The sequence below is a fragment of the Pseudomonas sp. GZJR-8 genome (assembly GCF_002916705.1).
In the GTDB taxonomy this organism is placed as follows: Bacteria; Pseudomonadota; Gammaproteobacteria; order Pseudomonadales; family Pseudomonadaceae; genus Aquipseudomonas; species Aquipseudomonas synxantha_A.
On the sequence record NZ_JXSI01000003.1, the window covers coordinates 115343 to 173013 of the forward strand.

General features: G+C 59.9%; 45 protein-coding genes and 2 tRNA genes (2 of these 47 running past the window's edge). 16 read left to right on the forward strand and 31 right to left on the reverse strand.

The window, feature by feature from the left end; genetic code table 11:
* On the reverse strand, positions 1 to 1544 hold the 5' portion of the coding sequence (locus tag TK42_RS06860; protein WP_103733895.1) for an AsmA family protein. The gene continues 526 nt to the left of window position 1, outside the view; only the first 1544 of its 2070 coding nucleotides appear in the window; its start codon is at positions 1542 to 1544; its stop codon lies beyond the left edge, outside the window.
* Between the two features lie 357 nt (positions 1545 to 1901).
* Here TK42_RS06860 and TK42_RS06865 point away from each other — a divergent pair, with 357 nt between their 5' ends.
* Positions 1902 to 2222, forward strand: a complete 321-nt coding sequence (locus tag TK42_RS06865; protein WP_005784302.1) for a hypothetical protein — start codon at positions 1902 to 1904, stop codon at positions 2220 to 2222.
* 152 nt (positions 2223 to 2374) lie between these two features.
* The gene (locus TK42_RS06870; protein WP_005784300.1) at positions 2375 to 3007 is read left to right on the forward strand and encodes a TetR family transcriptional regulator; all 633 of its coding nucleotides are present in this window, start codon (positions 2375 to 2377) and stop codon (positions 3005 to 3007) included.
* Between the two features lie 4 nt (positions 3008 to 3011).
* Here TK42_RS06870 and TK42_RS06875 read toward each other — a convergent pair whose 3' ends face one another.
* Entirely contained in the window at positions 3012 to 3509 is a 498-nt protein-coding gene (locus tag TK42_RS06875) for a C40 family peptidase (protein WP_005784298.1), read from the reverse strand.
* Positions 3510 to 3846: 337 nt separating this feature from the next.
* Here TK42_RS06875 and ureE point away from each other — a divergent pair, with 337 nt between their 5' ends.
* The 5 genes from ureE (at position 3847) to TK42_RS06900 (ending at position 7535) form a co-directional block, all read left to right on the forward strand.
* Positions 3847 to 4347, forward strand: a complete 501-nt coding sequence (gene ureE / locus TK42_RS06880; protein WP_078820157.1) for an urease accessory protein UreE — start codon at positions 3847 to 3849, stop codon at positions 4345 to 4347.
* A complete protein-coding gene (locus TK42_RS06885; RefSeq protein WP_032878161.1) occupies positions 4344 to 5018 on the forward strand; it encodes an urease accessory protein UreF in 675 nt (224 codons plus the stop codon). Before ureE ends, TK42_RS06885 begins: the two co-directional genes overlap by 4 nt.
* A gap of 24 nt (positions 5019 to 5042) precedes the next feature.
* Positions 5043 to 5657 (forward strand): urease accessory protein UreG, encoded by a 615-nt coding sequence (ureG, locus tag TK42_RS06890; RefSeq protein ID WP_005784294.1) that lies wholly within the window; start codon positions 5043 to 5045, stop codon positions 5655 to 5657.
* 22 nt (positions 5658 to 5679) lie between these two features.
* Positions 5680 to 6252, forward strand: a complete 573-nt coding sequence (locus tag TK42_RS06895) for a HupE/UreJ family protein (protein ID WP_032878162.1) — start codon at positions 5680 to 5682, stop codon at positions 6250 to 6252.
* Positions 6253 to 6425: 173 nt separating this feature from the next.
* Positions 6426 to 7535, forward strand: coding sequence for an AGE family epimerase/isomerase (locus TK42_RS06900; RefSeq protein ID WP_103733896.1), 1110 nt, complete (start codon positions 6426 to 6428; stop codon positions 7533 to 7535).
* A 108-nt stretch (positions 7536 to 7643) separates the two neighbouring features.
* On the opposite strand, the gene TK42_RS06905 is transcribed toward TK42_RS06900, so the two are convergent.
* The 9 genes from TK42_RS06905 to TK42_RS06950 all read right to left on the reverse strand — a co-directional run bounded on the left by TK42_RS06905 (position 7644) and on the right by TK42_RS06950 (position 18759).
* A complete protein-coding gene (locus TK42_RS06905; protein ID WP_005784289.1) occupies positions 7644 to 8549 on the reverse strand; it encodes a cation diffusion facilitator family transporter in 906 nt (301 codons plus the stop codon).
* A 184-nt stretch (positions 8550 to 8733) separates the two neighbouring features.
* A complete protein-coding gene (locus TK42_RS06910) occupies positions 8734 to 9498 on the reverse strand; it encodes an SDR family oxidoreductase (RefSeq protein ID WP_032878165.1) in 765 nt (254 codons plus the stop codon).
* A gap of 824 nt (positions 9499 to 10322) precedes the next feature.
* Positions 10323 to 11039 carry an ABC transporter ATP-binding protein gene (locus TK42_RS06920; protein ID WP_005784287.1) on the reverse strand — a complete coding sequence of 239 codons (717 nt, stop codon included), beginning with the start codon at positions 11037 to 11039 and terminating at the stop codon, positions 10323 to 10325.
* Positions 11036 to 11911 (reverse strand): ABC transporter ATP-binding protein, encoded by an 876-nt coding sequence (locus tag TK42_RS06925; protein ID WP_005784285.1) that lies wholly within the window; start codon positions 11909 to 11911, stop codon positions 11036 to 11038. Before TK42_RS06925 ends, TK42_RS06920 begins: the two co-directional genes overlap by 4 nt.
* Positions 11908 to 13185, reverse strand: coding sequence for a high-affinity branched-chain amino acid ABC transporter permease LivM (gene livM, locus TK42_RS06930; protein WP_005784284.1), 1278 nt, complete (start codon positions 13183 to 13185; stop codon positions 11908 to 11910). The genes TK42_RS06925 and livM overlap by 4 nt, the downstream gene beginning before the upstream one ends.
* Positions 13186 to 13187: 2 nt before the next feature.
* Complete coding sequence (locus TK42_RS06935; RefSeq protein ID WP_003188099.1) at positions 13188 to 14102, reverse strand: branched-chain amino acid ABC transporter permease; 915 nt, start codon at positions 14100 to 14102, stop codon at positions 13188 to 13190.
* A 201-nt stretch (positions 14103 to 14303) separates the two neighbouring features.
* Positions 14304 to 15440: a branched-chain amino acid ABC transporter substrate-binding protein gene (locus tag TK42_RS06940; RefSeq protein WP_032878167.1), complete on the reverse strand. Its 1137-nt coding sequence runs from the start codon at positions 15438 to 15440 to the stop codon at positions 14304 to 14306.
* Positions 15441 to 15814: 374 nt separating this feature from the next.
* On the reverse strand, positions 15815 to 17098 hold the full coding sequence (locus tag TK42_RS06945) for an FAD-binding oxidoreductase (protein WP_103733898.1): 1284 nt from the start codon (positions 17096 to 17098) through the stop codon (positions 15815 to 15817).
* Between the two features lie 170 nt (positions 17099 to 17268).
* On the reverse strand, positions 17269 to 18759 hold the full coding sequence (locus TK42_RS06950) for an aldehyde dehydrogenase family protein (protein ID WP_032878171.1): 1491 nt from the start codon (positions 18757 to 18759) through the stop codon (positions 17269 to 17271).
* 153 nt (positions 18760 to 18912) lie between these two features.
* On the opposite strand from TK42_RS06950, the gene TK42_RS06955 reads away from it, so the two are divergent.
* The 3 genes from TK42_RS06955 (at position 18913) to nadE (ending at position 22056) form a co-directional block, all read left to right on the forward strand.
* On the forward strand, positions 18913 to 19803 hold the full coding sequence (locus TK42_RS06955) for a LysR family transcriptional regulator (protein WP_103733899.1): 891 nt from the start codon (positions 18913 to 18915) through the stop codon (positions 19801 to 19803).
* Positions 19804 to 20010: 207 nt separating this feature from the next.
* Positions 20011 to 21225, forward strand: coding sequence for a nicotinate phosphoribosyltransferase (pncB, locus tag TK42_RS06960; protein WP_005784275.1), 1215 nt, complete (start codon positions 20011 to 20013; stop codon positions 21223 to 21225).
* Between the two features lie 3 nt (positions 21226 to 21228).
* On the forward strand, positions 21229 to 22056 hold the full coding sequence (nadE, locus tag TK42_RS06965) for an ammonia-dependent NAD(+) synthetase (protein WP_078820150.1): 828 nt from the start codon (positions 21229 to 21231) through the stop codon (positions 22054 to 22056).
* Between the two features lie 109 nt (positions 22057 to 22165).
* Here the strand turns inward: nadE and azu are convergent, their stop codons facing one another.
* A complete protein-coding gene (gene azu / locus TK42_RS06970; protein ID WP_032878176.1) occupies positions 22166 to 22612 on the reverse strand; it encodes an azurin in 447 nt (148 codons plus the stop codon).
* A gap of 332 nt (positions 22613 to 22944) precedes the next feature.
* Here azu and TK42_RS06975 point away from each other — a divergent pair, with 332 nt between their 5' ends.
* Complete coding sequence (locus TK42_RS06975; RefSeq protein WP_005784271.1) at positions 22945 to 23127, forward strand: hypothetical protein; 183 nt, start codon at positions 22945 to 22947, stop codon at positions 23125 to 23127.
* Positions 23128 to 23173: 46 nt separating this feature from the next.
* Here the strand turns inward: TK42_RS06975 and TK42_RS06980 are convergent, their stop codons facing one another.
* The 8 genes from TK42_RS06980 to TK42_RS07015 form a co-directional block, all read right to left on the reverse strand.
* A complete protein-coding gene (locus tag TK42_RS06980; RefSeq protein ID WP_103733900.1) occupies positions 23174 to 24064 on the reverse strand; it encodes a transglutaminase family protein in 891 nt (296 codons plus the stop codon).
* Positions 24064 to 26550 carry a circularly permuted type 2 ATP-grasp protein gene (locus TK42_RS06985; protein WP_103733901.1) on the reverse strand — a complete coding sequence of 829 codons (2487 nt, stop codon included), beginning with the start codon at positions 26548 to 26550 and terminating at the stop codon, positions 24064 to 24066. The genes TK42_RS06980 and TK42_RS06985 overlap by 1 nt, the downstream gene beginning before the upstream one ends.
* Before the next feature lie 158 nt (positions 26551 to 26708).
* A complete protein-coding gene (locus TK42_RS06990) occupies positions 26709 to 29999 on the reverse strand; it encodes a DUF2126 domain-containing protein (RefSeq protein WP_103733902.1) in 3291 nt (1096 codons plus the stop codon).
* 201 nt (positions 30000 to 30200) lie between these two features.
* Positions 30201 to 30692: a hypothetical protein gene (locus tag TK42_RS06995; protein ID WP_103733903.1), complete on the reverse strand. Its 492-nt coding sequence runs from the start codon at positions 30690 to 30692 to the stop codon at positions 30201 to 30203.
* Positions 30689 to 31129 carry a hypothetical protein gene (locus tag TK42_RS07000; protein ID WP_103733904.1) on the reverse strand — a complete coding sequence of 147 codons (441 nt, stop codon included), beginning with the start codon at positions 31127 to 31129 and terminating at the stop codon, positions 30689 to 30691. Before TK42_RS07000 ends, TK42_RS06995 begins: the two co-directional genes overlap by 4 nt.
* Before the next feature lie 206 nt (positions 31130 to 31335).
* Positions 31336 to 31785: a hypothetical protein gene (locus tag TK42_RS07005; protein WP_103733905.1), complete on the reverse strand. Its 450-nt coding sequence runs from the start codon at positions 31783 to 31785 to the stop codon at positions 31336 to 31338.
* On the reverse strand, positions 31782 to 32714 hold the full coding sequence (locus TK42_RS07010) for an NAD synthetase (RefSeq protein WP_103733906.1): 933 nt from the start codon (positions 32712 to 32714) through the stop codon (positions 31782 to 31784). Before TK42_RS07010 ends, TK42_RS07005 begins: the two co-directional genes overlap by 4 nt.
* A gap of 203 nt (positions 32715 to 32917) precedes the next feature.
* Complete coding sequence (locus tag TK42_RS07015; protein WP_005784258.1) at positions 32918 to 35221, reverse strand: YgiQ family radical SAM protein; 2304 nt, start codon at positions 35219 to 35221, stop codon at positions 32918 to 32920.
* A gap of 314 nt (positions 35222 to 35535) precedes the next feature.
* Here TK42_RS07015 and TK42_RS07020 point away from each other — a divergent pair, with 314 nt between their 5' ends.
* Positions 35536 to 41838 carry an NEL-type E3 ubiquitin ligase domain-containing protein gene (locus TK42_RS07020; RefSeq protein ID WP_158254341.1) on the forward strand — a complete coding sequence of 2101 codons (6303 nt, stop codon included), beginning with the start codon at positions 35536 to 35538 and terminating at the stop codon, positions 41836 to 41838.
* Positions 41839 to 41850: 12 nt separating this feature from the next.
* Here TK42_RS07020 and dnaB read toward each other — a convergent pair whose 3' ends face one another.
* The 7 genes from dnaB to rnr all read right to left on the reverse strand — a co-directional run bounded on the left by dnaB (position 41851) and on the right by rnr (position 49125).
* Entirely contained in the window at positions 41851 to 43248 is a 1398-nt protein-coding gene (dnaB, locus tag TK42_RS07025) for a replicative DNA helicase (RefSeq protein WP_003188079.1), read from the reverse strand.
* Positions 43249 to 43359: 111 nt separating this feature from the next.
* On the reverse strand, positions 43360 to 43806 hold the full coding sequence (rplI, locus tag TK42_RS07030) for a 50S ribosomal protein L9 (RefSeq protein WP_003171376.1): 447 nt from the start codon (positions 43804 to 43806) through the stop codon (positions 43360 to 43362).
* An 18-nt stretch (positions 43807 to 43824) separates the two neighbouring features.
* Positions 43825 to 44718, reverse strand: coding sequence for a hypothetical protein (locus TK42_RS07035; protein WP_005784252.1), 894 nt, complete (start codon positions 44716 to 44718; stop codon positions 43825 to 43827).
* A 36-nt stretch (positions 44719 to 44754) separates the two neighbouring features.
* A complete protein-coding gene (gene rpsR / locus TK42_RS07040) occupies positions 44755 to 44985 on the reverse strand; it encodes a 30S ribosomal protein S18 (RefSeq protein ID WP_002551829.1) in 231 nt (76 codons plus the stop codon).
* A 29-nt stretch (positions 44986 to 45014) separates the two neighbouring features.
* Positions 45015 to 45431 (reverse strand): 30S ribosomal protein S6, encoded by a 417-nt coding sequence (gene rpsF / locus TK42_RS07045; protein ID WP_005784250.1) that lies wholly within the window; start codon positions 45429 to 45431, stop codon positions 45015 to 45017.
* Positions 45432 to 45742: 311 nt separating this feature from the next.
* A complete protein-coding gene (rlmB, locus tag TK42_RS07050; RefSeq protein ID WP_024073089.1) occupies positions 45743 to 46498 on the reverse strand; it encodes a 23S rRNA (guanosine(2251)-2'-O)-methyltransferase RlmB in 756 nt (251 codons plus the stop codon).
* Entirely contained in the window at positions 46495 to 49125 is a 2631-nt protein-coding gene (gene rnr, locus TK42_RS07055) for a ribonuclease R (protein ID WP_032878192.1), read from the reverse strand. Before rnr ends, rlmB begins: the two co-directional genes overlap by 4 nt.
* Before the next feature lie 226 nt (positions 49126 to 49351).
* Here rnr and TK42_RS07060 point away from each other — a divergent pair.
* The 4 genes from TK42_RS07060 to TK42_RS07075 all read left to right on the forward strand — a co-directional run bounded on the left by TK42_RS07060 (position 49352) and on the right by TK42_RS07075 (position 52403).
* Positions 49352 to 49438: transfer RNA gene (locus TK42_RS07060), tRNA-Leu, on the forward strand.
* Positions 49439 to 49592: 154 nt separating this feature from the next.
* Positions 49593 to 49679: transfer RNA gene (locus tag TK42_RS07065), tRNA-Leu, on the forward strand.
* Between the two features lie 145 nt (positions 49680 to 49824).
* A complete protein-coding gene (locus TK42_RS07070; protein ID WP_032878194.1) occupies positions 49825 to 50850 on the forward strand; it encodes an iron ABC transporter substrate-binding protein in 1026 nt (341 codons plus the stop codon).
* Positions 50850 to 52403 (forward strand): iron ABC transporter permease, encoded by a 1554-nt coding sequence (locus TK42_RS07075; RefSeq protein WP_103733908.1) that lies wholly within the window; start codon positions 50850 to 50852, stop codon positions 52401 to 52403. The genes TK42_RS07070 and TK42_RS07075 overlap by 1 nt, the downstream gene beginning before the upstream one ends.
* A gap of 112 nt (positions 52404 to 52515) precedes the next feature.
* On the opposite strand, the gene TK42_RS07080 is transcribed toward TK42_RS07075, so the two are convergent.
* The 4 genes from TK42_RS07080 to hflC form a co-directional block, all read right to left on the reverse strand.
* Complete coding sequence (locus TK42_RS07080) at positions 52516 to 54450, reverse strand: methyl-accepting chemotaxis protein (protein ID WP_103733909.1); 1935 nt, start codon at positions 54448 to 54450, stop codon at positions 52516 to 52518.
* Between the two features lie 139 nt (positions 54451 to 54589).
* On the reverse strand, positions 54590 to 55879 hold the full coding sequence (locus TK42_RS07085; RefSeq protein ID WP_005784238.1) for an adenylosuccinate synthase: 1290 nt from the start codon (positions 55877 to 55879) through the stop codon (positions 54590 to 54592).
* Positions 55880 to 55933: 54 nt separating this feature from the next.
* Positions 55934 to 57121, reverse strand: coding sequence for an ATP phosphoribosyltransferase regulatory subunit (locus TK42_RS07090; RefSeq protein ID WP_032878199.1), 1188 nt, complete (start codon positions 57119 to 57121; stop codon positions 55934 to 55936).
* Positions 57122 to 57414: 293 nt separating this feature from the next.
* Positions 57415 to 57671, reverse strand: the 3' portion of a protein-coding gene (gene hflC / locus TK42_RS07095; RefSeq protein ID WP_003188064.1) for a protease modulator HflC. The gene runs 610 nt beyond the window's last position; the window shows 257 of its 867 coding nt (coding positions 611-867); the start codon falls outside the window, past its right edge; the stop codon is at positions 57415 to 57417.

Here is a 57671-nt window from a genome sequence, read left to right on the forward strand (position 1 = left end):
CCCAGCAGTGCCGCCACCGAGTTGCCGCGCCCGGAAATATCGGCATCGCCGTTGAGTTCGCCGAAGCTGGTTTTCATCGGCTCAAAGGTCGGGAACAGTTGCTTGAGCTTGAAGTTGCGTGCCGTCAGCTTGGCGCTGCCTTCCATCGGCGTAATGCGGCCATTCAAGCGAATCTGCGCATCGAGCTTGCCGCCGGCCACGCCGAAGCGCAGGGGTTCGAGACTAAGTTGGCCGTCGTTGAGCACCAGGTGCGTATACAGATCGGTGAAGGGCAAGTCGGCACTGTGCACGATGCGCTTGCCGGTGAATTCCACGTCGGCATCCATCTCGCGCCAGCGTTCGGTGCGGAACTCTTCAACCGGCAGCACTTTGGTCGCCGGTTGTTTGCTTTCACCGCCACGAGCTTTTTGCTCGGCGTTGGAATCCGCGCCAATCAGAGGCGCCAGGTCATCCATCAGCAGTTGGTTGGACACCAGCGCGCCGCTGAGCTTGGGCCGTGGCTGGCTGGCGACATAGGCCAGGTCGCCATGGATGTCGCTGTTGCCGATCTTGCCGTTGAAGTTCTCGTAGCGGAATGAGGCGCCGCTGGTTTCATGCAGCTTGGCGATCAAATGGCCGTCGGTTGAATAGGCCGGCGAATCCGGCAAGGTCACACCAGTCAACGGGTAAAGGTTACCCAGGCTGCTGCCCGAGAGTTTCAGGCGCAGGTCCAGGGCACCGAGGTTAAGCGGGTCGGTCAAGGTGCCGGCCAGGGCGATGCTGGTGTCGGCGACTTTCACCTGGGCTTGCAGCGGGAACGGCTTGGCCGCGTCCTGCAAGGCCAGCAGACCGCCGATCTTGCCGGTGCCGGCGAGCTTCTGGCCGTGATATTGGCCTTTGACCTTGAGGCCGAACGCGTAGTCCTGAGGCGCCGAGCCTTTTTCCAGCGCCTTCTTGGCATCGGCGTCCCCGACAATTTCACCAAACGGGATGGGTTTGCCCAAGGGGTCGATGATCACATCCAACTGAGTCTTGAGGGTTTGATCGTCGAGGGTCACATGGCCCTTGTCAAAGCCGATGGCGCCGATATCCACCACCCAGTTGGAGGGCTCGGCGTCGGGGTCCTTGGGATCGAACTTGAACGTCCAGTTGGCGCGGCCGTCGGCCAGGCGCTGCAACTGGGCACTGGGTTCGGTGAGGTCAATGCGCGGGATCACCACGCGCTGCACCAGCAAAGCCAGGGGTGAAATACGCAGCTCGACCTTCTTGAGCGTGACCATCTGCGGTTGTTTCGACCAATCCGGGTTGCCCAGGGTCAGGTCTTCGGCGATCACATGGGGCCACGGCACCCAGGCACGCCAGCCGCCCTCATCGGGCTCGCGCTGCCACACCACCGCGAGGTTGCCGTTGATGGCGAACGGGCGATGCAGTTCCTCGGAGACCTTGGCATTGAGGGGCGGCTTGATGCGGTTCCAGTCGAAGAACACCAACACCAGTACCACGATGGCCATTAACAGAACGAAGCTGGCGCAGCTCCAAGCGAGAATTTTACGAGTGCGCGTCATTGCACAGGACTCCTGAATACGACTGGCTGGGCAACAGCCTTTTAAACAGCTTATAGGACTACGACTGGCAAAGTGCCTGGGGGTTTAACGCAACGGCGGATTTAGCCGAAAAAAGCAATTTTCCTGATCAACCAGACAATTTCCCCCATCGAAGACGCACCATTGTTACCCAGGTTCGTGTCGAAAATACCCACATCGGTGCAAAGCCGCGGGCTTGAGAGGCTCGATCTAGAGCCTCCGGCGAGAACAATCAATTCTGTTGATTATTACCATTGTGTTTATGAACTTTTATATCGACTTATCAAGAGTAGCATTAGCCCTGTACCCACTTTATCGCCCTCCCAAGGAGCAACCATCATGAAACGCCAATTACTCGCTACCGTCCTGTTATCTGTCCTGGCTTCCAGCGCTTTCGCCCTGCCAGCCGCCGAACAGGCCACCCCACAGAACAAAGCTCAAGCCATGCAGACTAGCCAAACCGTGGCGCGCAGCGGTTCGCAAGAAGACGAAAACCGTGACTACGCCAAAGGTGCTGTAGCTGAAAATGGCTACAATCGCTTGCAAGAGAAAGGTCTGGTAGAAGGCGGTGCTGAACAAGCCAACAAACGCGCCTACACCGAAGGCGTTGCTGAAGGTGGTGCCGACCGTCTGCAAGAACTGCATCAAGCACAGAGCTAAGCCCGTGGTGGCCCAGAAAAAAGCCCGATCAGCCGATCGGGCTTTTGCTTTTATATAGACCGCGTCACGCCTCGCCCCCGCCAAGTTCGACGCCGGCAAAGCGCTTTTGCTAGAGTGCGTCGCTGTACTTGCCGACAAAAGCCCATCCGCTCATGCTGCCCCGCGCCGAACAGAAGCAACAGACACGCCTTGCCTTGATGGACGCAGCCCGCCATCTGATGGAGTGTGGCCGTGGGTTTGGCAGCCTGAGCCTGCGCGAAGTGGCCAAGACAGCGGGTATAGTGCCAACTGGTTTCTATCGCCATTTTGCCGACATGGACCAGCTTGGGCTGGTATTGGTCAGCGAAGTCGGCCAGACCTTCCGTGCCACGATCCGCCTGGTGCGCCACAACGAATTCGTGATGGGGGGCATTATCGATGCCTCTGTGCGGATCTTTCTCGACGTAGTTTCGGCCAACCGTTCGCAATTCCTGTTTTTGGCCCGCGAACAGTACGGCGGCTGCCTGGCCGTGCGCCAAGCCATCGGCGCCCTGCGCGAGGACATCACCCGCGACCTGGCCGCCGACCTGACGTTGATGCCAAAATTGCAGCATCTGGATGCAGAAGGTTTACATGTGATGGCCGACCTGATCGTCAAAAGCGTGTTTGCCACCCTGCCCGATATCATCGACCCACCGGCCCATGCCCTGCCGGCCCACCTCACGCCCCAGGCGAAAATCACCCAGCAACTGCGCTTTATCTTTATCGGCCTCAAGCACTGGCAAGGGCTGGGCAGTACCGAGTAATCCCTCAGCCAGCCTTGTGAAAACGCTTGGCCGTTGTGTAGTTCTTGCTCCAGTACTTATTGCTCAACGAATCGATACGCACATGCTTGCCGGTACGCGGTGAATGGATGAACTTGCCTTCGCCGATATACAGCCCGACGTGACTCACCTGCCCTCGCCCGTTGCCTTTGAAAAATACGGCATCGCCCGGTTTTAACGCTGTGCGCTTGATGGTTGCAGCGGTTGAACGGTGCATCGCCGCAGTGGTACGCGGCAGCTGAATGTTGGCTTCGGTCTTGAACAGATAGACCAGGAAACTGCTGCAATCAAACCCCTGCTCGGCAGACGTACCGCCCCACTTGTAGGGAGTGCCGAGCAGTTGATGGGCGCGGTCGATCACATCGTCGACCGAAGACGCCGCATGGCTTGAAGCGAAAGTCGGCGGCTGTTGAAGATTGGCCGAGGCTGACGAGATAACACACGACAGGCCGACAATGACTGAACAAATAAATGACTTGAACATGATGAACATCGCGGTGAATTAAACACGGCGCGAATGTTAAAGAACCATCACGTAAGCCCACGAAGGCCGATTCTCGGGTCTTTGTAGGATAAATCCTTAAAAACGCAACGGATAATTGGATGAAAGAAATTTCATGCAGCACCAGGCTTCTTTCAGGGAAAACGCCCTTTTCCAGTGCTATAACCGCTCATGTGCACCAAATTTGAACGATCTATACAACCCGTGGATGCCCTATCCATGCGCAACCACCTGCACTGACAGGAAACTCCTACGCCAATAGCAGGTTGGCAAGCCCCTTGCTCTAGCACTGCTATCGCTCATAGCTGGAAGCCTACCGATGCTGGTGATCCACCGCCGAATCGCCCCCCAAGCCCTCTGGGCCGCTGAGTTGCTGCTGAACTTCGAAGCCCGCAGCAAAAGCCGCCTGCGCTGTTTCAGTGCCGACGGTGAAGACGTCGGCCTGTTTTTGGAGCGTGGGCAGCCGCCCTTGCACGATGGCGAGTTCCTACAGGCTGAAGACGGACGTGTCGTACGCGTGTGCGCCCGCCCTGAACAACTGCTGCACGTCACTTGCCGCAACGCCTTTGAACTGACCCGCGCTGCCTATCACCTGGGTAACCGCCATGTGGCCCTGCAAGTCGGCGACGGCTGGCTGCGCCTGCTCGACGACTACGTGCTCAAGGCGATGCTGGAACAGTTGGGCGCCGACGCGCAAACCATCGAGGCGCCGTTCCAGCCGGAACATGGCGCCTACGGCGGCGGCCATCATCATTCGCGCCATGGCGACGAAGACTTCAACTACCCGCCCAAGCTGCACCAGTTCGGCGTACGTCTATGAACCCAGCCTGGGCGCTGTTGCGCCTGGCCAGTCCGCAGTTGCCGATTGGCGGCTACAGCTATTCCCAGGGCCTGGAAATGGCTGTGGACAACGGCCGCGTACAGGATGCCGCGAGCGCAGGGCGCTGGATCAGCGATCAGTTGCTGCTCAACCTTGCGCGCTTCGAAGCGCCGCTGTTGCTCGGCCATTGCCGCGCTGCCGCTGAACAGGACTGGCCTGGGCTGGCGCAATTGTGCGAAGAACACCGCGCCAGCCGTGAGACCCGCGAGCTGTATCAGGAGAGCCGGCAAATGGGTTACTCCCTGCAGCAACTGCTCAATGGCTTACCGGAACTGGACAGCACCGCCCGTGAGTTCCTTGCACAACGCGGCGAACCGCACCTGGCTCTTGGCTGGGCCCTGGCCGCCCGCGCCTGGCACATCAGCCCCGACGATGCCCTCGCCGCGTGGCTGTGGAGCTGGCTGGAGAACCAATTGGCCGTGCTGATGAAAACCCTGCCACTGGGCCAGCAAGCCGCGCAACGCCTGACCAGCGAACTGCTGCCCTTGCTACAGCAAGCCCAGCAGGACGCCGAGCGCATTGACCCTGCGCGGTTGGGCAGCGCCGCCTTTGGCCTGTCCCTGGCGTGCATGGCCCACGAACGCCAGTACAGCCGCCTGTTTCGTTCCTGAACGTTTTTTATTGTGGAGAAGCACATGAACACACAACCCCTGCGCGTCGGAATCGGCGGCCCGGTGGGCTCCGGCAAGACCGCCCTGACCCTGGCCCTGTGCCTGGCGCTGCGTGATCGCTATAACCTGGCGGTGGTCACCAACGACATCTATACCCGCGAAGACGCCGACTTTCTGGTACGTAACAAGGCACTGGCGCCGGAGCGCATCATCGGCGTGGAGACCGGCGGCTGCCCGCACACGGCGATTCGCGAAGATGCTTCGATCAACCTTGAGGCCGTGGACCAGCTCAACCGCCGCTTTCCCGGCCTGGACCTGATCCTGGTGGAGTCCGGCGGCGACAACCTGTCGGCCACCTTCAGCCCGGAACTCTCGGACCTGACCATTTATGTGATCGATGTGTCCGCTGGTGACAAGCTGCCACGCAAAGGCGGGCCCGGTATTTGCAAATCCGACTTGCTGGTGATCAACAAGATCGACCTGGCCCCGCTGGTGGGCGCCTCGCTGGAGTTGATGAACAGCGACACCCAGCGGATGCGCAACGGCAAACCCTTTGTGTTCAGCAACCAGAAAACCGGAGTCGGCCTGGACGACATCGTCGCCTTCATCGAACGCCAGGGCTTGCTGACCGCCGCCTGATCAACCCATAAGGAACCTGTCCATGAGCCTCAACAAACTCTTCGCCGCTGCCGCGCTGCTGCTGGCCCCTGCCCTGGCCTTCGCGCACCCTGGCCACGGCGACAATGGCCTGGTGGCCGGCATCAGCCATCCCTTGGGCGGCCTCGATCACTTGCTGGCCATGGTTGCGGTCGGCCTGTGGGCGGCCCAACAGAAAGGCGTCGCGCGCTGGGCACTGCCATGCACCTTCGTCGGCACCATGCTGATCGGCGGGGTGTTGGGTTTTGAAGGGCTGCAATTGCCGGCGCTGGAAAGCGGGATTGCCGCTTCGGTGCTCGCCCTGGGCCTGGCCGTGGCACTGGCGGTGCGGCCGCCGCTGTTCATGGCGGTGGGTGCCACGGCATTGTTTGCGTTGTTTCACGGCGTGGCCCATGGCCTTGAACTGCCGGACATGACCAGCCCTTGGGCGTATGCCATTGGGTTTGTGGGTGCGACCGCGGCGTTGCATGCCGCCGGTTATGCAGTGGTGCGCTTTTTGCCAGCGGCTGCAGCACCCTTGGTGCGGGTGGCCGGGGCGGCTTCGGCAGCGACTGGGGTGTGGTTGTTGGCGGGCTGATCGTCAGCGACTGCAAGGACCTCATCGCAGGCAAGCCAGCTCCCACATTTGAGAGGGTTCACACTTCAAAAATGTGGGAGCGGGCTTGCCCGCGATAGTGCCAGTACAAACACCACCGATCCCAAGCCTGCTACCATGCGCGGCAAACACCCCTGCCGTGACGACGCCAGCCAATGCCCATCGCTTCCCCCTCTTCCCTGACGCCTGTGCTCACGCACTTCCATGACCTGATCGTGCCCCTCTGGCAAGGTCCGGGTTGGAATGCCGACCTCGCACTGCCCTTTGAGGCACTGGATGCCGATCATCAACCATTGCCCCCACAACGCTATCGCGCCATGGCGTGCGCCCGGCAGCTGTACCTGTTCGCCAGCCTGATCGGCGAGCCAGGTGCGGCCTTTGCCGATGAACGGGCGGCGGCGCTGTTCCGCTCCCTGCAGCGGCACTTCCATGATGCCGAGCACGGCGGCTGGTTCTACAGCATCGACCCGGCCGGCCAACCGCTGGACAAGCGCAAGGACCTCTACACCCACGCGTTCATCATCTTTGCCTGTGCCCATTACTGGGCCAAGGTGCGTGAACCCTTGGTGGAGTCAGTGCTCAACGCCGCACTGGAAGTTGTGGCTCAACGCTTTGCCACAGGCGATGGCTTGTATGAGGCCGTACTTGAGCGCAACTGGGCCTCGCTGAAATCCGGCCCGTTGCAAAACCCGCTGATGCACTTGGCCGAGGGCTTCCTCGCCACCCTCGCGGTACGCGAGGACGCGCAGGTACAAGCGGCACTGCTGGCACTGGCGACGGCCATGCAGCAACGCTTCATCGACCGCGAGCACGGCGTGATGCTGGAGAAACCGCTGGGCGCTGTGGATAACTGGTTTGAGCCAGGGCACCAGTTCGAATGGTTCTTTTTGCTGGAATCCTCAGAGGTGCTGCGCGGCACGCCGCTGCATGCATCACTGACACGGGCGTTTGCCTATGCCGAGCAAAAGGGTGTGGATAAGTTAAGCGGTGCGGTCAGTGGCATGTTGGCACTCGATGGCATGGTGCGCGACGGCACTCAGCGCATCTGGGCCCAGGCGGAATACCTGCGAGCACTGACCTTGCGTCCCGGCAGCGAGACGGTGCTGCAACGTCAATTGCTGGCGCTGCAACAGCGTTTTCTGCATGCAAAGGGCTGGCATGAATGCCTGGATGCCGACGGTAAGGTGAGCCGGCGGGATATGCCTTCTACCACCCCTTATCATTTGGCGACTTGCTATCAGGGTCTGGTCCAGCATCTGGGCTGACCTGCAAGGCCCCATCGCAGGCAAGCCAGCTCCCACACCTTAATGTGCGAACCCAATCAATGTGGGAGCTGGCTTGCCTGCGATAGCCTCACCTCGGTCTAACAGACGTTATGCAATCCATTTGCGATCGCCCGTAAAACTGATCGTCAACCAACGCGCCGCATCCGGCGTGCCCAGCCCTGTGGATATCTCTTCGCGCAACCTGTCGAGGGTCGCGACCTTATCCACTGGGTAATCGGCCGGCAGCACTACATGAATCTCGATAAACCGCGCCCGCCCGTGCTTCTGCACATAGGACACGTAGTCATCGAAACCATGCCTGGCCTGCGCCGCATCCATCACTTCGCGTACTTTATCGTCCAGGTGATCCGGCGCGATCCCCAGCACTTCACGCAACGCCGGGCGCAGGATCTTGAACGCTGGCGCCAGCATACTCAGGGCCAACAGGATCAAAATCAGCGGGTCGACGTACACCGCCCATTCGCCATAGCCCTGGGACTTGAGCAGCAGTGCGGCAAGGAAGCTGATCAGCAAGCCCACCGACAGCATTGCGTCCACCAGCCAACTGATGTTGTCGAACTGGATCAGCGACGATTTAAGCGTGCGGTTGCGGTAGCGCACATAAAAGAAGTAGGCGAACTCCACGACGGTAAACACCGCCGCATAAATGATCACCAGCCCCAACTCGATCTCGCGCCCGCCGTTGATGATGCCGAACACACCATTGAGGAACGCGTAGATGGCGATCAGCAGCAGGAAGCTGCCTTCGATCAACAGCACCATCGGTTCCAGGTGCCAATAGCCGAACTGGAAGCGCTCGTTGCTTTTCTTGGCGATCAGCTTGGCCGTGATCAGCATCAGCACCTTGATGGCGGTGGCGATCAGCGAGAAAAAGCCGTCGAATAAAATGGATTGGGCGCCGGATATGACACCCGTGACAATCCCGGCGATCGCCACGGCGAACATCAGGATGGTCGATTGTTTGAGCAGTGCCTGCTCACCTCGGTTACTCACATTTCCTCCTGTCAAAACCTTTAAACCGCACAGTGCGGAGGGTTTTCAGGAGCGGAGTGTACCTTATGGCCTGTTTTTGGCCGATTTACCGCTATCGGGGCAAGCCCCCTCCCACACTTGATCTGCGAACCCGATCAATGTGGGAGGGGGCTTGCCCCCGATGCAGGCGACGCGGTCTAAGGCCCTATTTGGCCCCCCGCTCAATCGCAAACCCAGCCCAGGTCTGGCTCACAGGCATCAGCTCCAACCGGTTGATATTCACGTGCGCCGGCGTATTCATCACCCAGAAAATCGTATCGGCAATATCCTGCGGCTGGATCGGCTCGGCACCTGCGTAGGTGGCGTCATAACGCGCCTGGTCACCGCCAAAGCGCACCAGCGAGAACTCGCTCTCGCACAGGCCCGGCTCGATGTTGGTCACACGCACGCCAGTGCCTTGCAGGTCGCAGCGCAGGTTCAACGAGAACTGCTTCACGAACGCCTTGGAGCCGCCATACACATGGCTGCCGGGGTACGGGTAGTTACCGGCGATGGAACCCAGGTTGATGATCCCCGCACCACGGCCATGAGCAATCAGGCGCGGCAGCAGCAGGTTGGTAGTGGTCAGCAGGCCCTTGATATTGGTGTCGACCATGGTTTCCCAGTCGTCGAGGTCGCACTTGGGGGCCGGATCAGTGCCCACGGCCAGGCCAGCGTTGTTGATCAGGCCACGCAGTTTGGCGAACGACGGCGGCAAGTTGGCGATGGCCTCCTCCATGCCTTTGCGATCGCGCACATCCACCACCAGGCCATGCACTTCGGTCTGCCTGGAAAGTTCTTCGACCAAGGCATTCAAGCGCTCGGCACGACGACCGGTGAGCACCAGTTTCCAGCCGGCTTCGGCAAAACGACGGGCACAGGCCTCGCCGAAACCTGAAGTAGCGCCAGTAATGAATAGCGTGTCGGACATGGTGTTCTCCTTGAGTGCATCGGGGAAAAAAGTTGCCAGCAGAATGCCCTTCCGCCGCGGCTGCGGCAACCGCTACGCACGTAACTTCACACGCAACTGTGCGTTTTTTAACCACCCCAAGCAAAGCCTTATAAACCGTGGCCTGCAGCCATATGCGCGCAGGTTATCCACAACTGCGCCCACAGTCTTTGGGGGCAAGTGCACATCGCTCGAAGCCACTGTGTACAAGGCTTGCAGGCGTTTTTAGAAAGTTTTTTGCTTGACCTTGGCTGGGTCGTATGTAGCCCCTGAAAAATTCGGAAAAACGCAACGATGGCTTCAGGCCAGTCATTCCGGCCCCTGCGGGCGTCTTTCCAGAGTTTAGTCACAGACTTATCCACAGGCTGGATGGACATATTCCGGTCATATACCTGTGTCTTTAAACAGGTTGACAAAGCCGGTAGAGGGTCGAGAAAAAGCCGCCGATCAAAAAACAACCACAACGCTACAGACCCCGTATTCAAAGGCTTTCAGCCAAGTACACCCACGTTACCCACAGCCGGTTCCACAGTGGATGGGGACAAGTCAAAACTGTGACAAAACAGGGATTTGCGGCGGCTATATGTCGCGCTTTGGAGGTGGGCTGGATTTGTTTTCCACAATTTGGTGGAGGGCTTGTTGACACCGCAAAAACAAATGTGGGAACCGGGCCTTGGGTGGGAGCTGGCTTGCCTGCGATGCAGCCACCTCGGTATGCCAGCTAAACCGAGGTGATGCTATCGCGGGCAAGCCCGGCTCCCACATAAGGCCAGGTTCCCACAGGGGTGATGTGTCTGGACTTGAGGTCAGTGACCGCCCAGGTAGGCGTTGCGCACTTCCTCGTTCACCAGCAGCTCTTTACCGGTGCCCGTCAGGCGAATCTCGCCATTGACCATCACATACGCCCGATCCGACAAGCGCAGCGCATGGTTGGCGTTCTGCTCCACCAGGAAGATGGTCATCCCGGTAGACGCCAGCTCGCGCAGGGTAGAAAAGATCTGCTTCACCACAATCGGCGCCAGTCCCAGGCTTGGCTCGTCGAGCAGCAACAGTTTGGGCCGGCTCATCAGCGCACGAGCGATGGCGAGCATTTGCTGCTCGCCGCCGGACATGGTCATGGCGCGCTGGTTACGCCGCTCCTTGAGCCTGGGGAACAGCTCGAACATGCGTTGCATATCCTCGCTGGCAAACTTGTCGCCAATGGGGATGGTGCCCATCAGCAGGTTTTCCTCGACGGTCATGTCGGGGAACACCCGCCGCCCTTCCGGCGACTGCGCAATGCCGTTGGAGGCGATGTAGTGGGACGACTTGTGGGTAATGTCGACGCCGTTGTACAGAATCTGCCCCGACTCGGCCCGAGGCTGGCCGAAGATCGACATCAGCAGCGTGGACTTTCCCGCGCCGTTGGAGCCGATCAGGCTGACGGTTTCGCCTTCGTTGATGTGCAGCGAGACTTTCTTCAACGCCTGGATCGGGCCGTAGAACACGTCCAGGTCCTTCATTTCGAGGATAGGTGCGCTCATACCAACTCCTCTTCGTCCGCGCCCAGGTAGGCGGCGATCACTTTCGGGTCGTTGCGGATCGCGTCGGGGCCGCCTTCGGCGATCACGTTGCCGTGGTCCAGCACCACAATGTGGTCGGAAATACTCATCACCATGCCCATGTCGTGTTCGATCAGCACCACCGTGAGGTCGTGTTCGTCGCGCAGCAGGCGAATCATCGCGCTGAGGGCTTCGGTTTCCTGAGGGTTGAGGCCCGCTGCCGGTTCGTCCAGGCAGATGATCTGCGGCCGCGTGCACATGGCGCGGGCGATTTCCAGGCGGCGCTGCTGGCCATAGGAGAGCTCGCCAGCCAGGCGGTTGGCGCAGTCCACCAGGTCCACAACCTCCAGCCAGTAGAACGCACAGTCCAGGGCGTCACTTTCAGCCTTGCGGTAGCCCTTGGTATTGAGGATGCCCGCGAGCATGTTGCGGTTGACCCACATGTGCTGGGCCACCAGCAGGTTTTCCAGCACCGACATTTCCTTGAACAGGCGAATGTTCTGGAAGGTCCGTGCCAGGCCGGCGCGGTTTACCAGGTGGGTGCCGCCGAACATCTTGTAGTACACGCGGCTGAGGAAGCTTTTGGGCGACACGAAGTCGGTGGCCTCAAAGCGCTCACCCAACAACTGGATGACGTTGGTTTGCTTGCCGCGCACGTTGAGTTCGATCTTGCCGCCGCTGGCTTTGTAAAAGCCGGTGAGGCAGTTGAACACCGTAGTTTTGCCGGCGCCATTGGGGCCGATCAGGGCAAATATCGAGTTGCGTTCGACCTTGAGGCTGACATCGCTCAGGGCCTTGATGCCACCGAAGTGCATCATCAGGTGTTCGACAGATAGCACGACTTCCTTGCTCATGGCGCTACCCCCTTGCGTGGCGTCACACCGGTGCGGCTGATCCGAATCAAGCCACGCGGTCTCCAGATCATCATCACCACCATCAACACGCCAAACAGCAGCACACGGTATTCGGAGAAGCTGCGCAGCAATTCAGGCGCCACGGTCAGCACAAACGCCGCAATCACCACGCCCACCGTCGAGCCCATGCCGCCCAACACCACGATGGCCAGGATCAACGCCGACTCGAAGAAGGTAAACGACGACGGATTGACGAAGCCCTGGTAACTGGCAAAAAACACACCCGCCAATCCGGCAGTGGAAGCCCCAATGGTGAACGCCGAGAGCTTGACCAATACGTGATTCAGGCCCATGGAACGACAGGCGATTTCATCTTCACGCAAGGCTTCCCAGGCGCGACCGACCGGCATACGCGTGAGGCGATGCTTGATGTACAGCACGGCCAGCACCACCAGAAACAGCACGATGTAGATGAACATGAACTTGATGTTGGGGTTGTAATCGATGCCGAAGAACTCGTGGAACGGGATGCCGCCATCTTTGGCACGCTTGCCGAACTCAAGGCCCAGGAACGTCGGCGAAGGCACCGGCATACCGTTGGGGCCGCCGGTGAACGACAGCCAGTTGTTGAGCACCAGGCGAATGATTTCACCAAAGCCCAGGGTCACGATGGCCAGGTAGTCACCGTGCATTCGCAGCACCGGGAAGCCGAGTATGCACCCCGCCAGCGCCGCCGCGATTGCCGCCAGCGGCAGCACCGTCCAGAACCCCAGGCCGAGGTATTGGTAACCCAGCGCCAGGCCGTAGGCACCGATGGCATAGAACGCCACGTAACCCAGGTCGAGCAGGCCCGCCAGGCCCACCACGATGTTCAGGCCAAGGCCAAGCAACACGTAGATCAGCCCGAGAATCACCACGGTCAGCAGGTATTTGTTGGCGAAGATCGGGAACACGATGGCGATCACGATCAACGCCGGGATGATCCAGCGCAACCGCGATTTGTAGTCCGGTGGCAGCACGTGCACACCCGAGCCGCTGCTTTCAAAACCCTGCAGAATCTTCACGCCCTTGGGGGTTTGCAGGAACAGGCTGAGGGCAAAACGGCCGGCCATGACGATGGCGACCAACGTGGCAACGCGCAGCGGCTCCAGGTTGAAGCTGTAGCCGTCGAGCACTACGCCGACGATGGGCCCGAACACGATCAGCGAAATCAGCCCGGCGAGGACCGTATCGACCACACTTTTCTTGATATCGATAGATTTGGCAGCAGACATGTTTACACCTTCGCCACAAGTGGGCGACCAAGCAGGCCCTGGGGACGGAAAATCAGAATCACCACCAGCAGGGAGAAACTGAACACGTCTTTGTAGTCAGAGTTGATCAACCCCGAGAACAGCGACTCGGAGATACCAAGGATGATCCCGCCCAGCATCGCCCCAGGCAGGGAGCCGATGCCGCCGAGTACCGCCGCGGTAAACGCCTTGATGCCGATGATGAAGCCGGCATAGAAGTCGAAGGTGCCGTAGTTGAGGGTGATAAGCACGCCGGCCAGGGCAGCCATGGCCGCGCCGATGACGAACACGTAGGAGATCACCCGGTCGGTGTTGATGCCCAGGATCGAGGCCATCTTGCGGTCTTGCTGGGTGGCGCGGCACATGCGACCCAGCTTGGTGTACTTGATGATGTAGGTGAGCAACGCCATGCCGGCGAATGCCGCCACGAGGATGAACACTTTGGTGTAGGTCAGTTGCACGAAGCCAGTGCCGATATCGACGCGCCAGGCGCCGGCCAGCAGGGTCGGGATACCTTGTTGCTTGGCGCCCTGGGCGATCTGTGCGTAGTTCTGCAGGATCAGCGAGATGCCGATGGCGCTGATCAGCGGAGCCAGTCGGGTGGAGTTGCGCAACGGTTTATAGGCGACCCGTTCAATGACCCAACCGTACACGCCGGTGACGACCACGGTGAAGATCAAGGTGCCGAGAATGAGCAGCGGGAAGGATTCGATGCCGAAGTAAGCCAGCAGTGCCAGACTGATCGCCGCGAGGTAAGCGGAAATCATATAAACCTCGCCGTGGGCGAAGTTGATCATGCCAATGATGCCATAGACCATTGTGTAGCCGATGGCGATCAGGCCATAGACCGACCCGAGGGTCAGGCCGTTGACCAGTTGCTGCAGGAAAATACCATCCATAACGCAATCTCACGCGGTGAGCACCTGCACACCTGTCGGTGTGCGGCGCTTCTGGAGGAAAAAACAGATCTCAATAACAACACCGTTCCCCTGTGGGAGGGGGCTTGCTCCCGATTTCGGTGGGTCAGTCATGCATGTGTTGGCTGACACTGCGCTATCGGGAGCAAGCCCCCTCCCACATTGGAAGTGTGGTGCTCAGCCTTACTTCTGTTTTTCCAGCTGATGGTACTTACCGTCCTTGTCCCACTGGTAAACCACATAGTCAGAGACTTTCAGGTCACCTTTGCCGTCCCATTCCTTCTTGCCCATTACCGTCTGCACGGGGTTGGCCTTGAGCCACTTGGCCGCGTCTTCGCCCTTGTTGGACTTGGCACCGTTGAAGCCGGCGGCCAGGGCCTGGATCGAGGCGTAGGCATACAGGGTGTAGCCTTCAGGCTCGGTGCCGTTTTTGCGGAACTCTTCAACCACGGTCTTGCTGTCCGGCAACAGGCGCGGATCGGCGCCGAAGGTCATGTAGACGCCATCGACGTACTGCGCACCACCGGCGGTCGCCACCAGTTCGTCGGTCACTACGCCGTCATCGGACATGAACTTGACGTCTTTGAGGCCCGCTTCACGGATCTGGCGCACCAATGGGCCGGCCTCTGGATGCAAGCCGCCGAAGTACACGACGTCGGCGCCCAGGGAGCGGATCTTGGTGACCAGGGCGCTGAAGTCTTTCTCGCCACGGGTCAGGCCCTCTTCCAGCACCGGCTTGACGCCACGCTTGGTCAACTGCGCAGCGGTGGCGTCGGCCAGGCCTTTGCCGTAGGTGTCCTTGTCGTTGATCACCGCGACTTTCTTGCCCTTGAGCACATCGACGATGTAGTCGCCGGCGACGATGCCTTGCTGGTCGTCACGCCCGCACATACGGAACATCGCGGCCAGGCCGCGCTCGGTGACCTGTGGATTGGTGGAGCCTGGGGTGATGGCGATGATGCCGGCTTCGTCGTAGACCTCAGACGCCGGGATGGTGTTGGACGAGCAGAAGTGCCCGACCACACCGATCACCTTGTCCTGGTCCGCCAGGCGGTTGGCCACGGCCACGGCTTGCTTGGGTTCGCAGGCGTCATCGCCGGCAATCAGCTTGATCTGCTCGCCGTTGATGCCGCCGGCCTTGTTGATAACGTCGGCTGCCGCCTGGGCACCCTTCATGTACTGCTCACCGAAAGCGGCGTTGGCACCCGTCATCGGGCCCGCCACACCAATTTTCACATCAGCTTGAACAAACGTAGAAACACCCAGCGCCGCTGCAACGGCGAGGGCCAGAAAACCTTTCTTGTAAAACGTCTGGGACATGAGTGGTGCTCCGATATTTTTGATTTTTGGCACGACAACTTGCATTCAAACTTTTCACTGAAAGCTCAGAGCAAGCCGCGTGCCATTACTTTTTTATTCTTCAAAAAGACACGGTGTCATTGTTATTACAGGCGTTTCGACGCCTTTTGCCAGGACGTGCAACCGTCTAGCCCCGATAGGTGCAACCAACGAACCAAAAAAGTACAACCCCGCCAGGTCGCAGCTGCAACCAGAGGGATAAACGACAGTTCCTACACCTGTAACAACGTGCGTAACGGAACTGCACATTTACAGTGCGTGATTGCTACGCCTTGCACCAATACAGATGGGTAGCCTGCTAAGAAAAAGCAGGCTTTTGAGCGGTATTTCGCTGATCAGATCACGATCCTCAGACATTGCCCGGCGTGATACAGCGAGAATCCTGCTTCATACAGGCAACTGCGCAGACCTGCACCCGCCAGTGGCTGCATCGGTGCAAAGGGGATCGGCAAGGCCTGGGGATTCTGGTGACACAGATAGTCGGCAAACGCCTTGCCGACCACACTGCCGGTGGTCACACCGCGCCCGTTATAGCCGGTGACTGCGACCAGGCCAGGGGCGGGTTCGAACAGGCGCATCAGATGGTCTGGGGTAAACGCGATGCAGCCGGTCCAGGTGTATTCCCACTGCACCGATTTGAGATACGGGAAGTAGTGCTGCTGCACCCGATCGGCCCACGCCTTGAGGAACCAGGCAGGTTTCTGGTTGCCATTGCCCAGGCTGCCAAGCAACAGACGGCCATCGGCATCGCGACGGATGCTGCTCAGTACCTGGCGCGTATCCCACGAGCCCTGGCCACCGGGGAGGATTTGCCGGGCGGCATCATCGGTCAGCGGCGCTGACGCCACTTGATAGTAATAGCCGGGGAAAAAATTGCGCCGCAACTCGGTCCATTCGCCTTCGGTGTAGGCGTTAGAGGCGATCACCACCTGAGCGGCCTGCACCGCGCCCTCGGCAGTCTGCACCGACCAATCGGCACCTTGGCGCTCAAGCTGGGTGACCGGGGAATGGTCAAACAACTGTCCGCCCAGCGCTGCGGCGGCATTCGCCAAGCCCGTGGTGTAGGCCATGGGGTTCAGGGTGCCGGCCCGACGATCGAGCAAGGCGGCGGAGATTTTTTGGGTGCCGGTGGCTTGCTCACACGCCTGCCCGGTGAGTAATTCGACCGGCGCGCCACGGCGCTTCCATTGCTCTTCACGACTGCGCAAATCTGCCTCGCCACGGGCGTTGTGGGCCATGTGCAAGGTGCCCTCGCGGCGCAATTGGCAATCGATCTTGTATTTGTCGATCAGGCTGAATACCAGGGCCGGCGCTGCGCCCAACATGCGGTTGAGCTGGCTGCCAACCGCCGTGCCAAACCCGGCTTCGATCTCGTCTGGCGGGATCCACATACCGGCATTGACCAACCCGACGTTACGCCCCGAACCGCCATGACCGGTGCGATGGGCCTCCAGCACGGCAACGCTTTTACCCTGCTCCAGCAAATGAACGGCCGCCGACAAACCGGTGATACCGGCGCCGATCACGCAGACATCCACCTTGAGCGCGCCCTTGAGCGCGGCACGATCCGGCCGGCCGGGGGTGAGGTGTTCCCATAAACATGTTTCGCGTAGTGCCATTGCCAGACTCCGATGAGACCTAACAAACAACTTTTCAGAATTGAAAATCTGATCAAATGTGGGAGGGGGCTTGCTCCCGATAGCGGTGGGTCAGCTACAGATTTGCTGACTGAAACACTGCTATCGGGAGCAAGCCCCCCCACATTTTGATCTCACTTCGACGCGAGGGCTCAGTCGAAGGTAATGCCTTGGGCCAGAGGCAATTCCAGCGAGTAGTTCACGGTATTGGTCTGGCGGCGCATATACCCGCGCCACGCATCCGACCCCGACTCTCGCCCGCCGCCAGTCTCTTTTTCACCGCCAAAGGCCCCCCCGATCTCCGCGCCGCTAGGGCCGATATTGACGTTGGCAATCCCGCAATCACTGCCCACCGCCGACATGAATTGCTCGGCTTCACGCACATCCGTGGTGAAGATGCATGACGACAGCCCCTGTGGCACCGCGTTGTTCAAGCGCAGGGCTTCGGCGAAGTCGGTGTAGCCGACCACGTAGAGAATCGGCGCGAAGGTTTCCGTACACACCACGTCGCTTTGCTCGGGCATTTCCACAATTGCCGGCGAGACGTAGTAAGCGTTGGGGAATGTGTCTTGCAGTTGGCGCTTGCCGCCGAACACCTTGCCGCCTTCGCTCAAGGCTTGCTCCAGGGCGTCCTGCATGTTGTCAAAACCCTGCTTGTCGATCAGCGGGCCGATCAGGTTGCCTTCCAGCGGGTGGCCGATGCGCACCTTGGAGTAGGCAGCCTTGAGGCGGGTGACGATGTCCTCCTTGACCGATTCATGGGCGATCAGCCGGCGCAAGGTGGTGCAGCGTTGGCCGGCAGTGCCGACGGCGCTGAACAGGATGGCGCGCACGGCCATGTCCAGATCGGCGCTTGGGCCGAGGATCATCGCGTTGTTGCCACCCAGCTCAAGAATGCTACGGGCGAAGCGCGCCGCGACTTTCGGCGCCACTTCGCGGCCCATGCGCGTACTGCCGGTGGCACTGATCAGGGCCACACGCGGGTCGTCCACCAGCGCGGCGCCGGCATCGCGGCCGCCGATGATCACCTGGCTCAAGTACTCGGGAGCATCGTCAAACTTGCTCAATACGCGCTCGAACAGCGCCTGGCACGCCAGGGCGGTGAGCGGGGTCTTTTCAGAGGGTTTCCAGATCACTGCGTTGCCGCACACCAATGCCAGCGCGGTGTTCCAGGCCCATACGGCCACCGGGAAGTTGAAGGCGCTGATCACCCCGACCACGCCCAGCGGGTGCCAGGTTTCACGCATATGGTGGCCTGGGCGCTCGGAGGCGATGGTCAAGCCGTACAACTGTCGGGACAGGCCCACGGCGAAGTCGCAGATGTCGATCATTTCCTGGACTTCACCCAAGCCTTCCTGGGTGATCTTGCCGGCTTCCCAGGAGACCAGTTCGCCCAAGTCGGCCTTGTATTGGCGCAGTACATCGCCAAACTGGCGCACGAGCTCGCCACGCCGCGGCGCCGGCACTTTGCGCCACGCCTCAAATGCATGCTCGGCACGACTGACCTGTTGCTCCACCTCGGCGGCGCCTTCCCAGTGCACACTGCCGATACGGCTGCCATCAATCGGCGAATGCACGGGCTGTTTGCCCGCCTGGTACAGCGCCGGGTTTACCCCGAGACGATCAAGCAATGCGGCAACCATGGGTCACTCCTTCAATCTGCATACAAAAATTCGCGCCGCAATACACACGGCGATCCTGGCCCTATTTGTAGCTGGCCCAAGACTTGCCAACAAACGACGATTAGGCGAGATATCATTCCGTTTATTCATGCAAAGAATAAAAAGAGGCAAGCCGTGCTGAACAAAAGACATTTGCCGTCGATCACCGCTCTGCAGTGCTTCGAAGCCGCCACCCGCCACCTTAGCTTCACCCGCGCCGCCGAAGAGCTGAACCTCACACAAAGCGCCGTGAGCAAACAGGTGGCGCAGTTGGAAGAGTTGTTGCAGCACCTGCTGTTTCGCCGGGTACGCCGCCGCTTGCAGATGACCCCGGCGGGCGATCTGTACCTGGTGGAAGTGCGCAAGATCCTCACCCAGGTGGAGATGTCTACCCATTACCTGCGCTCCTACGGCGGCGAGACCGAGGTGCTGCGCGTGTCCACGCCCTATACCTTCGGCGCGCGCTGGCTGGTGCCGCGCCTCAAGGGTTGGCGCCTGCGTCACCCGCAGATCCACCTGGACCTGTGCAACGAACAGCAGCCGGACGAGCTGCTGCAAGGCAAGGCTGACATGGCGTTCTATTTCGGCCAGGGCGCACGCCCGGGTACCGAGAGCCTGAAGCTGTTCAGTGAAGAGCTGGTGCCGGTATGCGCGCCGGAGAGCCTGCCGACGCAGCCTTTCACCGACCCCACGCAACTGAGCGACCTGGTGTTGCTGCAAAACGCCTCGCGGCCCCAGGGCTGGCATGACTGGTTCGCCAGCCAGGGCTTCCACACCGAGCACAGCTACCACGGGCCGCGGTTCGACACCTTCTATATGTGCATTCGGGCCGCGCAAGTGGGTTGTGGCGTGGCGCTGTTGCCGCGCTTTCTGGTGGAAGAGGAGTTGGCCGAGGGCAAGCTGGTGATTCCCTGGCAACATGCGATGCCGAGCCAGGATGCGTATTACCTGGCTTATCCGGAGCATTCGGCGGAGGTGCCGAAGGTGCGCGAATTTGTGAAGTGGATGATGGAGCAGGTGCTTTAGCGCCTGGAGAATCGCCATCGCAGGCAAGCCAGCTCCCACCGTTTGGAATGCATTTCAAATGTGGGAGCTGGCTTGCCTGCGATGGCGCCTCTGGCCTTACTGAAAAAATCACTGGCAAAACCCCACAGGTCTATGCGCCACTAGCCCCCTTCCTTAATTGTGCGTAAAGGCCGGCGCCCATCGCCGAGCCGTCTGGAGATTCCCGTTATGAGCGAGAGTGTGTTTGCCGATCGCATCGTGCAGAACCTGCTCGACACCGACTTCTACAAGCTGACCATGATGCAGGCGGTGCTGCACAACTACCCCAATGTGGAAGTTGAATGGGAGTTCCGTTGCCGCAACAGCGAAGACCTGCGCCCGTACCTGGCGGAGATCCGTTACCAGATCGAACGCCTCGCCGAGTTGAGCCTGAGCCCCGATCAATTGGGTTTTCTGGAACGCATCAGCTTTATGAAGCCGGATTTTTTGCGCTTCCTCGGGCTGTTCCGCTTCAATCTGCGGTATGTGCAGACCGGTATCGAGAACGGTGAGTTGTTTATCCGCCTGCGCGGACCGTGGCTGCATGTGATCCTGTTTGAAGTGCCGATGCTGGCCATCGTCAGCGAAGTGCGTAACCGCTATCGCTACCAGACCGTGATCCTCGAACAGGCCCGCGAACAGCTGTACCGCAAGTTCGATTGGCTGACGGCCAATGCCGCCAGCGATGAACTCTCGGAACTGCAAGTGGCCGACTTCGGCACGCGCCGCCGCTTCTCGTACCGCGTGCAGGAAGAAGTGGTCAGCGTGCTCAAACACGACTTCCCAGGGCGCTTTGTCGGCACCAGCAACGTGCACCTGGCTCGCGAATTCGATATGAAACCGCTGGGTACCATGGCCCACGAATGGATCATGGCCCACCAACAACTCGGCCCACGCCTGATCGACAGCCAGATCGCCGCCCTGGATTGCTGGGTACGCGAGTACCGTGGCCTGCTGGGCATCGCCTTGACCGACTGCATCACCACGGACGCCTTCCTCGGTGACTTCGACTTGTACTTTGCCAAGCTGTTCGACGGCCTGCGCCACGACTCCGGCGATCCGATTCAGTGGGCGGAAAAAGCCATCGCTCACTATCACAAGCTGGGCATCGAGCCGATGAGCAAGACCCTGGTGTTCTCCGACAGTCTGACGCTGCCCAAGGCGTTGGAAATATTCCGCGCGTTGCGGGGTCGGATCAATGTGAGCTTTGGTATCGGCACCAACCTCACCTGCGACATTCCGGGGGTGGAACCGATGAGCATCGTGCTTAAAATGACCGCCTGCAATGGCCAGCCCGTCGCCAAGATTTCCGATGAAGCGGGCAAGACCCATTGCACCGACCCGAATTTTGTCGCCTATTTGCGTCACGTTTTCAAAGTACCTGCCCTATCCAGCAAGGAGTGAAGCATGCAAGCCGTACAGCGTGAGATTGCGCAGCAGCTCAAGGTGCAAGCACCGTTCAAAGACCAGGCCGCACTGGAGGCAGAAGTCGCCAGGCGCGTAGCCTTTATCCAGGACTGCCTGCGCAATTCCGGGCTCAAGGCCCTGGTGCTGGGCATCAGCGGCGGCGTCGACTCCCTGACCGCAGGCCTGTTGGCCCAACGTGCCGTGCAGGAACTGCGCGCCAGCACTGGCGATGAGGCTTATCGTTTTATCGCCGTGCGCCTTCCCTACGAAACCCAGTTCGACGAACACGAAGCCCAGGCTTCGGTGGACTTCATCGAGCCGGACGAGCGCCACACCGTCAACATCGGCCCGGCGGTCAAAGCCCTGGCCAATGAAGTAGCAGCGTTTGAAGGCAAGGCGGCGGTATCCCGCGACTTCGTACTGGGCAACACCAAGGCGCGTATGCGCATGGTGGCGCAGTACACCATCGCCGGCGCGGCCAGTGGCTTGGTGATTGGTACCGACCATGCGGCGGAAGCGGTGATGGGCTTTTTCACCAAGTTCGGTGATGGTGCCTGCGATCTGGCGCCATTGAGCGGGCTGGTGAAAAACCAGGTGCGAGCGATTGCCCGGCATTTTGGTGCGCCCGAGTCACTGGTAGAGAAGATCCCGACGGCGGACCTGGAAGACTTGTCGCCGGGCAAGCCAGACGAGGCGTCACATGGCGTGACCTATGCAGAGATTGATGCGTTCCTGCACGGTGAGCCGGTGCGTGAGGAGGCGTTCAGGATTATCTGCGAGACGTATCGCAAGACTGAGCACAAGCGGGTGATGCCGTTTGCGCCGTGAGGTAGACCGCCATCGCAGGCAAGCCAGCTCCCACACTTGACCGAGTTCCAACATGAGAATGCGGTCGAATGTGGGAGCTGGCTTGCCTGCGATGAACGATAACGCGGTCTTACTTCAGAACCACAGTGCCTTTCATCATCGAGATGTGGCCAGGGAACGAGCAGAAGAAGCTGTACTTCTCATCGGCTTTAAGCTTGGAGACGTCGAAGGTCACCGAGTCTTTCTCGCCAGCACCAATGATCTTGGTGTGGGCGATGATGCGGTCATCACCGGCTTTCAGATAATCCTTATCGATACCTGCAGCCATACCGTCAGTAGCTACAGGCTGCATGTGGGCTTCAGTGGTCAGCACCCAGTTATGCCCCATCACGTTCTTGGGCAGGTTGCCCGAGTGAGTCAGCTCAACGGTGAACTGCTTGCAGCTCTTGTCGATGGTGATTTCTTTGGTATTGAAAGACATCTGGTCGGTGGAGTCGACAGTGACCTTGCACTCTGCAGCAAGCAACTGGCCGCTAGCCAGAGTCAGCAGGGAAACAGCAACGAGTTTGGCGAACATGTGAATCTCCAGGGCAGGGTTAGAAAACGCGTATTGCGACAAGGGTGCCTCAAGCAGGCTTAGTTTCTTATGATCTGCATCAACAGATTGTATACAACTTTAGGCTATCAGGTTGATCAACACAATCAACCAGCCAAACTGCCGCACCCTGCCTATGATCGCCCCATCACTCACGGGAGTTCATGCCATGCACCTCAATCACCTGTTCAACGGCCTGCTGGCCGCCTACGCCTGCGGTAAGTGAAAGCAAAGGGCACCCTGAAGCTGCTACCATGACGACCCAAGGCAGCTGCGCGCCGCCTACCCTCACCTTCGACCCTAGAGGATCGCCCATGGCCAAACCTAATTACTCCTTCGCCAAACGTCAGAGAGACTTGGCAAAGGAACAGAAGAAAGAGGAAAAGCTGCAACGCAAGAAAGCCGCTGCAGACGAAGAAGCCGGCGCGCTGAACCCGGATGCGGAAGGTGAAGCAGCAACTGACGAGACCGAAACCCCGAAAGACCCGGCTGAATAAATTTTGTTGGGGTGAGCAGGCCCTCCCTGTTCACCCCAACCCACCGCTACTCCAGCGGCATCACCGTCACCCGCACCTCCGGGTCATGGCTCCCGCCTCCCAGAATCACCCCACGCAACGGCGACACATCGGAGAAATCCCGGCCCCAGGCCAGAGTGATGTGCTCCAGTGCCGGCTGCACATTGTTGGTCGGATCGAAATCCACCCAGCCCGACCGCGGGCAGAACACCGAGACCCACGCATGGGACGCATCGGCGCCGATCAGCCGTGGCTGGCCGGGCGGTGGCTGGGTCAGCAGGTAGCCGCTGATATAGCGCGCCGCCAGGCCCCGTGAGCGCAGGCAGGCGAGCATCAGGTGGGCGAAGTCCTGGCACACACCGCGACGACGCTCCAGCACCTCCACCAGCGGCGTGGCGACCTGAGTGGCTTCGGCATCAAAGGTGAATTCGCTGAAAATCTTATGCATCAACGCCTGCACGCCGACCAACAACGGCTCGCCAGGCGGGAAGCAGCTTTCAGAGAACTCGACGAAGGTTTTTTTCAGATGCACGTAAGGCGATTCGAAGCGATAGCGGCAGGCTTCAATCACCTCCATCGACAGCGCCTGGCTGCTGTAGGTAAAACTGTCACGGGTGCGGTCCCACGCCGGCGATTGCCCCAGATCCAGCGCGGGTCGCGCCAGCACTTCCACGGTCAACCCGGCATTGACCAGCAGCTCATCATGAGGACGCTCGAACGCCAGGCGCGTGATCGGGTTGCCAAACACGTCCAGCTCATCACGGCGTGAAGAGGGCGGCGGGCTGATGTCCAGGGTTTGCCAGGTGCAACGCTGCCACGCACACGGCCGTGGCCACAAATGCGCCAGCTGCTGGGCCAGGGACACCGGGCTGTCGTAGTGGTAATGGGTATCGTGAAAAATCTGATAGCGCGCACTCATCACACCGACACCGTTTGCTGGCTGACATCATCCACATGGGCAAAATGGCGCAGCGCCAGGCGATCCGACACTTGCCCGCTCTCATCGGCGACCGCTTGCAGCAGGTCGGCCAGGCCATCCAGCGCGGCACGCACGCTGGGCTCGCCAAACAACGGGTTCTCCAGGCACCCCAGGTCAAAGCGCCCCAGGCGCTCCACCAACGGCGCGAGGCCGGTTTCCCTGGGCACCCCAAAATCATCATTGAGGCGACGCACGGTACGGCTCACCAGTTTGAGCTGGAACAGCACCGCATGGGGATTCTGCTCATCGAGCAACAACAGGTCGAGCACCGGGATCAGCTGCGGCACCGCCAGGTAGCGCGAGCGATAGGTGATGCTGCTGTTGCCCAGCTCCAGCAACCACTCCAGCCCCGCCTGATCGAACACCGCCACACCGCGCAGGAACGCTGCCAGGCTGGTACTCAGAAATTGCAGACGCTCAATGCGCCGGCCCATCATCAAAAAGCGCCAGCCTTCATCGCGGGTCATATCATCCAGGGCAAACCCGGACAGCGCCGCCAAAGACATCACCAAACGGTTGAGAAAATCCAGCAGCTCGCCGAAGTCCGGGGCCTGGCTTTCCAGCTCCATGGCTTCGCGTTGCAGCTCCACCAGGGCCTGCCAGTTTTCCCGCGACAGCTTGCCGCGCACCTGGGACGCTGCCCACTGCAAGCGCTGCAAATTGGCGCGCAGGCTTGAGGGCCAGTCATCACCGAGCAAGGCCGCGAGCAGACGCTCCGGTAGCTCGCCCTCCTCCGGCAACAGGCGCAGGTTTTCTCCAAGTTCGACCGCCGCCTGCAATGCCAACGGATCGTCGCCGTCGACATAACGCGCCAGCACAATGCGCAGCCAGCGCGCACTGTCATCGCAGCGTTCGCAATAACGGCCAAACCAGAACAGGTTTTCCACCACCCGCGACGGCAGATACGGGTCGCGGCGCACCAGATCATGCACGCCAATGGCGCGCTGGGCACGCCACTGCTCACCAGCGCTGGCGCGCTCGCCGAGTACCCATGTGTCCTTGCTCGCACCGCCGCGTTGCATCGACACCACTTCGGCATCGGCGTCGGCGGCCACACGGGTCAGGCCACCGGGCAACACGCGATACCCCTCATCGCTGGCTACCGCGTACACACGCATCCCGATGGCGCGGTGTTGCAGATGATCTTCTTCGGTATGCCACACCGGCGCCTGGGACAACTGCGCCAGCTCCTGGGCGACATAGGCGTAAGGCCGCGCGCGCATCCGCTCGGCCAGGGCCTGGCGTTGTTGTTCATTCAAATCACGACCGAACACCGGGGCGAAACTTTGCGAAGGAAACGCCGGCTTGATCAACAGTTCCGGGAGCTTCTCCAGTGCCTCGGCCAGCACCGGTGCCTCGCCGCACCACCAGGTGGCAATCGACGGCAGGATCAGCGCTTCACCGAACAGGAACTCGTTGATCTTCGGCAGGAACCCCAACAAGCCCGGCGACTCCAGCACGCCGCTGCCCAAGGCATTGGCCACCAGCACATTGCCTTGGCGCACGGCGTCAAGCAGGCCGGGCACGCCCAGGGCCGAGTCGGTACGCAGCTCCAGAGGGTCGCAGAAATCGTCATCCAGGCGGCGCATGATCGCGTGGACCCGGCGCAGACCGCTGAGGGTTTTCAGGAACACCGTGCTGTCGCGCACGGTAAGGTCGCCGCCTTCTACCAGTGGGTAGCCGAGCTGGCGGGCGAGATACAGATGTTCGAAATAGCTTTCGTTGAAACGCCCCGGCGTGAGCAGCACGATCAGTGGCGGCTGGTCATCGCCGGGCGCCTGGCGGGCCAGGGTTTCCTGCAAGGTGCGAAAAAAACCGGTGAGGTGCTGCACCTGCAAGTCACGGTACAGATCCGGGAAGGCGCGAGACACAATGGTGCGGTTTTCCAAGGCGTAGCCGGCGCCCGACGGCGCCTGGGTACGGTCGGCGGTGACCCACCAACGGCCATCGGGAGTGCGCGCCAGATCCACGGCGTACAGGTGCAGAAAAGCACCGTCCGGCGGCTGGATACCCTGGCACGGCCATAAAAAGTTGTTATGCCCAAATACCAGCTCGGCAGGCAACAGCCCCTCTTTGATCAGGCGTTGCGGACCATAGAGGTCAGCGAGTACCGCATTGAGCAGACGCGCGCGCTGGGCAATACCGGCCGACAACTGCCGCCACTCATCAGCGGCCAGCACATGGGGCAGCAGGTCCAGCTCCCACGGGCGATCAGCGCCCTTGGGGTCGGCGTAGACGTTATAGGTCACGCCGTTTTCCTGGATCTGCCGCGTCAGCAACGCCTGGCGCTGGGCCAGTTGTGCGGGCGTACTGCGTTGCAGATGGTCGAGCAGGCGCTGCCAATGGGCACGCACCGCGCCGCCGGCGTCCAGCAGTTCGTGATAGGTGCCCGCGGTCAGCGGGTAACGGTCGAGCAAGTCGGACATGGAACGCTCGGCAGAGGCAAGGGAAGTCAGGTTAACTCAAATTCACTACGATCCAATGTGGGAGCTGGCTTGCCTGCGATAGCGGTGTGTCAGTCACCAGAACTATCGACTGAACCACCGCTATCGCAGGCAAGCCAGCTCCCACACTTGGATCATGTTCATTCCTTATTTTTTGTAAAACGCCGCAAATCCAGGGTCATTGGCAATTCACCGTTCACCACTACAGTCGGCACCACAAGCTTGCCAGGGCTATGCCCCAACCGGAAAAACCGCGCCATCCGCCGGCTCTCTGCCTCATTGGCATTGACCGGCAAGCTGTCGTAATTGCGCCCGCCCGGATGCGCCACATGGTATTGGCAGCCACCCAGCGAGCGCTGCATCCAGGTGTCGAGCAGGTCGAACACCAACGGCGCATGGACTGCAATGGTTGGTTGCAGGCAGTTGGCCGGTTGCCAGGCGCGGTAACGCACACCGGCAACAAACTCTCCCACCCGACCGGTCGGTTGCAGCGGCACGGGTATGCCGTTGCAGGTCAGCAGATAGCGCTGCGCCGGCAGGCCACTCAACTTGACTTGCAGGCGCTCCAGGGACGAATCCACATAACGTACCGTGCCGCCTACCGCGCCCTCCTCACCCAGCACATGCCAAGGCTCCAGGGCCTGGCGCAGCTCCAGTTCGATACCGCTGACGGCGTAATCACCCACTTTGGGAAAGCGGAACTCCAGATGCGCGGCAAACCACTCGGCCCGCAGCGGATAACCGGCAGCGTTGAGCTCGACAATGACGTCGGCAAAGTCCTGTTCGATAAAATGCGGCAACAAAAAGCGGTCATGCAGTTCGGTGCCCCAACGCGCCAGCTTCGGCGGCGCATAAGGTTCGCGCCAGAACCGTGCGACCAGCGCGCGCAGCAGCAATTGCTGAGTCAGGCTCATGCGCGCATGGGGTGGCATTTCGAAAGCGCGCAACTCCAGCAGGCCCAGGCGGCCGGTGGCACCCTCCGGCGAGTAGAGTTTGTCGATACAAAATTCGGCGCGATGGGTGTTGCCGGTCACGTCGATCAGCAAGTTGCGCAACAGGCGGTCCACCAACCACGGCGGGCATTCCTCGCCCGGTGCCGGCATCTGCGCGAAGGCGATTTCCAGTTCATACAGCGCATCGTTGCGCGCCTCATCCACCCGTGGCGCCTGGGAGGTCGGGCCGATAAACAGGCCGGAGAACAGGTAGGACAGCGACGGATGGTTATGCCAGTAGCTGATCAGACTGCGCAGCAAATCGGGGCGACGCAGGAATGGTGAGTCCTTGGGCGTCGCACCGCCGAGGACGAAGTGGTTACCACCGCCGGTGCCGGTGTGGCGCCCGTCGATCATGAATTTCTCGGTAGTCAGGCGGGTTTGCCGGGCTTCTTCGTAAAGAAATTCGGTGCGTTCCACCAACTCATCCCAGGTGGCGGATGGCTGCACGTTGACCTCGATCACACCCGGGTCCGGCGTCACGCGAAAATTGCTCAGACGTGTGTCGGCGGGTGGCTCGTAGCCTTCCAGCAACACGGGGCAATGCAGTTCCTGGGCGGTGGCCTCGATGGCCGTCACCAGCTCCAGATAATCCTCCACGCGTTCCAGCGGCGGCATGAACAAGTACAGGCGTCCTTCCCGCGCTTCAGCGCACAGCGCAGTGCGGGTCAGCCAATCGGCGGATTCGTCGACCTTTGGCACACGCTCATCACTTGGGGCCGGCTCGTCGTGGCTATGCAACTGCGCGGTCGTGGGCAACTGCGGCTGATCCTGGTTCGGATCGGTCGGGTGTATGAACGGATACTCCGCCGCTGTCACCCACGGCTGCGAAGCCAACGGCAGCCGATAACCCAACGGCGAATCGCCCGGCACCAGGCGGCAGTGGTCATCGCGCAAGTACCAGCGCCCACTCTGCCAGCGATCATTGGCGGCGGTGCGCGCCAACGGCAGCACTTGGCCGATGACCTTGTCCAGGCCCTGGACGAAGACTTTGCGCAGGCGTTCGCGCTCCAGTTCGTCGCTTAAGCGCGGGTCCTGGGCGCTAACGTTTTGCGGCAGTGTGCCTTCGCGCCACAGGTAGTAGAAGTTGTCCTCAAAGGCAGGGAACACAAAGCGCGCCGGCAACTTCAGACGCTCGGCGACGCTGGCCAGGAAACGTCCGGCCATCGCGCCGTCAGCCCCATAGTCCTCTTGCTCATCGGCGATCAGCGCACTGTTGTGCCAGATCGGCACCCCATCGCGGCGCCAGTAGCAATTGAGCGACCAACGCGGCAGTTGCTCGCCGGGGTACCATTTGCCCTGGCCGAAATGCACCAGGCCCTGGGGCGCATAGTGCCGGCGCAGGCGCTGGAACAGCTCGGCGGACAGGCGACGCTTGTCCGGCCCCAGGGCGGCGGTGTTCCATTCGGCGCCGTCGGGGTCGTCGATGGACACGAAAGTTGGCTCGCCGCCCATGGTCAGGCGCACGTCATGCTTGAGCAGGTCGCCGTCAATCTGTCGGCCCAGGGCCTGGATCGCCAGCCATTGTTCTTCGGTGTAGGGCTTGGTTACCCGAGGGGCTTCCCATATACGCTCCACCGACATTTCGTGGGTAAATTCGCATTCGCACGGTTCCACCAACCCACTGATGGGTGCGGCAGACGATGGATCGGGGCTGCAGGCCAATGGGATATGCCCTTCACCGGCAAATAAACCGGAGGTGGCATCCAGGCCGATCCAGCCAGCGCCGGGCAAATACACTTCGCACCAGGCGTGCAGGTCGGTGAAGTCCACTTCGGTGCCGGAGGGGCCGTCGAGGGCTTTGACGTCAGCGGTGAGCTGAATCAGATAACCAGAGACAAATCGCGCCGCCAAGCCAAGATTGCGCAGCAATTGCACCAACAGCCAGGCCGAGTCGCGGCAGGAGCCGGAAGCGTTTTCCAGGGTGAATTCCGGGGTTTGCACGCCCGGTTCCATGCGGATCAGGTAGCCGATATCGGCGGCCAGGCGCTGGTTCAGCCCAACCAGGAAATCCACCGCAGGCAAGGGTGTGCGGTCAATACCGGCCAGGTAGGCGGCAAACCTTGGCGTCAGCGGCAAGGTTTCCAGGTACGGCGCCAGCTCGCGCTGCTCATCGGCGGCGTAGCTGAAGGGGATTTTTTCGGCGTAGGGTTCCAGGAAAAAGTCGAACGGATTGAACACCGCCATCTCGGCGACCAGATCGACTTCGATGCGCAGTTGGTCGGTTTTTTCCGGGAACACCAGGCGCGCCAGGTAATTGCCCTGGGGGTCTTGCTGCCAATTGATGAAATGCTGCTCGGGCAGCACTTTCAGCGCGTAAGACAGGATCCGCGTGCGGCTATGGGCTGCCGGGCGCAAGCGCACAATTTGTGGGCCGAGTTCGACAGCACGGTCGTAGCGGTAATGCGTAACGTGGTGCAACGCGACATGTATCGACACGGCGGCCTCCTGCGAGCCTGGGCATGAGTACAACGCGCGCAAGACTTATGCCACAGCGGCCGTCATTGCGCTTTATCGTGGAGCCCGGTGCAGTACAGCACCAAAACAGCGCCGTGCCTGCGGTTGTGGTGCAAGGGTTGCACAAATTTGTGGCGGGTGTGGGTGCAGAGGTAGCGATTGGGTGGACGGTGAGGTGGGGGATCACCTCGGTTTTTTTATTCTGATAATTGCGCACTCGTGTTTGCGGCGCTTTTTAACAGCTGCCACGACTTTCGCGCGCATGTGGCGAAGTTCTACGTAGGCGGCACGCATTTCCCGATGGCGTTTGCTGCGAAGCAGTAGCAGGCCGAGGATCGGCCAGAAGAAGCACTCAGCGTAAAGGAAGTTCGGCGAAAAATGATAACCTGGCACAGCAACCAACAGGCAGGCGATAAAAAGGGCATACATGCCCCAGGTCCACTTAGGACGCCCACAGACAATCATGAAATTGCAGTGGGTGATAAAAACGACCAACACCAAACCGGTAATCTCAGCAGCCGCGTTCGATAACAAGGGGAAGTAATAGTTTTCCACTAGCACCACAACAGCGGAGCTGCCAAATAGCCCCGAAAGAATTACGCCAATAAACACGGGGAAGTTACGAATCAGAAAAGGGCGGATGGGGACAAGATACCTCCTTGTGATAAGCCTCATTCTGGGCCCCCCTCATACAACCCAACTGCTATGGGCCGGATATTTCCGGACCGTAAGTTCCCAGCAACCGCCGATGCAGAATCAAGGGCATCAAGCATCTGAAAGATCGTTCCATTCCTGACTTCGGCCGAGGTGTAACGCTTTGGCATCTCTGCGGCGATTTGTTTGAGCTTGATCATTTTTCGGGGCATTTCCGGATGGTTGATCACCGCCGACGTACACGCCAATCCCGTATTCACCGCCTCGAACGCCACCTGCGACTCACGCGACACAATCGCCCGCATCTGAGCATCGAGATACACCACCCTCGCGCCGACAACGGCCGAATCAGCATCAATGGCCGCAAACAACTTACTTGGATCAATACTGCTTTCGACCCACTGCCGTGTCGTCAAATGCGCCCTGGGAAACCCGTCTTTCAACACGCTGGAAGTCATCCCTTTACTCCGGTTTTTCACAAGAGTGCAGAGATTAAAGAGTGGCAGTCCTCAAAAAATGTCAGAAGCTTCGCTTTAGCACGACAGGCACTTCCTGATCATGCCGAGCCGGCCAAGGGATTGCCCATGGGTGTTCTTCCTTGAAACGGTGGAGACTGGATTGATTTTCTGGCGAAGGCGCAGCCACAGCTGGTGAATCTACCCAATCAACGAGCTTTTCGCTGGGCAATCACCGCCTGGCGCAGGTGGCGTATTTCGAGTAACCGCTGGCGCATTTCACGATGGCGCTTGCTGTTGAGCAACAGCAATCCCAGCAGCGGAAACAACACCGCCGAGCCGTACACCAGGCGATTGAGGTCGTATTGAATCATCGGTAATACGAACAGCAGGCACGTGCCAAGGTAACCCGCCACCAGGCGCGCCGCCCATGGATAACCACGCGCGATCATCACATTGCCAAATACCAGCACCGCCACCAACACCAGGATCGCAGCCCCTGAACAGCTGGACTTGAGCGCAGGCTCAACACTGCGCAAATACGTCACCCCTGCCGTTGAGACCGCAACTGAACCAGAGAAAATCGCCATGAAGACGGTGCCCATGAACACGGGAAAATAACGGGCAAGAAAACTGCGCATATCGGGAACGCCGTTCATTCGGTCAAGTCCTCGTACAAGCCGATCGCTATGGTGCTGGCCGTACCGACATGCCCCGTTCGATAGCTGCCGACGACACCCAATACGCCGCCCAGCGCATCCTTCAACTGAGTCAGGGTGGCGTGGCGGATTTCAGTGTTGCTGAAGCTCTTGGTCAGCTTACCGGCGCGCTGTTGCAGTTTGAGCAACTTGGGCGTCAGGCTTGGATCCTTGAGGCTAAGCAGTTCCTTGGTCAACTTCTTGCGCTCCTGGCGGCTCAGGCCTTTGAGCAACTGATACCAGCTCTTGCCCAATGCAGCGGCCTTGTTGGCCTTGAGCAGTCTTAGCGTGGTAAAGGCCCCCGTGCCGATGCCTACCAAAGAGGCCGCATCCAGAATAGGTGAAACCGCGTCATACCATTGCGCATCGTCCATGCGGTCGTTGGCATCGGGATCGAGTATCTCGTTATAGGTACGCGCCACACCGAACCCGCATTGAGCGCTGCTGGCCAATGCCGCCGTGATGCCAATGCCCACCACAAAAGCACTGGCACCGGCCGTGAACGGTACCGCGACGCTGCCGCTGAACACCACGATCCAACCAATCACCGCCGCGCCGCAGGAAAGGCCCATATCAAAGGCTTCCTTTTGGAGGCGTCCTTCACGGGGATCGGTCTTCACCTGTTCTACAAACTGGGCAGGCGAGATGTACTTCTGCGCCTCGCGCAAAATGATGCGCTTGGGCCTGATGCTGCAAATGGGCTTGAATTCGCGCAGGGTTATTACGTTGAAGTCGGCGTCGATGTACACCACGCCGGCGCCGACAATGCCGGGGTCTGCGTCGATGGCCGCAAACAGGCGCGGCAGGTTGATCTGGCTTTCGATGCGCTGGCGCGCCATGAACTGGGAGCGGTTGGAGTCCATGCCGATGTTGAGCAAGGGGTTGCCCATAAGTGTTCTTCCTTGAAATTGATAGTGCCCAGACCGGCCTCATCGCAGGCAAGCCAGCTCCCACTGGGGAATGCATTCCAAGTGTGGGAGCTGGCTTGCCTGCGATAGCAATCTAATGGACGCCACCTTACCAAACAGGCTCACCCTCGACCAGAAAGCAAAACGCCAGCACGAGGCTGGCGTTCTGCATATTCAAGCGATGATCAACGCGGCACTACCGGCTTGCGCGCAGGCTTGCCGCCCTTGCCCTTGGCCGCATCGGCACGCTCTTTGGCGGCCTGCTTGTTACGCGCCTGAGCAGCCGCCTTGGCTTGCTCACGCTTGTCCCACGGGTTGCTGCCGTCGCTGCCACGGGGCGGCAGGCCGGTGTGCTGGGTAAGGATCCTGGTGGTGGTTTCCTTGGCGACCTTGTGGCTGCCGGCCGGCGTCGAGTTCTTGCGACGGGCGCTCTGGTAGCTGTCGGTGGCCGGCTGGTGCAGCGGGATCAACTGGTCTTTACCCGGCCCGATCAGATCGGCGCGGCCCATGCGCGTCAGTGCTTCACGCAGCATTGGCCAGCCTTTCGGGTCGTGATAACGCAGGAACGCCTTGTGCAGACGGCGCTGTTCTTCGCTCTTGACGATGGTCACCGCGTCGCTCTTGTAGGTGACCTTGCGCAGCGGGTTCTTGCCCGAGTGGTACATCGCGGTGGCGGTGGCCATCGGCGACGGGTAGAACGCCTGCACCTGATCGGCACGGAAGCCGTTGCCCTTGAGCCACAGGGCCAGGTTCATCATGTCTTCATCGGTGGTGCCCGGGTGGGCGGCGATGAAGTACGGGATCAGGTACTGCTCCTTGCCCGCTTCCTTGGTGTACTTCTCGAACATGCGCTTGAACTTGTCATAGCTGCCGATGCCCGGTTTCATCATCTGGTTGAGCGGACCTTCCTCGGTGTGTTCCGGGGCGATCTTCAGATAGCCACCCACGTGATGGGTCACCAGCTCTTTCACGTACTCAGGCGACTCGACGGCCAAGTCGTAGCGCAGGCCGGAAGCAATCAAAATCTTCTTCACACCCGGCAATGCACGGGCGCTGCGGTACAGCTGGATCAAGGAGGAGTGGTCGGTATTCAGGTTCGGGCAAATGCCGGGGAACACGCACGACGGCTTGCGGCACGCGGATTCGATTTCCGGGCTCTTGCAGGCAATGCGGTACATGTTCGCGGTAGGCCCGCCGAGATCGGAGATCACCCCGGTGAAGCCCGGCACCTTGTCACGGATTTCTTCGATTTCGCGAATGATCGACTCTTCGGAACGGTTCTGGATGATGCGGCCTTCGTGCTCGGTGATCGAGCAGAAGGTGCAGCCGCCGAAGCAGCCACGCATGATGTTTACCGAGAAGCGGATCATGTCGTAGGCCGGGATTTTCTCGTTGCCATACGCAGGGTGCGGCACGCGTGCATAAGGCATACCGAACACGTAGTCCATTTCTTCGGTGGTCATCGGGATGGGCGGCGGGTTGAACCAAACGTCCACGTCACCATGCTTCTGCACCAGGGCGCGGGCGTTGCCTGGGTTGGTTTCCAGGTGCAGCACGCGGTTGGCGTGGGCGTAGAGCACCGCGTCACCGCGGACTTTTTCCACCGACGGCAGGCGGATCACAGTCTTGTCGCGGGTCATGCGCGGGCTGGCCAGGATCTGCACGACCTTGGCTTCTTCCGGGTCATCCACCGGACCTTTCTCTTGCTCGATGGCGCAGGCCTGGGTGTCCTGGGTGTTCACATACGGGTTGATGATCTTGTCGACCTTGCCCGGGCGGTCGATACGCGTGGAGTCCACTTCGTACCAGCCCGCGGGTGTGTCACGGCGAATGAACGCGGTGCCGCGCACGTCGGTGATGTCTTCGATCTTGTGGCCCCACGACAGGCGCTGGGCGACTTCGACAATGGCGCGCTCGGCGTTGCCGTACAGCAGGATATCGGCGGTAGCGTCGATCAGGATCGAGTTGCGCACCCGGTCCTGCCAGTAGTCGTAGTGGGCGATGCGGCGCAGGGAAGCTTCGATGCCGCCAAGCACGATCGGCACGTTCTTGTAGGCTTCCTTGCAGCGCTGGCTGTACACCAGGCTGGCGCGGTCCGGGCGTTTGCCGGCCATGCCGCCTGGGGTGTAGGCGTCGTCGGAGCGGATTTTCTTGTCGGCGGTGTAGCGGTTGATCATCGAGTCCATGTTGCCGGCCGCGACGCCGAAGAACAGGTTCGGCTCGCCGAGCTTCATGAAGTCGTCTTTGGACTGCCAGTTCGGCTGGGCGATGATCCCGACGCGAAAGCCCTGGGACTCCAGCAGCCGGCCGATGATCGCCATGCCGAACGATGGGTGATCCACATACGCATCACCGGTGACGATGATGATGTCGCAGGAATCCCAGCCAAGCTGATCCATCTCCTCCCTGCTCATCGGCAGGAATGGCGCAGGACCGAAACATTCGGCCCAGTACTTGGGATAGTCAAATAACGGCTTGGCTGTTTGCATGACGGTGACCGGTGTTGAGATGAAAAATCGCGGGCGCGGAATATAGCACAAATTTTGACCAATTCCGACGGCAATGGTCGGCTTTTAGCCACACCGCGCCCGACGGTGCTTATAGCCCGGTTTTGCTGGGGGGGCGAGGCCCACATAGGCGCGCTGATCACGCGTCGTCATTGAGGGTGCAACTACCAGGCGTTTTCAGCGCACAGCTTTATGCACCTCTTCTTCTGGTACTGCCGGCCCTAATGTCGCTCAATCTTTCCAACAGAGCGCCTGCCACGCTGCTGTGCCAAGCGCTCTCTTCCCGAGCACACACCATGACCAACTCAGTCACCTTTGATGCAGAGCAACCTGCATTACTCACCAACGAAAGCTGGGCCGAACAACAGATCTTTCAACTGATACAGGAAAACGTAAATGCCTTCATGGGCAAAATGGGCGTGGACGAGCAAAAAGAATACCTGCGTCTGAGCAAGGATCTGGTGGAGCGCGAGCAAACCCTCGGCAACGCCCTCACAGATCTTTACAACGACTTGAGCCAGCAAATGGTCGACGCTCTGGACAGCGCGCTGAAGAGCAAAACCGGCACGGTCATCAACTCGCGTACCACTTACCTGAAGACGCGGATCCGGCAGCTACCGGCCTCCCAGGATGACCTCCCCGCCAACGACCGCCTGGGCAACAACGTGCGCATCTACAAAGAGGACCTGGGCATACGTGAGTACGAACGCTCGATCACCTTGCTGGAGGCGGCGTATCGCAACTTCGGGTTTACTGCGTATTTCTCCACCGAAGAACAACGCGCCAGCTCTATCAGCGGCAACGTCATCAGCGTCAAAGCGTTCGTGGCCGTCGCAAGGAGCGTGGACATCGGCACGCGCATCAGCGACTACATCGAAAAAGAGTTCAAGAAGCGTCTGTCCAATCCGCTATTCGGCCTGCAAAGCACCAAGCTGCTGGTCGCATTGAGGGACGCGTACCGCACCAATGAGTCCTGGAGTATCAGCGAATGGGAATTCAATGAACTTAAAGACTGGCTGTTCGACACCAGCGTGTATTGGGACCTCTACCAACTGGACGCCGGCGGCGAAAAGATTGCCCTGCCGTTCTTTACTCGTCGCTTTGACACGCCCGACGGCTCTTGCGTCTACAGCTACTTCCCGGACCGCCCCAATGGCGCGTTACGCCGACATGCCTCCAGGCAAGAAGCCGTGGACTCGCTGCAGGACCAGATCCGCAACGACGTGGGGCTGGCACACTTCAGTTGGTTCATGAAGGCCATCTCCCTGAACAATCAGGAAAAGCTGCGAGCCTTTATCAAACCGCTGAAGGTCAACCGGGACGAGCTCGCCTGGCATGCCAAAATCCTGTATGACCTGTTCGCCAGCAAGACCCCAAACAGACAAAAACTGGCGGTGGAAAAAATCGGCACGGACATCCGTTGCCTCGCCCACACCTTGCCGATCCACCAGGCGTGGCCGATACAATCGGACCTTATCCGACTGGCCCGCACCAATAAACTCGCCGACCAGGAGGCCGCCGTTGCGTTGGCCACCTATCTGGTCAGCGAAACCTTGTCGATGCTGCTGATCCCCCTCCCCGGCGGTGTGACGGGCTTGGGCAAAATCATGTTGGTCGCAATGCTGGGCGCCCTCGTCTATCAGACTTGGTCTGCCATTGCGGCGCTGCGCCGAGGCCAGCAGGCCGAGCTGGTGCAAGCTGTCGGCGACATCCTTGACCTGCTGGTGGGGCTGCGCTTGCAGGGGGCGGCAGCCAAGTTGTCTGCACGCCGCACCCGTCAGTTGAGGAACGCGCTGGGTAACCCCAACTATGCTCTTGGCACGAACGGCAAGCCTGGGTTGTGGTTCATCAACGACTACACACAAATCGACCCCAACTACCTGTCGGGAGTTGAACAAAACCCTCAAGGCCTGTTTGAAAAGGACAACCGAAGCTACATCAAGCTACAGGTCGACAACCAAACCAGATTCGCCCAGGTCACCCTCGAAAAAATCTCCGGGCGCTATCAACTGGACATGCACGGTTCTTCAAGCATTCAGCCCTACGTTACCTATTCAGCCAAGCATGACCGCTGGACACTCGACCCGATCGATACCCGTGCGCTGAACGAAGCCCAACTGTTGCAGCACATGATCTCGCCCAGCGAGCTGCCGCTGAGCCCGACAGCTTGTAAGCGCTCGCTGGATGTCGCGCGGGTGGATCGCCAGGATCTGCTGGATATCTGGTTCGATCGCCGGCGCGCGCCCGTCGCACTGACGCAGGCCATAGAGAATCAGCAACTGCGCGAAGGGCTCACCCAGTTACAAGCGGCGCTCAGGCAGAGCGATGGCCCGCTGCCGCCCATTGCCGATCAGGTCATGCCTGCGCTACTGGCCGACCTGGGCACCTGCACGATCAAACTGTATGCCCCTGACGGCAAAACCTTGCTGTCCAGCCACGCACCGGTGCTCGCGGGCAACACACAGCCCTTGGCCACAATCGAACTACGCCAGGACGGCCGCGATCGTTACCTGGCACTGGCATTTGGCTCGCCGGTGGGCTCGCTCATGCAACAGGTATTGCAGGAACATGAACGGCTCGTCCCCAATAGCAGGTTGGGTAAGACAGGCCACAGCAGTGAAGACCAACACCTGGCGAGCCGATTGCTTGAGCTGAGAAAAAAAATAGCGACACACCTTCAAGCACATCAAGCCGCTGTGTATGAGGCGTTACGCGACGGCCAACCGCGCGACCACCTGAATGCAAAAAATTCAGCAGCTCGGTTTGCACCCACGGCGCTGTCCGGCCAGCCCACCAGTGATGACCTGGCAATCGGCCTGTTGCGGCGTCGCTTTCCGGACCTTTCACGGGCAATGGCTGCAGACTTGCTGCGTCGTCATCCCTCATTACGCGACGTCGGCCTGTACTCCTTCCTGGAAGCTCCGGTACGCGAGGCCATTCACAAAAGTCTTCAACAAAGCATCATCACTGAGGCGCTCAACGCACTTTCGGACCCAAGCGGCCTCGGCCTCAACGCGCACAGTGAAGCCCTGTTCTGCAACCTGCTGACGCTCTTGCCAGGTTGGCCAAGCGATGTCGGCGTGCAGGTGTATCAAGGCTCTACCGATCAGACCGGGCGGACCATCCGCCGAGGATCCCTGCTGGACACCTATGGGAGCGAAGACGCAGACAGCTTCGTCATGTTGGTCAAGTCCGGCACTGAATATGCTGGCTACCGACCGGACAGTGGCGATCTGAAAACGGCGGCCGTCGGGGAAAACAGCTTACTCGGTGCCACCTTGCGCACTCTCACCGAAACCCAACGCAATGAGCTGGGCCTTGGGCGCCACGACACCGCCGTGCTGGCTCAGGACGTGCTTGAGCAAGCGCGCGTACAGCAGGCGCACCTGCCAGAATTCCTCACACAATCGCGGGAGTCGCCGCTATCGAACCAGAGCATCAGTGGTTTGCGGATACCCCACAAGCAGGTGCCGGACAATGCCGATGCAGACGGCGTCCATGCCCTGAGCGGGCGTCAATACGTGACCATCGACGGCGGCACCTATCAAGTCATGCTCGACCGCGATGCTTCCTCGGCGGCAGGCAAAGTCTGGCGCATCGTCAAACCCGGCGATCCCGTGGCGATGGACGCGGCTAACGTCTACAACAGCAGTCGCCTCGGTGCAAGCCACGCCATCAGGCGCAACGCCGCCAATGTCTGGGTCAGCGCCATCGTCGGCGCACCGGGGGGCGTACGAGGCGAGAGACATGACTGGTCGTTCTTCCGGCAATTGGCCGACAGTGCCAGCGCAGCCTTAAATCAACTGCGCAGCCCGCAGCGTCGGGTACACAGCTTGTTCCCGTCATTTGACGAAGGACAGATCAACGCGTTTATCCAGTCTCTTGGCAATGACATTGCTGGCGGGCTGGATAGGCGAGAAGCCGAGTACAGAAACCTCAGCAGGGAGTTGAAGGCATGGCGACATGCAAACGCTTCCGAATCTACAAGCTGGGCCAAGCTTGCTACCGATGAGATCAAGCGCTGCTGGCGTCGTGAGACCGGGACATCATTCACAATGCCGTCGGGCACCTCCGCGCTTCCCGGGTTGAAAGCCGACTTCAGCCATGTGCGGGAGTTGGATCTTGTGTCGATTAACTGGTCGGATGCGACGGATACGTTCATGGGCAATTTCTCCAACCTGGAGCGACTGAGCATCACACACTCCAAGCTCGACAAACTCCCCACCGCGATCGGCAACATGAGTCAATTGACCACGCTGAACTTGAGTTCGAACCAGATCAGGCTGGATGTACCCAGTGCTGAAAAATTGGCCGGCCTTACCCAGCTTGAACATATCGATCTATCGGAAAACCCGCTGGGGATAACGCCCGACTTCAGCGGTATGTCGAAACTGCAAACACTGGACCTCAGCAATACAAAGATCGATCAGTGGCCCACCGGCCTACTGAGTCAGACCAACCTGAAAAGCCTCAACTTGCTCAATAACAAACTGCGTGCAGTTCCCGAAACCTACCTGAAACCGCCGGCCGACCAGTTGGAAACCATCGTCCGGATCAATAACGTCACCCAGCTACAAGGCAATGACTTTCCCTCTCAATACTGGAGAAAATTCGAAAGCTACTGGCGCAATCTGCATGAAAACCATCCGGACCTGATCAAAGACGCAATTGACAGCGCGTTTGACTCGGGTAACCCCAGGATAGAAAGGTATCAGCGGCTATATCCGGGCAAGACCCTCAAGCAGGCTAGGGAGTTTCTTTGGAGCTTGCCCAAAGGAACAGTGGCGGCAGAGTTGGACAGACTCGAACTTGAGTTCCATAAGCTCCAAACCCAACTGGACGCCTGGGCGTTTTCAGGCGGTGTTCGCCGCCAGGGTTATGTTCGCTCTGGCCAACTGGCAACCAATGCAGTGACTTGGGACGATCGTAACATCGCCTTGGAACGCATTTTGAGTTGCTGGAGACAGGAGACACCGCAGATGCTGGCCAAGGATGGCACGCCGATTGGCCTGGAACTCGATCTCAGTGGCCTGAGGCTGCCGAGTCTGCCGGACCTGGACGTGGACTTCAGCCACGTAGGCTCACTCAAACTGAACAACATGTACCTAAGCGTTTCTCCAGAAAGCTTCCTGACACGATACCGACACGTACGCTGGCTCGACCTGGCAGATAATCAGCTCAGGGACCTTCCTCCAGCCTTGGGCGAAATGCATGGGCTCACCCGTTTATATCTGCAGAACAACCGGATTCGCCTGACCCCGGACACCGCCCGCATCCTGGCGGAACGCATCACGCTCAGAGGCCTCGTATTACAGGGAAACCAACAACTAGGCGTGACACCCGACTTCAGCCAGATGCCCGACATCCGCTCGATTGATCTGTCGGGTACAGGCATTGAGACATGGCCGACCGGCCTGGCAGAGCAACCGCTACTGGACACGATCGACCTGAGTGCCAATCAGATAACAGAGATTCCTGACTCCGTCATCGCGCCTACAGACGCGCTCCTGCCCCGTTCGGCACGGCTCAATAACTTGACCTCTGTTACCGGTAATCCGTTGTCCGATCAAACGTTGGCACGGGTCAGGCGTTACGCAGCCCGGTTGATCACAGCCGGACTCGCCGAAGTGGGGCAGCCAAACCGTTTAGTGGTCACATCCACGCTAAACAGACCGCCAGCACCCTTTAGAAATCGGGGCGACGAGTCGTTTCGACGCTTGACCAAGGGATTGGACTCAGCTCAGGTTTCGGCCAGGCGATCGCAATGGACTACGCTACGCGAACAGCAGGGGGCGGATCCCTTCTTCGACCTGCTCAAGCGTCTAGAGCAACTGGGTACGGGCCAGGAGGATCATCGGCGAAGAGTCTGGGAGTTGATCGACGCTATTACCGAAAACAGTTCGGAGTCCGAACAGTTGCGCAAAGAAATCTTCGATCGAGCCGGCGAACCTGCGTGCTGCGACCGAGCGGCCTTCTCGTTCGGCAACCTGGAAACCGCAGTCCTGGTATACAGGGCCCAAAGTCAGGCGATGGATCAGTCACAAGGCAAGCCGTTATCGGCATTGTCCAGAAGCCTGTTCCGATTGCATGAAGTGGACAAAATCGCCTCAGCCGACATCCTGCGCAGCGAAACGATTGTCAACGATCCGACGGTATCGGAAGAAGCGAAGCGCCCGCATCGCCTGCGCCTGGGCGAGGAGGTCGAGATCAGACTGGCTTATCGCTACGGCCTTAAAGACCGCCTCCAACTGCCTGGGCAGCCTCAGCGGACGGCATACACCCATATGGGTGGAGTCACACAGGGCATGCTAGACAGCGCCTATGAAAAAATAGTGGCACTGGATAATTCACCCGAGGAATTCCAGGCGCTGCTTTCCAGAGAGTTCTGGCAAGTCTATATAACCAACAAATATCAGGCGCAATTCGAAGCGCAGCGTCAGCCCTTTCAGGAACGACTTGAGGCACTACGCGATAGTCTTACCGCCGGTTTACTGTCGAAAGCGGCCTACAAGGAGCAAACCGATAGCCAGCAGGCCCTGCTTGCGATTGAAGAAGCCGAGCTGATCCAGACACTGACTCGACAAATCCTGGCCGAGTGACTCGGCCAACGGTTACTCGTCGTCGTCGAAGTTGTAACTGCCCGGCGCCAGGTTCTCGAAGCGCGTGTACTTACCGATGAACGCCAGGCGAATAAAGCCGATCGGGCCGTTACGCTGCTTGCCGATAATGATCTCGGCAATGCCTTTGTGTTCCGTTTCGGGGTGGTACACCTCGTCGCGGTACACGAACATGATCACGTCGGCGTCCTGCTCGATCGCTCCGGATTCACGCAAGTCGGAGTTCACCGGACGCTTGTTGGGGCGTTGTTCCAGGGAGCGGTTGAGCTGGGACAGCGCCACCACTGGGCAGTTGAATTCCTTGGCCAGGGCTTTCAGGGAACGGGAGATTTCGGAAATCTCGTTGGTACGGTTATCGCCGCTGGAGCCCGGAATCTGCATCAACTGCAGGTAGTCGATCATGATCAGCGCGATATCGCCGTGTTCACGTACCAGGCGGCGGGTACGCGCACGCATCTCGGACGGGCTGATACCGGCCGTGTCGTCGATGAACAGCTTGCGGTCATTGAGCAGGTTGACCGCCGAGGTCAAGCGCGGCCAATCGTCGTCTTCCAACTGGCCGGAACGCACTTTGGTCTGGTCGATACGACCCAGGGACGAAAGCATACGCATGATCAGCGATTCGCCTGGCATTTCGAGGGAGTACACCAATACCGCCTTGTCGCTGCGCAGTACGGCGTTTTCCACCAGGTTCATCGCAAAGGTGGTCTTACCCATGGACGGACGGCCGGCGACGATGATCAGGTCGGACGGCTGCAGGCCGCTGGTCTTTTCGTCGAGGTCGGTGTAGCCGGTGGAAATACCGGTAATGGCCGCGTCGGTGTTGAACAAGGTATCGATACGGTCGATAGCCTTGGTCAGCAGGTCGTTGACACTGACCGGGCCACCGGTCTTGGGCCGTGCTTCGGCGATCTGGAAGATCTGGCGTTCGGCTTCATCAAGGATCTCGGCGGCGGTACGGCCTTCCGGGTTGAAGGCGCTGTCGGCGATTTCGGTGCTGATGCCGATCAACTGGCGCAGGGTGGCGCGCTCGCGGACGATCTGCGCATAGGCCTTGATGTTGGCGACGGACGGCGTGTTTTTCGCCAGTTCACCGAGGTAGCCCAGCCCGCCAACCTGGGAGGTCTGGCCTTCCTTGTCCAGCTGCTCGGCCAGGGTCACCACGTCGATCGGTGAGTTCTGGTCGGCCAGCTTGGCGATGGCGCGGAAGATCAGGCGGTGGTCATGGCGATAGAAGTCACCGTCCGAGACTTGATCCAGCACGCGTTCCCAGGCGTTGTTGTCCAGCATCAAGCCACCGAGCACGGCCTGTTCGGCCTCGATGGAATGCGGCGGCACCTTCAGGGCAGCGGTTTGCAGATCGTATTGCTCAGGAGCGGAGATTTCGTTCATGGCCACTTGGAATTTAAGGGTGTGTAGAAAAACAAAAGGCACGACCTGTAAACAGGATCGTGCCCGATGTTAACCGGCTGACACGCGAGGTGCCAGTCAGTTAGGTGCGACTTAAGCTGCTACCACGACAACGCGTACGGTGGCTTCAACTTCGGCGTGCAGGTGCACGGCTACGTCGAATTCGCCTACGTTGCGGATGGTGCCGTTCGGCAGACGAACTTCGCTCTTCTGCACTTCAACGCCGGAGGCGGTCAGTGCATCAGCGATGTCGTGGGTGCCGATCGAACCGAACAGCTTGCCTTCGTCACCGGCGGTGGCAGTGATAGTCACTTCCAGCTCAGCCAGTTGGGCAGCGCGAGTTTCGGCCGAAGCTTTTTTGTCTGCTGCGGCTTTTTCCAGCTCAGCACGACGCTCTTCAAACGCAGCCAGGTTGGCAGCGGTTGCAGCGGTGGCTTTGCCGTATGGCAGCAGGTAGTTACGACCGTAGCCGGCCTTAACGTTCACTTTGTCGCCCAGGTTGCCCAGGTTGGCGACTTTTTCCAGAAGGATCAGTTGCATGTGAAAATCCTCTAACTTTTAACCTTCACCGTTCGCGCTATCGGCATCTTTCGACGCCAGACGTCCGCGAAAATCAATCAGGCCGTCGACAATGGCCAGAACCACGAGTAACGGATAGATCAGCTGCATGAACAGCAACAGCGTGACGTACAACCCCACCAGCCAGAACCTGGCCAGGCGCTTTCGCGCAACCAGCCCGTGAATCAGGGCCAGCCCGGCAAACACCAGCGGTACGCTGCAAATCGGCGCCAGCAAGGCCATCTGTGGACCGAAGTTCGGTCCGACAACCATGCACGCCAGCAGCAACATCGCCGGCCCCGCAGGGATTCTGATACTGCGAAACTCGCGACCAAAACCACCCGGGTTGTACAACAACGCCTGCCAATAACGCCCAAGAATCAGGCTCAGCACGCTGACGACCTGCAACAATGCCGCAATCAGGCCGGTCAGGACCGGGGCAATCAGTGACGCAAACCGCGCTCGCTCATCTACCGACAACTGCTGGTAGAGATCCCCGAGAGCCAGTGGCAGGATCTTGACGATCTCCTGCGACAGCGCCTCGATTTGCGGGCGGAAAGCCGCGCCAAGCATCACTGAGTACACCAACCCCAATGCCACGCTGACCAGCAGCGTACGGACCCAGGACTCACTTGCGCGCAGAACCAACGCAAGGCTCGATGACCCCAGCAGTACCAGAAGTACCCGTGGATCACCCATTTGCAGCCACCAGATCAAGGCCGGCAACAAACCCAGGGCAAGAACGCCAAGGGCGTCCTTCAAACCGCGCCGCAGCAGCACAAGGCAACCTGCGGCAGCACCCAACCAATAAAGCAACGGCAATGCCGCACAGCCAGCCACTACCAGAGTGGCCTGCACGCGACCGCGCATGATGAACTCAGCTAAGGCGCGCATGCATTCAATCCCTTACTACTTGTCGACTGCCCGGTCTCAGCGGCCGTGGCTGTCGGTGTAGGCCAGCAGGGCCAGGAAGCGGGCGCGCTTGATAGCGGTGGCCAGCTGACGCTGATAACGTGCTTTGGTACCGGTGATACGGCTTGGAACGATTTTGCCGGTCTCGGATACGTAAGCTTTCAGAGTGTTGAGATCTTTGTAATCGATCTCTTTCACGTCTTCAGCGGTGAAGCGGCAGAATTTACGACGACGGAAGAAACGTGCCATTTGATAGGCTCCTTAATAAGGTCCGTGGATTACTCGTCAGCGTTATCGCTGTTGTCACTGTCATCAGCGCTATCATCAGCGCCTTCTTCAGGACGGTCGCGACGCTCACGGCGCTCACTGCGGTTTTCTTCAGCCTTGAGCATCTCGGATTGGCCGGTAACGGCTTCTTCGCGACGGATGACCAGGTTACGGATCACTGCATCGTTGTAGCGGAAGTTGTCTTCCAGCTCGGCCAGGGCCTTGCCAGTGCACTCAACGTTCAGCATCACGTAGTGAGCCTTGTGAACATTGTTGATTGCGTAGGCCAGTTGACGACGGCCCCAATCTTCCAGACGGTGGATTTTGCCGCCGTCTTCTTCGATCAGCTTGGTGTAACGCTCAACCATGCCGCCGACTTGCTCGCTTTGATCCGGGTGGACCAAAAAGATGATTTCGTAATGACGCATGAATGCTCCTTACGGGTTGTAGCCTGCCGCTCAAAAACGGTCAGACAAGGAGTGAATGACACTTATGGATCTTGCCGTAGGGGAGGCACATCGGTGCCTGCCAGGAAGGCAAGGGGCGCAATTGTAGAGAAGGGGGAGAAGCGGCGCAAGGTGATTGGTGATTATTTGAACAACTTTCCAAACACCACAAAATTAAATGTGGGAGGGGGCTTGCTCCCGATTGCGGGAGTTCAGTCACATCATCTGTAACTGACCCACCGCTATCGGGAGCAAGCCCCCTCCCACATTTTGGTTCTGTGCCAGGCTCGGGATTACTTCTTGGCTTTGACCTTGGCACCACGCTGACGCTGGGCTTCAAACAGGCACACGCCCGTCGCCACCGATACGTTCAGGCTGCTGACGCTACCGGCCATCGGCAAGTGCACCAGATAATCGCAATGCTCACGGGTCAAACGACGCATGCCTTTGCCTTCGGCGCCCATGATCAGGATGGTCGGGCCGGTCAAGTCCTGGTCATAAATGCTGACCTCGGCCTCGCCTGCCGTACCCACGACCCACAGGCCGCGCTGCTGGAGTTTCTCCAGGGTGCGCGCCAGGTTGGTCACGGCCACCAGCGGAATCACCTCTGCCGCGCCGCAAGCCACTTTGCGCACCACCGGCGTCAAGGTTGCAGACTTGTCTTTAGGCACGATCACCGCAAGCGCGCCGGCAGCATCTGCCGAACGCAGGCAGGCGCCGAGGTTGTGCGGGTCGGTCACGCCGTCCAGTACCAGCAACAGAGGCGCGCCTTCGGTACGGTCGAGCAGCTCGTCGAGCATCGCCTCGCCCCATACCTGGCTCGGGCTGACGTCCGCGACCACGCCCTGGTGTACACCTTCAACCCACACGTCCATTTCGCGACGCTCGGCCTGGCCGATGGCAACCTTGTTTTGGTTAGCCAGTTCAACCAGCGCCTGTACGCGCGGCTCACTGCGGCCTTCGGCCAACCAAACCTGCTTGACCCGCTTGGGGTGATGACGCAGCAGTGCTTCTACGGCGTGCACGCCGTAGATTTTTTCCAAACTCATGACTTGGCCTTAGGTTTGCGCGACCCGCCGCTTTTCGCGGGGGCAGAGCCCGCTTTTGGCGGGCCTTTACGATGTTTACTTGGCTTGCTCGACGGTTTTTCCGCCCCTTGGGACTTTCCCCCAGACGCCGCTTTACCACCACTTTTGGCTTCGTTGAGCAGCTGCTGCTTCAACTCGCGGCTCTTGCGCAGCTCGGCGTTTTTCGCCGCAGCATCGCTTGGGCGGTAGGCTTCAGGAGCCTTTTCCTTGGCGGAAGAGCGACGCCCCGACTTGGCAGGTGCAGGCTCGGCAGCCGTCTTCGCGCCAGTGGCCTTGCCTTTGGAAGCCGGCGCTGCGGTTTCGCTGCCACGCTTTTTGCGGCCAGCCGGCTCAGCGGGCTTGTCAGGCATACCGAAGTCGATCTTGCGTTCGTCCAGATCGACGCGCATGACCTGCACTTCGACGGTATCGCCCAAGCGGAAGCTGCGACCGGTGCGCTCGCCCGCCAGACGGTGGTGCACAGGATCGAAGTGGTAGTAGTCACCCGGCAAGGCGGTGACATGCACCAGGCCCTCGACGTAGATGTCGGTCAGTTCCACGAACAGACCAAAGCCCGTCACAGCAGTGATCACGCCCGGGAACGATTCGCCCACGCGATCCTTCATGAACTCGCACTTGAGCCAGTTCACTACGTCGCGGGTGGCTTCGTCGGCGCGGCGCTCGCTCATGGAGCACTGCTCGCCCAACTGCTCCAGGGCCGCCTCGTCGTACGGATAGATCCGCGCCTTCGGAATGGTCATGGCACCGGCGCGCTTGACGTGCGGGGTGTTCTGCCTGGAGTGGATCACGCTGCGGATCGCCCGGTGCGTGAGCAAATCCGGGTAACGACGGATCGGCGACGTGAAGTGGGTGTACGCTTCGTAGTTGAGGCCAAAGTGACCCTGGTTATCGGCGCTGTACACCGCCTGGCTCAGGGAACGCAGCATCACGGTCTGAATCACGTGGTAATCCGGACGATCCTTGATGCTGGCCAGCAAAGCCTGGTAATCCTTGGGCGTCGGGCCGTCCTTGCCTTTATGCAGGGACAGGCCAAGCTCACCAAGGAAGGCGCGCAGTTTTTCCAGACGTTCCGGCGGCGGGCCGTCGTGGACGCGGTACAGCGCAGGAATTTCGTGCTTCTTCAGGAACTCGGCAGTGGCCACGTTGGCCGCCAGCATGCATTCCTCAATCAACTTGTGCGCGTCGTTACGGGTGGTCGGGGTGATAGCGGCGATCTTGCGCTCGGAACCGAAAACAATCCGGGTTTCCTGGGTTTCAAAATCGATCGCGCCACGGGTATGACGGGCGCCCAGCAGCACCTTGTACAGCGAGTACAACTGCTTGAGGTGTGGGACCACGCCAGCGTACTCGGTACGCAGGGCCTTGGCTTCGCTGGTCTTCGGTGTTTCCAGAATGGTGCTGACCTTGTTGTAGGTCAGGCGTGCCTGGGAGTGAATCACCGCTTCGTAGAACTGGTAGTCGGTCATTTCGCCGGTTTTGGAGATGGTCATCTCGCACACCATGGCCAAACGGTCGACTTTCGGGTTCAGGGAGCACAAGCCGTTGGACAGCTGCTCAGGCAGCATCGGGATCACGCGCTCAGGGAAGTACACGGAGTTGCCGCGCACCTGGGCTTCGTTATCCAGGGCCGAACCGATCTTCACGTAGCTGGACACGTCGGCAATCGCGACGTACAGCTTCCAGCCGCCGGAGAACAGGCGCAGCTTGCCAGGCTTGGCTTCGCAGTAGACCGCATCGTCGAAGTCGCGGGCATCTTCGCCGTCAATGGTGACGAACGGCAGATGACGCAGGTCGATGCGTTTTTCTTTGTCTTTCTCTTCGACTTCCGGCTTGAGCTTGGCGGCTTCCTTGAGCACGGCATCAGGCCAGACGTGAGGAATATCGTAGGTGCGCAGCGCAACGTCGATTTCCATGCCGGGCGCCATGTAGTTGCCGACCACTTCAACGATATCGCCCTGGGGCTGGAAGCGCGCCGTTGGCCAATGGGTGATTTTCACCTCGACGAACTGGCCGACCTTGGCGGCACCGTTGCGGCCGGGGGTGATCAGCACTTCCTGCTGCACCTTCGGGTTATCCGGAACCACAAAGCCGATGCCGCCTTCTTCGAAGTAACGGCCGACGATGGACTCGTGGGCACGGGACACCACTTCGACGATCACGCCTTCGCGACGACCGCGACGGTCCAGGCCGGAAACCCGCGCCAGGGCGCGGTCGCCATCGAACACCAGGCGCATTTGCGCCGGGCTCATGAACAGATCGTCACTGCCGTCATCCGGGATCAGGAAGCCGAAACCGTCACGATGGCCGGCAATGCGGCCCAGGATCAGGTCGAGCTTGTCTACCGGCGCGTAAGTGCCACGACGGGTGTAGATCAATTGAGCATCGCGCTCCATCGCACGCAGACGGCGGCGCAGGGCTTCGAGCTGGTCTTCGGTGGTCAGACCGAATTCTTCGACCAACTGCTCGCGGCTAGCAGGCGAACCACGATCGGCGAGGTGCGCCAGGATCAGTTCGCGGCTAGGAATAGGGTTTTCATATTTTTCCGCTTCACGAGCGGCCTCGGGATCGAGGGACTGCCAATCGGCCATTAGAGAGTTTTCACCTTGTCTATATGTGGGTTAGTTTGGCATACGCGTATTGAAACGGGAAATTTCAGGTATCAACAAGCGTTTAAAAGACCTTTACGCCCCCCCACCGCGCACCTTGCACGACCACTGGCGAAATTTTCCAGGGTTTTTTCATGGCAGGGGTTTACAGCTCAAATATCGCTCCGTATAGTGCGCGCCATCGACGACGGCAACGTTGTCAGATAATGCCCAGGTGGTGAAATTGGTAGACACGCCAGCTTCAGGTGCTGGTGATCGCAAGGTCGTGGAAGTTCGAGTCTTCTCCTGGGCACCAAATTCAGATCAAACCCGCGAAAGCGGGTTTTTTCGTTTCAGACCTTTGATTTTTAACGGAAAAATTGATTTATATTTTTCGAATCAGGGGTTTACAGATCAAAAAGCCCGCCGTATAGTTCGCCCCATCAACAGCGGCAACGTTGTTAGATAATGCCCAGGTGGTGAAATTGGTAGACACGCCAGCTTCAGGTGCTGGTGATCGCAAGGTCGTGGAAGTTCGAGTCTTCTCCTGGGCACCAAATTCAGATCAAACCCGCGAAAGCGGGTTTTTTCGTTTCTGACGCTCGAAAAACTCCCCAGCGATTTCCCCCCCTCGTCCGCACTTGAGAAGTTTTATCGTTTATCCTTGCAATGATTTGTTGCATATAGCGAGGAACACTTCGGATGATGATCCGCGATAACCGTCTCAAAACATCCCTTCTGCGCGGCCTGAGCCTCACCCTGCTCAGCCTGACCCTGCTCTCGCCCGCCGCCTATTCTGCCGACAAGATCGCCCTGACCTTGTACAACGGCCAACACAAGGAAGTCGGCGATGAACTCGCCAAAGCCTTTGAAGCCAAGACCGGCATTCACGTCAACGTGCGCAAAGGCAGCAGCAATCAGTTGGCCAGCCAGGTCGTCGAAGAAGGTGACCGCTCCCCCGCCGACGTGATCTATACCGAAGAATCGCCGCCGCTGAACAAACTCGGCGAGCAAGGCTTGCTGGCGAAGATCGATGCCAGCACCCTCGACGTGCTGCCCAAGGATTACGTCGGTCGTAATGGTGACTGGATGGGCGTGACTGCACGCACCCGCGTCGTGGCGTTCAATCCAAAACTGATTGCTGAAAAGGACCTGCCCAAATCCGTCCTGGATTTCGCCGGCCCCGAGTGGCAAGGCAAGGTTGGCTTCGTGCCCACCAGCGGTGCCTTCCAGGAACAAGCCGTGGCGATCATCAAACTGCACGGTCGCGAAGCCGCCGAAGAGTGGCTGACCGGCCTGCGCGCCTTCGGCAAGGTGTACAGCAACAATATGGTCGCCCTCAAGGCCGTTGAAAATGGCGAAGTGGCCACCGTGCTGGTGAACAACTATTACTGGTTTGCCCTGAAAAAGGAAAAAACCAACCTGGACTCCCAACTGCACTACTTCACCGATGGCGATGCTGGCGGCCTGATCACCGTATCCTCCGCTGCCGCACTGAAATCCAGCAAACACCCCAAAGAAGCTCAGCAACTGCTGGCATTCATGGCCAGTGAAGAAGGCCAGCGCGTGATCACCAACACCTCGGCCGAGTACCCGCTGCGCAAGGGCATGCAATCCAACCGTGGCCTCAAGCCCTTCAGCGAGCTGCAGCCGCCGAAAGTCACCCCAGCCGACCTTGGCAACGCCGAAGAAGCCCTGGAACTGGAACGTGACGTTGGCTTGAACTGATGACCGCATCGCTAACGGCCGGGGCATTCAGCCCACGGCGCAAACGCCCGTCGATCTGGCTGTTGCTGCCAGTACTGCTGCTAGTGGGCCTGAGCCTGCTGCCGCTGGCGTATGTCGGGCTCAAGGCCTGGCAAGCGGGCTGGGCAGAGGCGGTGCATCTGCTGTGGCGGCCTTATGTGTTTGGCCTGCTGCGCAACACCCTCGCGCTGATGGTCGGCGTGACCGTGACCTGTGGTGTGATCGGCTTGTCCCTGGCTTGGCTGCTGGAACGCAGCAACCTGCCGGGACGAAGGATCTGGGGCGTAATCCTGTGCCTGCCGTTTGCGGTACCTGCGTTTGTCAGCAGCTTTACCTGGGTGTCCCTGAGCGCGAGCTTCGAAGGGCTCGGTGGCGCGATTCTGGTGATGAGTCTGTCCAAGTACCCGCTGGTATTTCTACCGGTGGCAGCAACCTTGCGCAACCTTGACCCGTCCCTGGAAGAGTCCGCGCGCACCCTGGGACTGAATCGCTGGGGCGTGTTCTTTCGCGTCACCTTACCGCTGCTATGGCCGTCGCTATTGGCCGGGGCACTCCTGATAGCCCTGCACATGCTGGTGGAGTTCGGGGCCTTGTCGATCATCGGCCTGCAGACCTTTACCACCGCGATCTACCAGCAATTCGAACTGGAATTCAGCAACGCCAATGCCGCGATGCTCTCGGCGGTGTTGCTGGTGATGTGCCTGACCTTGCTGTGGCTGGAGTTGCGCGTGCGTGGCAAAGGCCGACACGTGCGCATTGGCCAGGGCGCGGCGCGACATGCCGAGCAGGTCCGGCTGGGCAAGTGGGCACCATTGGGGCAGGTGTATTGCCTGGCGCTGGCGATCATTGGCAGCGGCATTCCACTGGGGATGCTCGGTTATTGGTTGGCCGTCGGATCTTCCGCCGCGTTTCCACTGGCTGAAATTGGCGAGGCGTTGCTCTCCTCACTTGCCTTGTCGCTGGGAGGCGCGGCGTTGTGCCTGGTACTGGCGGTGCCCGTAGGTTTGCTGGTGGTGCGCTACAAAGGCCAGTTGGCACTGTGGGCCGAACGCCTGCCTTACCTGCTACACGCCCTGCCCGGCCTGGTGATTGCACTGACACTGGTGTATTTCGCGCTGCATTACGTGCCCGCGCTGTACCAGACCTCGGCGTTGTTGCTGATCGCTTATGCGTTGCTGTTTTTGCCATTGGCCCAGGCGCCGATTCGTACGGCCTTGAACAAAGCGGCACCACAACTGGAGGAGGCGGCGCGCACGTTGGGCGCTTCGTCGTTCAGTGCGTTTTGCCGAGTGACGTTGCCGATTATCTTCCCGGCGTTAGGGGCGGCATTTGCGCTGGTGTTTCTGGATGCGATGAAGGAATTGACGGCGACTTTGCTTCTGAGCCCGACCGGGTTGAATACCTTGGCGACGGCCGTGTGGGCGCATACTTCGAATGTGGAGTTTGCGGCGGCGGCACCGTATGCAGCGTTGTTGATATTGGTGTCGGGGTTTCCGGTGTATCTACTTACGACTCGGATGTATCTGAGTCGCTGAGACCGCTATCGGGGGCAAGTCGAATCGTCGCACCGCCCCTCCCACATTTGAATGTGTTCGCAAATCAAGTGTGGGAGGGGGCTTGCTCCCGATGAGGCCGGTATGGACACCACTAAGCCCGGAACTGCCCCAGGCTCGCCTTCAACTGCGCCGCCAACCCATCCAGCACCTTGCCACTGGCCGTCGTCTCCACCACAGCCTGCGCCGCACGCTCGGCCTGGGCATGGATCACTTCCACCCGCCCACGCACCGCATGGGCGCCCTGAGCCTGGTGCTCAGCCGCACGCGTCGCCAGACCAATCGCGGCGTGCACCTGCTCCACCGACGCTTGTACTGTCTGCTGCAAACGCACACTGTCGCGCAACACCAGCAAGCCCTCATTGGCCTGGCGGCCAGCCTTGCCGATTGTTTCCACCGCCTCACGCGCGCCCTGTTGCAACGCCACGATATGCGCCTGGATGTCGCCGGTAGAGCTTTGGGTCTTGCTGGCCAGCGCACGCACTTCGTCCGCCACCACCGCAAAGCCACGTCCAGTCTCGCCCGCCCGCGCCGCTTCGATAGCCGCATTCAGGGCAAGCAAATTGGTTTGCTCGGCGATACCGTGGATCACGGTTAGCACGACTTCGATCTGCTCGCTTTGCTGCGCCAGCCGCTCAATTACCTGGGAGCCAGCCTGCACCTGCCCCGCCAACGCCTCGATCAAGCTGCCGACCTCAGCCGAGGTGCGCGAGTTCTCATCCGTGGCCTGGCGAATATCCACCACCTGCTGCAAGGCCGCTTGCATGGCGTGACTTTCGGCCTGGGCCTCGTCAGCCATTTGCGAAAGTGCGCGCAAGCTCTCTGCAACCTCGTCGCGCTGCAAACCCGCTGCCGCGTCGGCGCCCGCGTTACGCAATGTCATGGCGCCGATTTCCACACCGGTACGCTGGGCCACATCGCCCGCCTCACGCACGATGGGCTGCAACTTATCCACAAAGCGATTGACCGCCGAAGCCATATCACCGATTTCGTCCTTGCTGTTGATCTGCACACGCTTGGTGAGGTCGCCCTCGCCTGCCGCCAGGTCGTCCATGGCGGCAATAAGCAGCTTGAGACGATTGACCACGCGCCGGCCCAACACAACAGCGAGCAACAGCAATACGCCAAGCCCCACCAATGCCAGGCCCATGCCGATACGCCAACGCAGGGCGCCCGCCGCTTCTTGCACGGCGCTGGAGGTGTTTGCAGTCATTTGGGTGGCAGTTGCCTGTGCCGACTGCAGCCTGGCGCCCATGGCGCTGGCACTATCAGCCGCCGCCCCCTGGAGGCTATCGCCCACCAGTTGATCACCGCTGGCGATCAGCGCGGCAAAGCGCTTATCCAATGCTTGCAGGTCGGCCTCAACCGCGACGGTCGACACGCCCATGCGCACCTTGCCGATTTCCACACCATTTGGGCTGATGGAGGCTTCGACGTAGTACACCGACGGGTCTGTCTTGGCCGCGTTCAGCACTTTATCGAGGGCACGCTCACCCGCACCCTTTGCCAGCAACGCCTGGTTGATCGGGTTATCACGGTTCAGATAACGCGTCAGGTGCTCACCCGCGGCGTCGTCATACACGACGAACAACACGTTGGGATTGCGTTGGGCACGCCGGGCAAATTCCGAGAGTGTTGGCACATCGCTGTCCCACATGGCGCGGGGCGCGACCGAGGCCAGCAACTGCGCCATGTCATTGGCGGAGTCCTTCAGGTCTTTTTCCAGGGTCGCACGCAGTTGCTTCTGCTCTTCCTGCAGACGCGTGGAAAGCCCGGCTGTCAGGCGCTGGCGCGTGCTGGAGGACAAGCTGTCGAGGCTGGACGTGACCTCCTTGCCGGCCTGGGCCAATTCGCCAGACAGTTTCTGACTATCGATGCCCAGACGATTACCCAAATCAGCTTCCAGCGCGGTCACGGTGCTCCGCGTCAGCGCGACGGCAACCAGCACTTGCACCAAAAGGGCGATACCAAGGGTAACGAACACCGGCCGCAACAGACGGCTTTGTAACAACGAGAGAACGGCAGACACTGGAAACCCCTCCACCACGGGTGCCACTAATTTGATAGCACCTCGAAAGGGGGAAACACAGCAAGGGTCGTGCCGTTTGCCAGGCAGAAACGACAAAGGGCTCCCGAAGGAGCCCTTTGCTTTTTACATCAACACTTTATTAAGCGAACGGGTGACGCAGAACGATGGTCTCGTTGCGGTCCGGGCCGGTCGAAATAATGTCGATCGGTGCACCGATCAGCTCTTCCACACGCTTGATGTAAGCGCGGGCGTTGGCTGGCAGTTCTTCCAGGGTCTTGGCGCCCACGGTCGATTCGGTCCAACCTGGCACTTCTTCGTACACAGGCTGCAGGCCCACGTAGCTGTCAGCGTCGGTCGGGGCAACGTCGTTGCCTTGCGCGTCTTTGTAGCCGACGCAGATGTTGATGGCTTCCAGGCCGTCGAGTACGTCCAGCTTGGTCAGGCAAATGCCCGAAATGCTGTTCACATCGATAGCGCGACGCAGGATAACGGCGTCGAACCAACCGCAACGACGAGCACGGCCAGTGGTGGCGCCGAATTCGTGACCCTGCTTGGCCAGGTGCGCGCCAACGTCGTCGAACAGCTCAGTCGGGAACGGACCCGAGCCTACACGGGTGGTGTAAGCCTTGGTGATGCCCAGGATGTAGTCCAGGAACATCGGACCAACGCCTGAACCTGTGGCAACGCCGCCAGCAGTGGTGTTGGAGCTGGTCACGTACGGGTAGGTGCCGTGGTCGATGTCCAGCAACGAGCCCTGGGCGCCTTCGAACATGATGTCTTTGCCGGCGCGACGCAGGTCGTGCAGCTCGGCGGTCACGTCCAGCATCAGCGGCTTGAGCAGCTCTGCGTATTCCTTGCACTCGGCCAGGGTCTTGTCGAACTCGATGGCAGGCTCTTTGTAGTAACCCACCAGCATGAAGTTGTGGTAATCCACCAGTTCACGCAGCTTGTCTTCAAAGCGCGGCATGTTGAGCAGGTCGCCCACACGCAGGCCACGACGCGCAACCTTGTCTTCATAGGCCGGACCGATGCCGCGACCGGTAGTGCCGATCTTCAGCTCGCCACGGGCCTTTTCACGGGCCTGGTCCAGTGCAACGTGGAAGGACAGGATCAGCGGGCAGGACGGGCTGATGCGCAGGCGCTCGCGCACCGGTACGCCTTTCTCTTCCAGCTTGGTGATCTCGCGCAGCAAGGCGTCAGGTGCAACTACCACGCCGTTGCCGATCAGGCACTGCACGCCTTCGCGCAGTACGCCCGACGGAATCAGGTGCAAGACGGTTTTTTCGCCATCGATGACCAGGGTGTGGCCAGCGTTGTGGCCACCCTGGTAGCGCACTACGGCGGCAGCATGTTCGGTCAGCAGATCAACGATCTTGCCTTTGCCCTCATCACCCCATTGGGTGCCCAGGACTACGACATTCTTACCCATAACACTTGTCCTCATTCGCGCAAACTTGGTGCCGGCGATGGCCGGCAGGAAAACTCAAGAAGCCAGTGGCGATACTTGCCAAAGCCCGTTCTGCTGAATCAATTGCCGGTCGCAGTCCGCTTCACGGGCGGCGGCCAATGGCTGCCCAGGCAAGGCCTGGACCACACGCTGACCCTCACTGCGTAACTGGCAAACCTGCTGCCAGAGCGCCGCGTCCGTACTGTCGGGCATCCAGATGCCACCAGACGGCAGCTCGACCTCAGCACGCCCCAGGGTCACCAGGGTTTTCAAATCGGTGGAAAAACCAGTGGCCGGACGCGCGCGACCGAAGTCGGCGCCGATATCGTCGTAACGACCACCTTGGGCGATGGCCTGGCCAACACCCGGGACAAATACCGCGAACACCACACCGGTGTGGTAGTGGTAGCCGCGCAACTCGCCCAGATCAAAATACAGCGGCAGCTGCGGGAACCGCGCCGACAAGCGTTCGGCAATCGCCAGCACGTCATCCAGTGCCGCCAATACCGGCGCCGGCGCATTGGCCAGGCGCTCACGCGCAGCCACCAGCACTTCACGACCACCGCACAGGTCCACCAGCGCACGCAGCATACCGGCCAGTTCAGCCGGCACACCCTCGGTCAGGGCGATCACTTCGTCGATCGCCTTGCGCTGCAGGGCATCGAACAACTGTTGCTCCACTTCACCGGACAAGCCAGCCGCACGGGCCAGACCACGATAGATACCGACGTGGCCCAGGTCCATGTGGACATCGGGCACGTCAGCCAGTTGCAGCATGGCCAGCATCAGGCTGATCACTTCAACGTCGCTGCTCGGGCTGGCATCGCCGTACAACTCGGCACCCAACTGGATCGGGCTGCGCGAAGACGACAAGGCTCGCGGCTGGGCATGCAACACGCTGCCGGCGTAGCACAGGCGGCTCGGACCTTCGCGGCGCAGGGTGTGCGCGTCGATGCGCGCCACTTGCGGCGTGATGTCGGCACGGAACCCCATTTGCCGGCCCGATTGCGGGTCGATCACCTTGAAGGTGCGCAGATCCAGGTCCTGGCCCGCGCCGGTCAGCAGGGATTCCAGGTACTCGATATGGGGAGTCACGACAAACTCGTAACCCCAGCTCTGGAACAGATCCAACACCTGGCGACGCGCTACTTCAATGCGCGCAGCTTCTGGTGGCAGTACTTCTTCGATGCCATCTGGCAGCAGCCAGCGGTCTACCGTTGCCATTACGCCATTCCCCTTTGATCCGGGCGGCCAGCCCTCGGCCGAGCCTTGAGTGAAGCAGAAAATACCCGCCTCCTGCATAAACCACGCGCAAGAGCGACGTGACGAACGGCCTGCAAACGGCCTCGTCGGGCACTTTCCTCGAAAAACCTGTCACGCCTGCCGAATCAAACATGCAGACGCAAAAAAGCCGGGAATTTCCCGGCTGCCGCATCATACACCCGTTTTCTGAAAGGATCACCCCGCCAGGCATTTTAGCCGCCCGACGGAGTGCCCCCTACAGAATCACAGGCCTGTTACTTGGACTTTTCCAGGTAGCGGAAGAAGTCGCTGCTTGGGTCCAGCACCAGTACGTCGGTTTTGTTCGCGAAGCTTTCACGGTAGGCACGCAGGCTACGGTAGAACGCGTAGAACTCCTGGTCCTGGCCGTAAGCCTTGGCGTAGATCGCCGCCGCTTGAGCATCACCATCACCGCGGGCCTCTTCAGACTCACGATAGGCCTCTGCCAGCAGGACCCGGCGCTGACGGTCAGCATCGGCGCGGATACCTTCAG

Bases quoted from the DNA above. Each gene is read 5' to 3' on its own strand.
- ureE (WP_078820157.1), top strand. From the start codon at position 3,847: ATGCTGGTGATCCACCGCCGAATCGCCCCCCAAGCCCTCTGGGCCGCT.
- livM (WP_005784284.1), bottom strand. From the start codon at position 13,185: ATGTCTGCTGCCAAATCTATCGATATCAAGAAAAGTGTGGTCGATACG.
- TK42_RS06910 (WP_032878165.1), bottom strand. From the start codon at position 9,498: ATGTCCGACACGCTATTCATTACTGGCGCTACTTCAGGTTTCGGCGAG.
- TK42_RS07020 (WP_158254341.1), top strand. From the start codon at position 35,536: ATGACCAACTCAGTCACCTTTGATGCAGAGCAACCTGCATTACTCACC.
- rlmB (WP_024073089.1), bottom strand. From the start codon at position 46,498: ATGAGTTTGGAAAAAATCTACGGCGTGCACGCCGTAGAAGCACTGCTG.
- TK42_RS06935 (WP_003188099.1), bottom strand. From the start codon at position 14,102: ATGGATGGTATTTTCCTGCAGCAACTGGTCAACGGCCTGACCCTCGGG.
- TK42_RS06975 (WP_005784271.1), top strand. From the start codon at position 22,945: ATGGCCAAACCTAATTACTCCTTCGCCAAACGTCAGAGAGACTTGGCA.
- TK42_RS07035 (WP_005784252.1), bottom strand. From the start codon at position 44,718: ATGCGCGCCTTAGCTGAGTTCATCATGCGCGGTCGCGTGCAGGCCACT.
- TK42_RS07075 (WP_103733908.1), top strand. From the start codon at position 50,850: ATGACCGCATCGCTAACGGCCGGGGCATTCAGCCCACGGCGCAAACGC.
- TK42_RS07090 (WP_032878199.1), bottom strand. From the start codon at position 57,121: ATGGCAACGGTAGACCGCTGGCTGCTGCCAGATGGCATCGAAGAAGTA.
- TK42_RS06870 (WP_005784300.1), top strand. From the start codon at position 2,375: ATGCTGCCCCGCGCCGAACAGAAGCAACAGACACGCCTTGCCTTGATG.
- TK42_RS06940 (WP_032878167.1), bottom strand. From the start codon at position 15,440: ATGTCCCAGACGTTTTACAAGAAAGGTTTTCTGGCCCTCGCCGTTGCA.
- TK42_RS06900 (WP_103733896.1), top strand. From the start codon at position 6,426: ATGCCCATCGCTTCCCCCTCTTCCCTGACGCCTGTGCTCACGCACTTC.
- dnaB (WP_003188079.1), bottom strand. From the start codon at position 43,248: ATGAACGAAATCTCCGCTCCTGAGCAATACGATCTGCAAACCGCTGCC.
- TK42_RS07070 (WP_032878194.1), top strand. From the start codon at position 49,825: ATGATGATCCGCGATAACCGTCTCAAAACATCCCTTCTGCGCGGCCTG.
- rnr (WP_032878192.1), bottom strand. From the start codon at position 49,125: ATGGCCGATTGGCAGTCCCTCGATCCCGAGGCCGCTCGTGAAGCGGAA.
- TK42_RS07015 (WP_005784258.1), bottom strand. From the start codon at position 35,221: ATGCAAACAGCCAAGCCGTTATTTGACTATCCCAAGTACTGGGCCGAA.
- TK42_RS07010 (WP_103733906.1), bottom strand. From the start codon at position 32,714: ATGGGCAACCCCTTGCTCAACATCGGCATGGACTCCAACCGCTCCCAG.
- TK42_RS06950 (WP_032878171.1), bottom strand. From the start codon at position 18,759: ATGGTTGCCGCATTGCTTGATCGTCTCGGGGTAAACCCGGCGCTGTAC.
- TK42_RS06995 (WP_103733903.1), bottom strand. From the start codon at position 30,692: ATGAGGCTTATCACAAGGAGGTATCTTGTCCCCATCCGCCCTTTTCTG.
- TK42_RS07005 (WP_103733905.1), bottom strand. From the start codon at position 31,785: ATGAACGGCGTTCCCGATATGCGCAGTTTTCTTGCCCGTTATTTTCCC.
- TK42_RS06985 (WP_103733901.1), bottom strand. From the start codon at position 26,550: ATGTCCGACTTGCTCGACCGTTACCCGCTGACCGCGGGCACCTATCAC.
- TK42_RS06885 (WP_032878161.1), top strand. From the start codon at position 4,344: ATGAACCCAGCCTGGGCGCTGTTGCGCCTGGCCAGTCCGCAGTTGCCG.
- TK42_RS06925 (WP_005784285.1), bottom strand. From the start codon at position 11,911: ATGAGCAAGGAAGTCGTGCTATCTGTCGAACACCTGATGATGCACTTC.
- rpsR (WP_002551829.1), bottom strand. From the start codon at position 44,985: ATGGCACGTTTCTTCCGTCGTCGTAAATTCTGCCGCTTCACCGCTGAA.
- pncB (WP_005784275.1), top strand. From the start codon at position 20,011: ATGAGCGAGAGTGTGTTTGCCGATCGCATCGTGCAGAACCTGCTCGAC.
- ureG (WP_005784294.1), top strand. From the start codon at position 5,043: ATGAACACACAACCCCTGCGCGTCGGAATCGGCGGCCCGGTGGGCTCC.
- azu (WP_032878176.1), bottom strand. From the start codon at position 22,612: ATGTTCGCCAAACTCGTTGCTGTTTCCCTGCTGACTCTGGCTAGCGGC.
- TK42_RS06920 (WP_005784287.1), bottom strand. From the start codon at position 11,039: ATGAGCGCACCTATCCTCGAAATGAAGGACCTGGACGTGTTCTACGGC.
- rplI (WP_003171376.1), bottom strand. From the start codon at position 43,806: ATGCAACTGATCCTTCTGGAAAAAGTCGCCAACCTGGGCAACCTGGGC.
- TK42_RS06875 (WP_005784298.1), bottom strand. From the start codon at position 3,509: ATGTTCAAGTCATTTATTTGTTCAGTCATTGTCGGCCTGTCGTGTGTT.
- TK42_RS07085 (WP_005784238.1), bottom strand. From the start codon at position 55,879: ATGGGTAAGAATGTCGTAGTCCTGGGCACCCAATGGGGTGATGAGGGC.
- TK42_RS06980 (WP_103733900.1), bottom strand. From the start codon at position 24,064: ATGAGTGCGCGCTATCAGATTTTTCACGATACCCATTACCACTACGAC.
- TK42_RS06865 (WP_005784302.1), top strand. From the start codon at position 1,902: ATGAAACGCCAATTACTCGCTACCGTCCTGTTATCTGTCCTGGCTTCC.
- nadE (WP_078820150.1), top strand. From the start codon at position 21,229: ATGCAAGCCGTACAGCGTGAGATTGCGCAGCAGCTCAAGGTGCAAGCA.
- TK42_RS07000 (WP_103733904.1), bottom strand. From the start codon at position 31,129: ATGACTTCCAGCGTGTTGAAAGACGGGTTTCCCAGGGCGCATTTGACG.
- TK42_RS06945 (WP_103733898.1), bottom strand. From the start codon at position 17,098: ATGGCACTACGCGAAACATGTTTATGGGAACACCTCACCCCCGGCCGG.
- rpsF (WP_005784250.1), bottom strand. From the start codon at position 45,431: ATGCGTCATTACGAAATCATCTTTTTGGTCCACCCGGATCAAAGCGAG.
- TK42_RS06895 (WP_032878162.1), top strand. From the start codon at position 5,680: ATGAGCCTCAACAAACTCTTCGCCGCTGCCGCGCTGCTGCTGGCCCCT.